At 44.2% G+C, this 57,671-nt stretch carries 44 protein-coding genes and 2 tRNA genes (1 of these 46 running past the window's edge); 19 read left to right on the top strand and 27 right to left on the bottom strand.

Features of this window, described 5'->3' with window-relative positions; genetic code table 11:
* The 5 genes from PSI22_RS12100 to PSI22_RS12080 form a co-directional block, all read right to left on the bottom strand.
* Window positions 1-6,269, bottom strand: partial view of a non-ribosomal peptide synthetase gene (locus PSI22_RS12100; protein WP_273579968.1) — the 5' portion only. The gene continues 3,682 nt to the left of window position 1, outside the view; 6,269 of the gene's 9,951 nt are visible here — the first part of the coding sequence; it begins with the start codon at window positions 6,267-6,269; the stop codon falls past the left edge of the window.
* 37 nt (window positions 6,270-6,306) lie between these two features.
* Complete coding sequence (locus PSI22_RS12095) at window positions 6,307-9,576, bottom strand: non-ribosomal peptide synthetase (protein WP_273579966.1); 3,270 nt, start codon at window positions 9,574-9,576, stop codon at window positions 6,307-6,309.
* A gap of 469 nt (window positions 9,577-10,045) precedes the next feature.
* The gene (locus PSI22_RS12090) at window positions 10,046-11,722 is read right to left on the bottom strand and encodes a cyclic peptide export ABC transporter (RefSeq protein WP_273579964.1); all 1,677 of its coding nucleotides are present in this window, start codon (window positions 11,720-11,722) and stop codon (window positions 10,046-10,048) included.
* Between the two features lie 183 nt (window positions 11,723-11,905).
* Window positions 11,906-12,484, bottom strand: coding sequence for an NAD(P)H-dependent oxidoreductase (locus PSI22_RS12085; RefSeq protein ID WP_273579962.1), 579 nt, complete (start codon window positions 12,482-12,484; stop codon window positions 11,906-11,908).
* Between the two features lie 164 nt (window positions 12,485-12,648).
* Complete coding sequence (locus PSI22_RS12080; protein ID WP_273579960.1) at window positions 12,649-13,572, bottom strand: AraC family transcriptional regulator; 924 nt, start codon at window positions 13,570-13,572, stop codon at window positions 12,649-12,651.
* Window positions 13,573-14,249: 677 nt separating this feature from the next.
* Here PSI22_RS12080 and leuS point away from each other — a divergent pair.
* From leuS to PSI22_RS12060, 4 genes are all read left to right on the top strand, one after another.
* The gene (leuS, locus tag PSI22_RS12075) at window positions 14,250-16,703 is read left to right on the top strand and encodes a leucine--tRNA ligase (protein WP_370689023.1); all 2,454 of its coding nucleotides are present in this window, start codon (window positions 14,250-14,252) and stop codon (window positions 16,701-16,703) included.
* 150 nt (window positions 16,704-16,853) lie between these two features.
* Window positions 16,854-18,005 carry an aminoacyl--tRNA ligase-related protein gene (locus PSI22_RS12070; protein WP_273579957.1) on the top strand — a complete coding sequence of 384 codons (1,152 nt, stop codon included), beginning with the start codon at window positions 16,854-16,856 and terminating at the stop codon, window positions 18,003-18,005.
* 187 nt (window positions 18,006-18,192) lie between these two features.
* Window positions 18,193-19,431 carry an MFS transporter gene (locus tag PSI22_RS12065; protein WP_273579956.1) on the top strand — a complete coding sequence of 413 codons (1,239 nt, stop codon included), beginning with the start codon at window positions 18,193-18,195 and terminating at the stop codon, window positions 19,429-19,431.
* A 239-nt stretch (window positions 19,432-19,670) separates the two neighbouring features.
* Window positions 19,671-20,012, top strand: coding sequence for a hypothetical protein (locus PSI22_RS12060; protein ID WP_273579955.1), 342 nt, complete (start codon window positions 19,671-19,673; stop codon window positions 20,010-20,012).
* Between the two features lie 98 nt (window positions 20,013-20,110).
* Here PSI22_RS12060 and ychF read toward each other — a convergent pair whose 3' ends face one another.
* Together ychF and pth are read right to left on the bottom strand one after the other, a co-directional pair.
* Window positions 20,111-21,202 carry a redox-regulated ATPase YchF gene (ychF, locus tag PSI22_RS12055; RefSeq protein WP_238100282.1) on the bottom strand — a complete coding sequence of 364 codons (1,092 nt, stop codon included), beginning with the start codon at window positions 21,200-21,202 and terminating at the stop codon, window positions 20,111-20,113.
* A gap of 112 nt (window positions 21,203-21,314) precedes the next feature.
* Window positions 21,315-21,905: an aminoacyl-tRNA hydrolase gene (pth, locus tag PSI22_RS12050; protein WP_038254112.1), complete on the bottom strand. Its 591-nt coding sequence runs from the start codon at window positions 21,903-21,905 to the stop codon at window positions 21,315-21,317.
* Window positions 21,906-22,236: 331 nt separating this feature from the next.
* Here pth and ychH point away from each other — a divergent pair, with 331 nt between their 5' ends.
* Window positions 22,237-22,512 carry a stress-induced protein YchH gene (ychH, locus tag PSI22_RS12045; protein WP_038195692.1) on the top strand — a complete coding sequence of 92 codons (276 nt, stop codon included), beginning with the start codon at window positions 22,237-22,239 and terminating at the stop codon, window positions 22,510-22,512.
* Window positions 22,513-22,579: 67 nt separating this feature from the next.
* Here the strand turns inward: ychH and PSI22_RS12040 are convergent, their stop codons facing one another.
* The 4 genes from PSI22_RS12040 to lolB all read right to left on the bottom strand — a co-directional run bounded on the left by PSI22_RS12040 (window position 22,580) and on the right by lolB (window position 27,730).
* Entirely contained in the window at window positions 22,580-24,562 is a 1,983-nt protein-coding gene (locus PSI22_RS12040) for an autotransporter outer membrane beta-barrel domain-containing protein (protein ID WP_273579954.1), read from the bottom strand.
* 651 nt (window positions 24,563-25,213) lie between these two features.
* The gene (gene prs, locus PSI22_RS12035; RefSeq protein WP_012988643.1) at window positions 25,214-26,161 is read right to left on the bottom strand and encodes a ribose-phosphate diphosphokinase; all 948 of its coding nucleotides are present in this window, start codon (window positions 26,159-26,161) and stop codon (window positions 25,214-25,216) included.
* 58 nt (window positions 26,162-26,219) lie between these two features.
* Window positions 26,220-27,113 carry a 4-(cytidine 5'-diphospho)-2-C-methyl-D-erythritol kinase gene (ispE, locus tag PSI22_RS12030; protein ID WP_273579953.1) on the bottom strand — a complete coding sequence of 298 codons (894 nt, stop codon included), beginning with the start codon at window positions 27,111-27,113 and terminating at the stop codon, window positions 26,220-26,222.
* A complete protein-coding gene (lolB, locus tag PSI22_RS12025; protein WP_273579952.1) occupies window positions 27,113-27,730 on the bottom strand; it encodes a lipoprotein insertase outer membrane protein LolB in 618 nt (205 codons plus the stop codon). The genes ispE and lolB overlap by 1 nt, the downstream gene beginning before the upstream one ends.
* A gap of 260 nt (window positions 27,731-27,990) precedes the next feature.
* Between lolB and hemA the strand changes: the two genes are divergently transcribed.
* Genes hemA through kdsA form a run of 5 tightly spaced genes read left to right on the top strand, consistent with a single transcriptional unit; the run spans window position 27,991 to window position 32,932 of the window.
* A complete protein-coding gene (gene hemA / locus PSI22_RS12020) occupies window positions 27,991-29,253 on the top strand; it encodes a glutamyl-tRNA reductase (RefSeq protein WP_273579951.1) in 1,263 nt (420 codons plus the stop codon).
* 30 nt (window positions 29,254-29,283) lie between these two features.
* Complete coding sequence (prfA, locus tag PSI22_RS12015; RefSeq protein ID WP_273579950.1) at window positions 29,284-30,366, top strand: peptide chain release factor 1; 1,083 nt, start codon at window positions 29,284-29,286, stop codon at window positions 30,364-30,366.
* Entirely contained in the window at window positions 30,366-31,226 is an 861-nt protein-coding gene (gene prmC, locus PSI22_RS12010; RefSeq protein ID WP_038195679.1) for a peptide chain release factor N(5)-glutamine methyltransferase, read from the top strand. Before prfA ends, prmC begins: the two co-directional genes overlap by 1 nt.
* Window positions 31,210-32,019 carry an invasion regulator SirB1 gene (sirB1, locus tag PSI22_RS12005; protein WP_012988649.1) on the top strand — a complete coding sequence of 270 codons (810 nt, stop codon included), beginning with the start codon at window positions 31,210-31,212 and terminating at the stop codon, window positions 32,017-32,019. The genes prmC and sirB1 overlap by 17 nt, the downstream gene beginning before the upstream one ends.
* 58 nt (window positions 32,020-32,077) lie before the next feature.
* Window positions 32,078-32,932, top strand: coding sequence for a 3-deoxy-8-phosphooctulonate synthase (kdsA, locus tag PSI22_RS12000; protein WP_038195676.1), 855 nt, complete (start codon window positions 32,078-32,080; stop codon window positions 32,930-32,932).
* 63 nt (window positions 32,933-32,995) lie between these two features.
* Here the strand turns inward: kdsA and dauA are convergent, their stop codons facing one another.
* The 5 genes from dauA to PSI22_RS11975 form a co-directional block, all read right to left on the bottom strand.
* Window positions 32,996-34,735 carry a C4-dicarboxylic acid transporter DauA gene (gene dauA / locus PSI22_RS11995; protein ID WP_273579949.1) on the bottom strand — a complete coding sequence of 580 codons (1,740 nt, stop codon included), beginning with the start codon at window positions 34,733-34,735 and terminating at the stop codon, window positions 32,996-32,998.
* 161 nt (window positions 34,736-34,896) lie between these two features.
* Window positions 34,897-35,334, bottom strand: coding sequence for a hypothetical protein (locus PSI22_RS11990; protein ID WP_273579948.1), 438 nt, complete (start codon window positions 35,332-35,334; stop codon window positions 34,897-34,899).
* A 13-nt stretch (window positions 35,335-35,347) separates the two neighbouring features.
* Window positions 35,348-36,667 (bottom strand): phosphatase PAP2/dual specificity phosphatase family protein, encoded by a 1,320-nt coding sequence (locus PSI22_RS11985; protein WP_442316496.1) that lies wholly within the window; start codon window positions 36,665-36,667, stop codon window positions 35,348-35,350.
* An 18-nt stretch (window positions 36,668-36,685) separates the two neighbouring features.
* Window positions 36,686-38,455 carry a bifunctional alpha/beta hydrolase/class I SAM-dependent methyltransferase gene (locus PSI22_RS11980; protein ID WP_273579946.1) on the bottom strand — a complete coding sequence of 590 codons (1,770 nt, stop codon included), beginning with the start codon at window positions 38,453-38,455 and terminating at the stop codon, window positions 36,686-36,688.
* A 9-nt stretch (window positions 38,456-38,464) separates the two neighbouring features.
* The gene (locus PSI22_RS11975) at window positions 38,465-39,088 is read right to left on the bottom strand and encodes a CDP-alcohol phosphatidyltransferase family protein (RefSeq protein ID WP_273579945.1); all 624 of its coding nucleotides are present in this window, start codon (window positions 39,086-39,088) and stop codon (window positions 38,465-38,467) included.
* 186 nt (window positions 39,089-39,274) lie between these two features.
* Here PSI22_RS11975 and PSI22_RS11970 point away from each other — a divergent pair, with 186 nt between their 5' ends.
* Both PSI22_RS11970 and PSI22_RS11965 read left to right on the top strand, forming a co-directional pair.
* The gene (locus tag PSI22_RS11970; protein WP_273579944.1) at window positions 39,275-39,961 is read left to right on the top strand and encodes a helix-turn-helix transcriptional regulator; all 687 of its coding nucleotides are present in this window, start codon (window positions 39,275-39,277) and stop codon (window positions 39,959-39,961) included.
* A 119-nt stretch (window positions 39,962-40,080) separates the two neighbouring features.
* On the top strand, window positions 40,081-40,872 hold the full coding sequence (locus tag PSI22_RS11965) for a VOC family protein (protein ID WP_273579943.1): 792 nt from the start codon (window positions 40,081-40,083) through the stop codon (window positions 40,870-40,872).
* Between the two features lie 143 nt (window positions 40,873-41,015).
* On the opposite strand, the gene PSI22_RS11960 is transcribed toward PSI22_RS11965, so the two are convergent.
* Both PSI22_RS11960 and PSI22_RS11955 read right to left on the bottom strand, forming a co-directional pair.
* Window positions 41,016-41,105 (bottom strand) — tRNA-Ser (locus PSI22_RS11960).
* Window positions 41,106-41,232: 127 nt separating this feature from the next.
* Window positions 41,233-41,322: transfer RNA gene (locus PSI22_RS11955), tRNA-Ser, on the bottom strand.
* A gap of 311 nt (window positions 41,323-41,633) precedes the next feature.
* Here PSI22_RS11955 and ghrA point away from each other — a divergent pair.
* Entirely contained in the window at window positions 41,634-42,575 is a 942-nt protein-coding gene (gene ghrA, locus PSI22_RS11950; RefSeq protein ID WP_273579942.1) for a glyoxylate/hydroxypyruvate reductase GhrA, read from the top strand.
* A gap of 75 nt (window positions 42,576-42,650) precedes the next feature.
* Window positions 42,651-43,193 (top strand): TorD/DmsD family molecular chaperone, encoded by a 543-nt coding sequence (locus tag PSI22_RS11945; protein ID WP_273579941.1) that lies wholly within the window; start codon window positions 42,651-42,653, stop codon window positions 43,191-43,193.
* 124 nt (window positions 43,194-43,317) lie between these two features.
* Here the strand turns inward: PSI22_RS11945 and PSI22_RS11940 are convergent, their stop codons facing one another.
* The gene (locus tag PSI22_RS11940; protein ID WP_273579940.1) at window positions 43,318-43,881 is read right to left on the bottom strand and encodes a lipoprotein; all 564 of its coding nucleotides are present in this window, start codon (window positions 43,879-43,881) and stop codon (window positions 43,318-43,320) included.
* 52 nt (window positions 43,882-43,933) lie between these two features.
* Window positions 43,934-45,139 (bottom strand): multidrug efflux MFS transporter MdtH, encoded by a 1,206-nt coding sequence (gene mdtH / locus PSI22_RS11935; RefSeq protein WP_273579939.1) that lies wholly within the window; start codon window positions 45,137-45,139, stop codon window positions 43,934-43,936.
* Window positions 45,140-45,315: 176 nt separating this feature from the next.
* On the opposite strand from mdtH, the gene rimJ reads away from it, so the two are divergent.
* Both rimJ and murJ read left to right on the top strand, forming a co-directional pair.
* Window positions 45,316-45,903 (top strand): ribosomal protein S5-alanine N-acetyltransferase, encoded by a 588-nt coding sequence (gene rimJ, locus PSI22_RS11930; RefSeq protein ID WP_273579938.1) that lies wholly within the window; start codon window positions 45,316-45,318, stop codon window positions 45,901-45,903.
* A 182-nt stretch (window positions 45,904-46,085) separates the two neighbouring features.
* Complete coding sequence (gene murJ, locus PSI22_RS11925; protein ID WP_273579937.1) at window positions 46,086-47,624, top strand: murein biosynthesis integral membrane protein MurJ; 1,539 nt, start codon at window positions 46,086-46,088, stop codon at window positions 47,622-47,624.
* Window positions 47,625-48,230: 606 nt separating this feature from the next.
* Here the strand turns inward: murJ and argS are convergent.
* Window positions 48,231-49,961: an arginine--tRNA ligase gene (gene argS / locus PSI22_RS11920; RefSeq protein WP_273579936.1), complete on the bottom strand. Its 1,731-nt coding sequence runs from the start codon at window positions 49,959-49,961 to the stop codon at window positions 48,231-48,233.
* Window positions 49,962-50,253: 292 nt separating this feature from the next.
* Between argS and PSI22_RS11915 the strand changes: the two genes are divergently transcribed.
* Together PSI22_RS11915 and cutC are read left to right on the top strand one after the other, a co-directional pair.
* The gene (locus PSI22_RS11915) at window positions 50,254-50,808 is read left to right on the top strand and encodes a VOC family protein (RefSeq protein WP_273579935.1); all 555 of its coding nucleotides are present in this window, start codon (window positions 50,254-50,256) and stop codon (window positions 50,806-50,808) included.
* Window positions 50,809-50,977: 169 nt separating this feature from the next.
* Complete coding sequence (gene cutC, locus PSI22_RS11910; protein WP_038197460.1) at window positions 50,978-51,724, top strand: copper homeostasis protein CutC; 747 nt, start codon at window positions 50,978-50,980, stop codon at window positions 51,722-51,724.
* A gap of 96 nt (window positions 51,725-51,820) precedes the next feature.
* Here the strand turns inward: cutC and cmoB are convergent, their stop codons facing one another.
* The 3 genes from cmoB to PSI22_RS11895 form a co-directional block, all read right to left on the bottom strand.
* The gene (gene cmoB, locus PSI22_RS11905) at window positions 51,821-52,792 is read right to left on the bottom strand and encodes a tRNA 5-methoxyuridine(34)/uridine 5-oxyacetic acid(34) synthase CmoB (protein ID WP_273579934.1); all 972 of its coding nucleotides are present in this window, start codon (window positions 52,790-52,792) and stop codon (window positions 51,821-51,823) included.
* A complete protein-coding gene (gene cmoA, locus PSI22_RS11900; protein ID WP_038197458.1) occupies window positions 52,789-53,547 on the bottom strand; it encodes a carboxy-S-adenosyl-L-methionine synthase CmoA in 759 nt (252 codons plus the stop codon). The genes cmoB and cmoA overlap by 4 nt, the downstream gene beginning before the upstream one ends.
* A gap of 199 nt (window positions 53,548-53,746) precedes the next feature.
* Window positions 53,747-54,145 (bottom strand): MAPEG family protein, encoded by a 399-nt coding sequence (locus PSI22_RS11895; protein WP_273579933.1) that lies wholly within the window; start codon window positions 54,143-54,145, stop codon window positions 53,747-53,749.
* Window positions 54,146-54,566: 421 nt separating this feature from the next.
* Between PSI22_RS11895 and PSI22_RS11890 the strand changes: the two genes are divergently transcribed.
* A complete protein-coding gene (locus PSI22_RS11890; protein WP_273579932.1) occupies window positions 54,567-55,826 on the top strand; it encodes a tyrosine-type recombinase/integrase in 1,260 nt (419 codons plus the stop codon).
* Between the two features lie 257 nt (window positions 55,827-56,083).
* On the opposite strand, the gene PSI22_RS11885 is transcribed toward PSI22_RS11890, so the two are convergent.
* From PSI22_RS11885 to PSI22_RS11875, 3 genes are all read right to left on the bottom strand, one after another.
* Window positions 56,084-56,626, bottom strand: coding sequence for an ASCH domain-containing protein (locus PSI22_RS11885; protein ID WP_273579931.1), 543 nt, complete (start codon window positions 56,624-56,626; stop codon window positions 56,084-56,086).
* Window positions 56,627-56,965: an ANR family transcriptional regulator gene (locus PSI22_RS11880; RefSeq protein ID WP_273579930.1), complete on the bottom strand. Its 339-nt coding sequence runs from the start codon at window positions 56,963-56,965 to the stop codon at window positions 56,627-56,629.
* Between the two features lie 204 nt (window positions 56,966-57,169).
* Window positions 57,170-57,671, bottom strand: a 502-nt coding sequence (locus tag PSI22_RS11875) for an HD domain-containing protein (protein ID WP_273579929.1), incomplete at its 5' end; no start/stop codon positions are given.

Genomic DNA, 57,671 nt, shown 5'->3' with positions numbered 1-57,671 from the left:
GGTGCCGGCAATGCCTTGCGATCCAGTTTTCCGTTCGGGTTCAGCGGGAACGCATCCAGTATCACGAAGGCACTCGGCAGCATATATTCAGCCAAGTGGGTGCTCAGTTGTTCGCGCAGGCTGGCGGCATCCAACGTGACATCAGGCTGTGGCACGAGGTACGCCACCAGACGTTTATCGCCGCTGCCCTCTTCACGCGCCACCACCACGGCATCACTGACCCCCGCACAGGCAGCCAACTGAGCCTCAATTTCGCCCAGTTCAATGCGGAAGCCGCGTATCTTGACCTGAAAGTCATTGCGGCCGAGATAGACAATCGTGCCATCCGGTTGCCAGCAGCCCAGATCACCTGTCCGGTACATCCGTGCATGGGGTTGTTCACGGAATGGGTCGGACACAAAACGCTCGGCGGTGAGTTCAGGGCGGTTCAGATAACCCCGGGCAACGCCTGCGCCACCAATGTAGATTTCTCCGGTGACACCAAGGGGGACGGGCTGCCCCTGTGTATCAAGAATATAAACGTGGGTATTGATCAGGGGACGGCCAATCGACAAGGATTCTGCTACATAGGAAGTCGGGTCATTCAGTGCCAGCGCCGTGGCAATGACGGTGGTTTCGGTTGGCCCGTAAGTGTCGATCCAGCGGCAGTGCCGGGTTTCCGGCATCGATTGCCAGGTGACGAAATGGCGGTATTCAGCTTTTTCACCGCCGACTGTGACCGAACGTACATGGGAACTGAAATCACTGCGGCCGGCTTTCATCTCCTGTACCCACTGGTGCCAGAAGGCGGTAGGCAGATCGACGATGCTGATCGCCTGTTCCTGCAAGAAATGACTGAAGGTAGCATCCGGGATGCGAATATGCGCCGGACGCAGGATCAAGGTCGCTCCGACTGACAGCGTCGGGAAAATTTCAGACACGGCCGTATCAAACGAAACCGACGCAAATTGCAGAACGCGGTCAGTGGATTTGAGTTCACTGGTCTGGCATTGGGAGTAGGTGAAATTCACGACGTTGTGATGTTCAATCATCACCCCTTTGGGCAGACCGGTAGAGCCGGAGGTATAGATGATATAGGCCAGATGATGGGGATGTAACCCCAATTGGCGTGGGTCCGGGTTATCGGTCGGTTGCTGTGCCACGCTATTTAAATGGCCGGTATCGTCCAGTTGCCAGACCGGGAGTTGTTCTACCGGCAATCGTGCCTGCAAATGCTGTTGGGTGAGCAGTAATTTTGGCGCACTGTCTGACAAGATATAGGCCAGACGCTCGGCAGGGTATTCCGGGTCGAGCGGAACATAACCGGCACCGGCTTTGAGTATGCCCAGCATCCCAATCACCATGTCGAGATTACGCTCGATACAAATCGCGACGCGGTCATCGGGCTGAACGCCAAAGTCAATCAGGGCATGAGCCAGCTGGTTGGCGCGCTGGTTCAGTTCGGCATAGCTGAGTTGAGCGTCTTCCCAGATTAGGGCAATGGCATCAGGTGTGTACTCCACCTGTTGCTCAAATAACTGTGGTAGCAGTTTGTCCTGCGGATAGGTGACGGCGGTATCGTTAAAGTCGGTCAGTAATTGAGTGCGTTCGTGTGGCATTAATAGTGGCAGATCTGCCACTCGCAGATTGTCATCAGCGACCATCGCCGCCAGCAGGTTTTGCAGATACCCCGCCATGCGCTCGATACTGGAACGTTCAAAAAGATCGCTGGCATATTCCAACTCACATGTCAGACTATTTTCGGTGTCACTCAGTGCCAGAGTCAGATCAAAATGGGCGCTGTTTCTGGTCAGCGCCAGCGGATTGAGGCTCAATTCCGCCAATTCGAAACGTTGTTTACTGGATGTATTATCCAAAGCCAGCATCACTTGGAAAATCGGGCTGTGGCTTAAACTGCGTGGCGGTTGTAGCACTTCGACTAATTGTTCAAATGGCAGATCCTGATGGGCGTAGGCTTCCAGCGCATGAGACTTCACTCTTGCCAATAATGCGCTGACGGTCGGGTTATCTTCTAACTTGATCCTCAGGGCCAGTGTATTGGCGAAGAAGCCGATTAAAGTCTCCAATTCGCTGTACTGACGGTTGGCGACAGGCGTACCAATCACGAGATCAGGCTGACCACTTAACCGTGACAGCAAAATTCCCCAGCCAGCCAGTAATGTCATGAACAACGTTGCGCCGTGGCGCTGGCTCAATGCCCTTAACCCTGAATTTAATTCTGGCGATAAAGTGAAAGTGACCTGATCACCATGATAACTCTGTACTGACGGGCGGACTTTATCAGTAGGCAGCTCCAATAAGGTAGGGGCATCTTGTAACTCATTGCGCCAGTAACTCAACTGTTTTTCCAGTCTTTCGCCTTGTAGCCATTGCCGTTGCCAAACCGCATAGTCGGCATATTGAATGGCTAATGCAGGCAATGGATCAGCTTGCCCCTGACCGAAGGCTTGGTATAGCGCAGAAAGTTCGTTCATCAGGACATTAAGCGACCAGCCATCGGAAATAATGTGATGTTGGGTCAATAGCAGAACGTGTTGCTGCTCGCCGAGTTTGAGTAGTTGAGCGCGGATCAGCGGTCCTTGCGCAAAATCGAAAGGATGGCTGGCTTCAAATTGGGCGCATTCCTCAATGGCTGCCTGCTGCGCTGATGAAGATAACTGACTGAGATCCCGGACAGTTAAAGAAAAACCGCAATCTGCATCACCAATGACTTGCCGGGCTTTCCCTTCGGCCTGCACGATGGTGGTGCGCAGAATTTCATGACGGACAACGATGCGATCCAACGCGGCTTTAAGCGCGTTCTGGTTCAGGTGGCCTTGCAGGTGCAGCCCGCCCGACATGTTGTATGCTGTCTGGGCGGCGGGATCTAACTGAGCCAAAAACCAGAGACGTTGCTGTGTCCAGGATAGGGGTAATGTTTGCTCACGGTTGGCGGGCAAGATCATCGGTTGTGTTGACTGGGTTGCTGTCACCAATGACTGGGCTAAATCCGCTAATACCGGTTGCGTAAACAGATCCTGTAACGTTATTTCAATATTCAGAGACTGGCGCAAACGAGATGCGACTTGGACGGTTAATAAAGAATGTCCACCCAGTTCAAAGAAACTGTCATAGCGGCCGACCCGCTCCAATCCCAATAAATTTTGCCAGATAGCGGCCAGTTGTTGCTCGATCTCACCCTGAGGTTCAGCATATTCGCGGCTGACGCTGGCTGAACGATCCGGGGCGGGCAGGGCCGGGCGGTCTATCTTACCGTTCTGATTTAACGGGAAGGCTTCCAGTGTGACAAAGGCACTTGGCAGCATATAACTGGCCAGATTGACACTGAGTTGTTCACGCAGGCTGGCCGCGTTCAGAATTGCACCAGACTGTGGGATTAAGTAAGCAACCAGACGTTTATCGCCGCTGTTATCTTCTCTGACTATGACAACGGCATCTTTGACGCCCGTGCAGGTCGCCAGTTGAGCTTCTATCTCACCCAACTCAATGCGGAAGCCGCGAATTTTAACCTGAAAGTCATTGCGTCCCGAATAGCTGATGGTGCCATCCGGTAGCCAGCGCCCTAAATCGCCGGTTTTGTACATACGGGCGCCGGGAATGTCACTGAAGGGATCTTGAATAAAACGTTCTGCTGTCAGCTCAGACCGGTTCAGATACCCGCGCGCAACCCCGCTGCCACTGATATGAATTTCGCCATTTACACCAATCGGGACGGGTTGACCACGTTGATCCAGAATATAGATCCGGGTATTGGCGATAGGCCGGCCAATCGGGATATCTTCATAGGTGCAGAGATTTTCTTTATCGATAACGATTGAGGTTGCATTGACGGTGGTTTCTGTCGGGCCATAGGTATTGAGCCAGCGGCATTTTTGTGTGCCCGGACTGGATAACCACGTTATCAGATGGCGGTGCTCGGCTTTTTCCCCTCCGGCCGCGACGGAACGTAATTGCTCAGGAGGCCAGCTATAACCGGCGCTGATTTCTTGTGCCCACAGGTGCCAGAAAGCGGTGGGCAAATCGACAACTGTGATGCCCTGATTTTGTAGAAAGGCAATAAATTCCGTATCCGGCACCTTGATATGGTCTGGCCGCAAAACGACCGTTGCCCCGATAGCAAATGTCGGGAAAATTTCTGCGACAGAGTTGTCAAATCCGAAAGAGGCAAATTGCAGTACCCGATCCTGCGGTGTCAATTTTGACATCTGGAACTGGGAATGGATTAAGTGCACCACATTCTGGTGTTCGATCATGACGCCTTTAGGTAAGCCGGTCGAACCGGAGGTGTATAGCACATAAGCCAGATTCTGTGGGATCAGCCCTAGCTGAGAAGCGTCGATATTGTCTTTTGGCTGACTGGCGATATTGGTTTGATGTTCTTCACTATCCAGTGCCCATACTGGTATGTCTGTGACAGGCAGGCGGGCTTTCAGATGTTGCTGAGTGAGCATTAATACTGGCTGACTGTCAGACAGCATATAAGCCAGCCGTTCAGTCGGGTGATTGGGGTCTAGCGGAATGTAACTGGCGCCCGCCTTCAAAATTCCCACGAGGCCGATGACCATATCCAGACTGCGCTCGGCACAAATTGCGACGCGATCATCCGGATGGACTCCTGATGCCATTATGCCGTGCGCCAGTTGATTGGCTCGCTGATTCAGCTCGGAGTAACTCAGTTGAGTTTCTCCCCAGATCAGGGCAATTTTATCAGGAGTGCGCTCCACCTGTTGTTCGAACAACTGATGGATCAGAGCATTTTTTGGATATGGAATGGCGGTATCGTTAAAGTTCGCCAATAACTGAGTGCGTTGTGAAGGGGTCAGCAAGGGAAGATCGTCTACCCGCAGGCAGTCATCGGCCACCATAGCTGACAGGACGGTTTGCAGGTAGCCGACCATCCGCTCAATACTGGCATGTTCAAAAAGATCGCTGGCATATTCCAGATCACCGACTAAACCTTGCTCAGTATCATTCAACGTTAAGGTCAGATCAAAATAGGCACTGTCTCGGGTTCGCGGCAGTTCATGCAGATGCAATCCATCCAGCTCGAAATGTTGCTGTCCCGGCGTATTATCCAGAGCCAGCATCACTTGAAAAATAGGACTATGGCCCAAGCTACGCGGCGGTTTTAACGCCTCAACTAATTGCTCGAATGGCAGATCCTGATGTGCATAAGCCCCCAGAGCATGATTTTTCACCCGTGCCAACAGCTCGCTGACACTGGGGTTGTCACCCAGTTGGATCCGTAACGCTAACGTATTGACAAAAAAGCCTATCAGCGGCTCCAGCTCATGCCGTTGGCGATTCGCGACGGGTGAGCCTATCACCAGATCGTGTTGTCCGCTGATACGGGAAAGTAATACCGCCCATCCGGCCAATAAGGTCATAAATAAGGTAATGCCGTGACGCTGACTGAATGCCTTTAACTTGGTACTCAATGCAGGCGGCAGTGTTATATCGACTCGGCTTCCGGCATAACTCTGTTGGGTCGGACGCGGTTTGTCGGTGGGTAACTCTAAAATCACCGGTGCGCCCTGCAATTCACTGCGCCAGTAGTCCAACTGTTTTTCCAGCACGTCACCCTGTAACCATTGCCGCTGCCAGAGCGCATAGTCAGCATACTGGAGTGTCAAGGCGGGTAATGGATCGGCCTGATCTTGACAGAAAGCCTGATAAAGCGTGGAAAGTTCCTGCATCAATATATTGACCGACCAGCCATCGGAGATGATGTGATGCTGAGTTAACAACAGAACATGGCTATCTTCTGCCAGACGGAGCAGTCGCCCCCGAATCAAAGGCCCCTGAGTAAAATCGAAGGGAAGGAGGGCTTCACGCTGGGCGCATTCTTCTACCGCCGTCTGCCGTTCTGTGGTGGGTAACTGGCTGAGATCTTGTACAGATAACGCAAAATCCCTATCGGCACTGCCAATGATTTGTTGGGGCTGTCCTTCGACGTCCACGATGGTGGTACGCAGAATTTCATGACGTGCCACAATCTGATCCAGCGCGGCTTTAAGCGCGTTCTGATTCAGGTGGCCTTGCAGGTTCAGCCCTGCCGACATGTGGTATGCCGTTTGTGCCGCAGGATCTAATTGCGTTAAAAACCAGAGGCGCTGTTGCGCCCAGGATAATGGCACGTTCCCATCACGGGGTTGTGCATGGATTTCTGTTTTTTGTGTCTGCTGACGAGTTAGCTTTGCGGCTTTAGCTAACTCAAGTAGTCTTTTACGTTCTGCTAATGGTAAAGATATTAATTCATTATCATTCATTTTTTAAGTACCATTCAAAGCCAGTTAAAAACCAGAATTAACCCATTGTTTTGTAGAGATCTTGCAAGGATTCAGCGTCAAATTGCAGTAACTGAGCATCGATAATATGCTCTTCAAGTTGACAAATAGTGGGGTGTGCAAACAATTGTTGAATAGAGAGTTCGACATCAAAATTTTCACTTATTCTTGACTGTAGCTGTAGCATCAGCAGCGAATGACCACCCAGTTCGAAAAAATTGTCATTACGCCCGACGCGATCGATTTTCAGTAATTTTTGCCAGATATCGGCCAGTTGTTCTTCGGTTTCACCTTGTGGCGCCGCATATTCCCGTGTGAGGACGGCCGAGTGATCGGGGGCAGGTAGCGCTTTACGATCCAATTTGCCATTCAGGGTGAGCGGGAAGGCATCCAGCATCACAAATGCACTCGGGATCATGTAATCAGGCAGACTGCTGCCCACTTGTTCCCGTAGAGCAGGAATGCTCAGGGTGACGCCGGGCTTGGGGATGAGATAAGCGACTAGCCGTGTATCTCCGGCATCATATTCACGGGCGATAACAATCACATCTTGAACGCCATCAGACTGAGCCAGACGTGCTTCAATTTCCCCCAGTTCAATGCGATTTCCGCGTATCTTGACCTGAAAGTCATTGCGTCCCAGATAATCGATGCTGCCATCGGCTAGCCAACGCCCGATATCGCCGGTTTTGTACATCCGCATGTCAGGATGCTGACTGAACGGATCACGGACAAAACGTTCTGCGGTTAATTCCGGTTTATTCAGATAACCCCGGGCAACACCCGCACCCGCGATATAAATTTCCCCGATTACGCCAATGGGAACAGGCTGATCATGTTTATCAAGGATATAGATCTGGGTATTGTCGATAGGGTGACCAATGGGAACCAGACCGGCATGCTGATTGGGTACACACCGCCAGGAGGTGACATCGATAGCGGCTTCAGTCGGGCCATACAGGTTGTGAAGTTCGCTGTGAGCAAAATGAGCCAGGCACTGTTGCTGTAAGGAATACGACAAGGCTTCTCCGCTGCACAAGATCTGACGCAAAGAAGGGCAACGGTCTGCGGGTGTCAGATGAATAAAACTTTGCAGCATGGAAGGCACAAAATGAAGGGTAGTAATACCCCGCGTTTCGATTTCTTCCAGCAGATAGAGCGCTTCCTTATGACCACCGGGACGCGCCATGACTAATTGAGCGCCGGCGAGAAGAGGCAGGAAAAACTCCCAGACAGAGACATCAAAACTGAACGGCGTTTTCTGCAATACCCGATCATGCTGAGTTAATTGATATTCATCCTGCGCCCACAACAAGCGGTTGACGACTCCACGGTGTTCATTCATGACCCCTTTCGGTAAGCCCGTTGAGCCAGAGGTATAAAGCACATAGGCTAAATGGCGGGACGTCAGACCCAAATCAGTGGCAACCGGGTTATCCGTCGGCTGACTGGCGATATTTGTTTGATATTCTTCACTCTCCAATACCCATGCAGGCCTATTTGTCATCGGTAAATGATCTTGCAGGCCGTGATGAATCAGCAGAAGTGCGGGGTCACTGTCTGACAGGATATGGCCAAGCCGATCTGTCGGATATTCAGGGTCGAGCGGAACGTAGGCAGCACCGGCTTTTAGTATCCCCAGCAGGCCAATGACCATATCCAGACTGCGCTCCATGCAGATGGCGATACGATTATCTGGACGAATACCGGCTTTAATTAAGGCATGAGCCAATCGATTGGCTTGTTGGTTAAGTTCGGTATAGCTTAACGGGTTATCACCGCAAATCAGGGCGATGGCGTCAGGCGTGCGTTCGACTTGCTGTTCGAATAGTTGATGAATCAGAGCATGTTGAGGAAAAGGCTTATCGGTCTTGTTGAAATCATAGAGAACCTGCCGGCGTTCTTGCTCATCCATCAGCGGTAAGCTGTCGATAGACTGTTGTTGGTTATCCGCCATTACAGTGAGCAAAGTGATGAGATTTTTTATGAGTTGATTGATTAACTCAGCATCGAACACTTGGGGATCGTAATGGAAATGACAACGGATCTGTTGATTGACCTCCATCATATTCACCATCAAGGGGACGGGGGTATCGGCATAAAGAGGATGGGGGAAAGGTCTTAATTCCGCGCCACCCCAATGCACTGTCGTGCTGGAATCGTCATCCATCCATAACGTTGGCAGCTCACTCACATATCTGGGTTTTTGAAAGGTCATCAGAGTCTGGAAAATTGGATGCGTATCCGCACTGCGCTGTAATTTAAATTGTTCCAAAACCTTGGTGAAAGGGTATCTCTGGTTTTCAATCGCCTGACGGATGGTTTTCGCGGTTTGAAGAATATGTTCCCGTACAGTGATATCACCGTTGATTTGACCGCGTAAAGCGACCGGATTGACGAATTCCCCGACTAATTTACCCCATTTGGCTTGACTCCGACCCGGCATCATTGAGCCAATAACGATATCGTCCTGCGCGGTATAGCGATTTAGCAGGATTTGATAGGCAGCCAGAAAAATAGCGAACAGGCTGTTACCGTATTCAGGTGCCATAGCACACAGCTTACTGGCTAAAGCATCAGGGATTCTGCCGAAAGCCGTGATCTTATCCGTGGCTGGGGAGGAGGAGTTATTATCTACTCCGTTTTGTACGGATCCGATTTTCATCGGCCATGATAATGCGCTCAAATCACCAGCCAGATTATCGCACCAGAACTGTTGTTGTTTCTTTGCACTTTTACTGTTTAACCATTGCTGTTGCCATGAAACATAATCTTGATAACTGTGTTCTGATATCGGTTCCAATTCCTGTGAGGTCAGAATCATGCCGAGTTCTTCCAGCAACAGCCAGTAAGACCAACCATCGACAACCAAATGATCGAACGTCAATACCATGACACTTTCTTGCGCATTGCATTGATACCAACTGGCATAAAAGCGCAGCGGATTTTCCAGATCGAGAACATGCCGGCAATCGTCAAGTACAAGTTGCTGAAGCGTGTCTTCGCTGAGGTGCCGGGCATCATGTGTCTGAACTTTGATTTCACTATTCTCTGCTATGCGATATCCCAATTCGCCATCGTATAACCCAAAACAGGCTCGTAGCATCGGGTGACGCTTGATCAGGTGATTGAGTGCATCTTCTAAATCTTGAGCGTTTAACCCCTTAACTCTGGCACAAAACGCACCATTATTTCGCCCACGTTGGCTTGGGTTAATTTGATATTGAAACCAACGGCTGCTTTGTGCTTCGGATAAAGCAAATGGCTTCAACTTTTCAGGGTGGTTCATTTTATAGCTCCCTTTTTTATGGGCATATGAAAATAAAAAAGTATGAGAACTGATAAAACAAAAAATAAAACTAAAATCCAAATCTACAACTAAAAAAACTAGGTTAAAATAAAGTCATAACGATCTATTTTTCAGCAATAAAAATCATGCTGTGAATGTATAAAATAATAAAAAATATGCCATTCTTAGAAAAAGAATGGCATATTTTTAAAAAAACGGATAAGCAAATTTCATTTTGTTCAGAAAATATACTTTGATTTTTTCATGACATTCGAGAGGATGAATTATATATTAAATCAACGTATTTTACATGGTTAGTCGTGTTTTACTTATGTATCTAATTTTATTACAGGCAATGTGTATCTATGTTATTAATAATTTATATTACATAATAATTTTAATAATGTAGATTAATAAAAAAAGAACCTATTAAAATAGGTTCTTGGAATGAATAAAAAATATGTAATGGCTATTTATTCAGGGTTGTTATTTGTTTTAGTTCCGTAATAGTTTCATGGTTATGATTATTTATTTCTTTAATATTACCATCTTCCAGTTTAATAACACGTTCAGCAATATTAAAATAAGCATCGTCATGGCTAATCACAATAACCGTTTTCCCACGAGATCTTAACTCCGGCAGAAGTTCTGTATAGAACAGTCGCTTAAACACCGGATCTTGGTCAGCAGCCCATTCATCAAAAAGATAAAGAGGGCGGTCTTCCAAATAAGCAGCGACCAAAGCTAATCGTTTTCTTTGACCGGCTGAAAGATCTGTCGTAGAGAATTTACCATCAATAATTTTCACTTTGTGACCCATGTTTAATGCCTGAATGTAATGAGTCGCTTTCTCTGTGACGTCTGTACCGGTATTTAATAGCTGATCGAATAGATGATAATTGGAAAATACAGCGGAAAAGAATTGGCGATAGTGGACATTGTTAGACGCATCCATCTTTACACCGTTAAGCCAGATAGAACCGGATTCCTGTTCGAATAAACCGACCAGCATCATGGCTAACGTGGTCTTACCGCTACCATTACCCCCGACAATAAAGACAATTTCGCCCTGAGATATTTTCAGGCTTAAAGGGCCGAGCATAAACTGACGGTCTTCTTTATCAGTCGTATAGTGATGGACGATATCCTTCAACTCAAGTACCAGGGGTTTTTCACTCAAGAATGGGTTTGGCGTGTCACCCTGCACTGATTGATTTTCCTGCCCTTCGTCTAAGTCACTATCAAGTTGACGCATTTTATTCAGTGAGATTTCGGCTTCTCTCAGTTCTGGAATGGCACCGACAACTTCACTGATAGGGCCAGCCAAAAAGAGTACAACTAATGTCACCGTCACCAGACTGGCCGGGTCTTGAGGCAACCAGATTGGCACGACAAAGACCATGATGCCGATAATCATATAAAAAGCGATTGAGCTGGCATTCAGCACCCAAGCATAACCCGTGGTTGCTTTAATACAGATCTCTTTAAATTTTCTGGCACCGGGAGAAATGACTTTATCGATAAAAGCATCGCCTTTCTGCGTATTGAGTTGCAGCTCTTTGCTTCCATCGATCAGGCTCTGGAAATTGAGATACAGCCTGTCCACCTGATCACGCATTTCAGTCATTAAACGTATAGGCCGTTTTTCCAGAAGATAAAAAACATACATCATCACTAGACATAAAAGGATCAGAATGACAAAGAGTTGCCAGGAAATCCACGCTAAATAACCAAAACAGGCGAAAATAAGGGTGATATTTCCAAAAGCAGTTGGGGCTAACATAAAAGATTGTATAAATACATCGACATCTTTAGTTAAAACAGCTAATAGGCCATGTCTCCCGAGTTTATTAAGTTTTTTGTAAGGCGCGCGTAATATTTTAGCACTCAGACTGAGGCGTAAGGAATAAATTGTCGCTTGGGTTAAATGCGAGAGGATAACCTCGGATAGCGTTTTAGTAATGAAAAAAAGAATACATATACCAAAAAAGCTCCAGAGAAAGGAATTAAGCTCAATTGTTTCTGTAATTCCTTTGCTAATTGTACTTACTACAGATGCACCGGCAAATCCACTAATTAATGCGCTTATTGTCGATAAAAGCAGTAATATCCAAGATTGGCGGTATAGATAAGCTATTAGAGTCATAAAAATAAGCCATTATAGGATGTTATGGGTAATATAAAATGTATATATCAATTTATTAGACCCGTTATGGTTGTTTTTTTTTGGTAAAAATTCAAGGAAGATTTATATGAGGTAATATGAATAAATTTAAACCGTGATAAAAATCACATTACCCACCTGCATGGCAGGTGGGAGCACTAATTATCAATAACAATCAGACAAGTGCATTTTTAACCGCTCAATATCCTGTGCAATCTGTGGCTGTTTCACCACGTCATAGCAAGCAAACGTCGGTAAGGGTGACATGCCTAAAAACTGATTTGCTTTGTGAAAAGGGTAATAAATGTTGTCGATGCCTTTTCCTTCAAAAAACTGTTCGGGGTCTTCGAAAGATTCCAGCGGTGCATTCCAGGTAACCGAAAACATGTAAGTTTTGCCCTGAGACAACCCCCCTGAACCATATTTTTTGGTAAGATCACTGCGCGTCCTCCCATCATCTTGAAATAACGTACCGTCACCGGCACTAAAAACTTCATCAACATACTTTTTCAAAATCCACGGTGCTTCCATCCACCAACCCGGCATCTGGTAAATAACGCTGTCTGCCCAAATAAATTTATCGACTTCTGCCTGAATATCATAACCCCTATCAACATGAGTTATTTGGATCTCGTGCCCCATTTCCGTCAGATGATCTTTGATGATCTCTGTTAACGCGTTATTCAGTTCTCCTTTTGATTCACCAAACTCTTTTGCTGAGTTAATAACCAAAATATGGGTCATAATCATCCTCTGTTTTATTTTATTGATAATGCATGAATTATATTAGATCCAATTTTGGCCGGATGGGTGCCCAGTTATTTCCAATCGTTGCCTGATCCTCCAAAGAGATATTGTTTTCGCATTTATCGTTTTATCAAGGTCATTTGATGGCGGTTGGTTAATCATCATCTTACTCGCAGCCGCTTGATATCCCGACAGGGTGGCTCACCAAATAGACGGCTGTATTCACGGTTGAACTGGGAAGGGCTTTCATAACCCACCTGAAATGCGGTGGCTGATACGTTATGGTGTTGTGTCAATAATATTCGTCTCGCTTCATTTAAACGCAGCCATTTCTGATACTGGAGTGGGCTCATTGAAGTCACCGCCTTAAAATGGTGATGAAAGGATGAAGGGCTCATTCTGGCAATCTGTGCGAGTTGTTCGACTTTGACGGGGTCAGCAAAGTGATCTTTCAGCCAATTAATGGTCTTGCTAATTTGATGACTAGGGCTTTCCTGTGAGGCCATTTGTTGCAGTCGTCCACCCAATTCACTTTTTAGCAGGCGATAGACAATTTCTTTTTGAATTAGTGGTGAAAGTACGGGGATATCTTCCGGTGTATTCAATAAATCCAGTAGCCGATTGAAACAAACCAGCAGTTCGGCTGTTACGGGAGTAACAGCTAACCCGCATGTTTCTGGCGAATCCTGCCGGATCGCAACATGATTTTCTATCAGTAATTCTGAGGCTTCCTGAATATTAAACTGTAACATCATGGCAAAAAAGGGTTCTTCTTTCGAAGCGGTGCAAACTTGAGTAATGGTGGGAATATCGGTGGAAGTCACCATAAATTGGCTGGCATCACAACAATAAGAGCACCCGCCGATAGTTATCCGTTTTTTCCCTTGGGCGATGATCATAATGCTGGGTTCGTACAACCAGCCTATTGGCGTCGTTGGCTGCTCTAAATGACACAATGTCATTTCAGGGATCGCAGTTTTGGCTGAATGTGTATTGGGTCGCGTCAAGCTGGCCACTTTCCCGATTAATTGTTGTAACTGAATTTCAATTTCTATTGCACCGGATAGGTGATGTAATGCACTCATTTTCTACTCCCTCATTTATTGCCATAAACACACAAAATTTTTACTCATTATTGTTACTTAGCATATCGTTAGAATTGGAAAATTTATATCAGTGAAAATAATAAATTGGAGGATTAGGCAATAATTGAGGAGGATAAGGTGGTTAAGGGATTTAATCATAAAATACAAAGTGGATTGATTGAACAGATCTTGGGGAGCTAATGCTACAGACGTAATGAGTACGGTGTCATGATACGTCTCTATTTATGAGTGACGGTTTAACAATAGTTTAAGTTAGGCTGATTATAGTAATTACCGAGCAAGTAGGAGAAGATTATGTCATAGTTAGATCCATTGATATTATTATCTTTCTTTATTCTTCCAGAAAACGTATGGAAGGTAAAAAAATGATTTATAAAATTTATAATTATTTTTATCGCTGTTTTTATTTTTATTTTTTTTGATTATTTTTTATATGTGTATATGAATAATAATGTGGATCTATTATTTATTTTTTATAAATATATTGTCATATATTTTTTTGTTTTAATATGATATTTATAAAATATAAAATATAAAATATAAAATATAAAAACATCCATGATTAAATTAAATTAAATTTAATGGAAATATGGAAATAGAAAAAATCCCTAATGAAAAATAATTTACAGGTGGTATTTAAGTGTATGTCCATGAAAATAAATAAAACATATAGTGCGAGAGATGTTGAAAAAGAAGCACAATCATACTGGTCATCAGCAAAAATCTTTCTTGCAGATGAAAATAACCCTGGGGAAAAATTCTATTCTCTTTGTATGTTTCCCTATCCTAGTGGCAATATTCATATGGGGCATGTAAGGAATTACTCCATAGGTGATGCTATTATTCGTTATCAAAAAATGTGTGGAAAAAACGTATTTCAACCTATGGGATGGGATGCTTTCGGATTGCCTGCCGAGAACGCTGCTATTAAAAATAATACTCACCCTGCATCTTGGACGTACAAGAATATAAACAACATGCGAAAGCAATTAAAGCAAATGGGGTACGGGTACGATTGGTCTAGAGAAATCGCCACGTGTTCTCCTGATTATTACCGGTGGGAGCAATGGCTATTCCTCAGATTATATCAGAGAGGACTAGCGTATAAGAAGAAATCTGTAGTGAATTGGGATCCTGTGGACGAGACCGTCCTTGCCAATGAACAAGTTATAAATGGGCGAGGGTGGCGTTCAGATGCTTTAGTAGAAAAAAGAGAAATCTCTCAATGGTTTTTAAAAATCACGGATTATGCAGAAGAATTGCTAAATGGCTTGAACCACTTGGGAGAATGGCCTGTTCAAGTTAAAACGATGCAAAAAAACTGGATTGGTAAATCCACAGGAGTTCAAGTTAGTTTCAAGATTAAAGGCACAGGAAATACAGTAGAAGTATTTACGTCCAGGCCTGACACAATTTTTGGTTGCAGCTTTATAGCGCTAGCACCAGACCACTCCTTTGCACGAGAATTATCTGAACGAGAGCCCGATATAAAGCTTTTTACAGATAAGTGTATGCAGATGTCTACTGCTGAATCTGACTTAGCAACACTTACAAAGAAAGGCATTCAAACAGACTGCATAGCTATCAATCCGTTGAATGGAGAAGAAGTACCAATATGGATAGCTAATTATATTTTGTCGAGCTATGGCACGGGAGCCATAATGGGTGTTCCAGCTCATGATGAACGCGATCACGAGTTTGCCTGCCTCTATAATTTACCCGTTAAGCACGTCATAAAACCTGTTGATGAAGAAAGTGCTAATATTGAGGGCTTATTTACAGGTAAAGGAATTTTAATAAACTCAGGGGAATTCAATGGGTTGGTGAGTGATGACGCTATTAAGGGAGTTACTCAAAAATTAAGGGAAATAAAGGCAGGAACACTCGAAACTAAATACAGACTTCGCGATTGGGGAGTGTCTCGCCAACGTTATTGGGGTGCTCCGATTCCAATTATATACTGCGATGATTGTGGGACTGTACCTGTACCTGAAAATGATCTTCCCGTAGTGTTACCAGAAGAATTTGAATTCACAGATAAATCCAATGTGCTTAAAAACATACCTGAATTTTACAATGTTAAGTGCCCCAGTTGTGGAAAAAATGCAGTTAGAGAAACAGACACTTTTGACACCTTTGTCGAGTCTTCTTGGTATTCCGCTCGATTTACATGTGTTGACCAACCGAACATGATGTTAGACGAAAGAGCTAATTATTGGGCGCCAGTAGATTTATACATAGGAGGCATAGAACACGCAATTTTACACTTACTGTACGCTAGATTTATTCACAAAGTAATGCGTGATGAAGGCTTGTTAACATCGGATGAGCCGTTTGTCCGTCTATTTACTCAGGGAATGGTGCTTAAAGATGGCAGCAAAATGTCAAAATCGAAAGGAAATGTAGTGAACCCTCAAGATTATATTGACAACTATGGTGCAGATACTTTGCGTCTATTTATGATGTTCAGCGCACCTCCTGAGCAGCAGCTTGAATGGTCAGACTCCGGGGTCGATGGTGCACATAGGTTTATTAAGAAACTCTGGAATACGGTTCATGGTCATGCCGAACACTGCATGCCCAAGACAATTCATTCAAGTGGAATTGTTACTATTGAGCAAAAAAATTTAAGAAGGAAGCTCCATGAAACTCTAAAGAAAGTAACTGATGTTATGGAGACAAGATTAAGCTTCAACACTGCAATTGCAGCTGTTATGGAACTTATCAATACATACAATAAGTTTACGGTTAATAGTGAAACAGACAAAGCTGTAGCACAAGAAGTATTAGACAATGTCGTTATTATGTTATCTCCTATTATCCCTCACGTTACGCATGTTTTATGGCATGTTCTAGGACATGATAATGCTCTCATTACAGAAGAGTGGCCTAAAGTAGATGAGTTGGCTATTGTTCAATATACTGTCACTATCGCAGTCCAAGTAAACGGTAAGTTGCGAGCTCAACATCTTATTAGTGTGGATGCATCAGAGGAAATGATAAAAGATAAACTGTTCACTCTAAAAGAAGTCCAGAAACATATTGCAGGGAAAACTGTGAAGCGCACCATTATTGTCCCCAATAAGCTCGTGAATATAGTTACATCTTAATTATCACACGTAACCCGTAAGATGTACTAGCCAAAATTATTCTTTTCAGTAGGAATAACTCTTATTAAATTGGAGTTATTCCTTTTGTAGGTACATTTTACTGATATAGAGATCTGACAAGATAATAAATCAATAATATTGGAGGTTCACGTGAGGCTAACTAAACAATTATTCCTTGAAAAATATCGATTACCTAAAATTCTAAACCAGAATTCAACTATGTCTTTATTGAATTCTGGGCCTTTTTACCAAATGGTAGAAAAGGGAATACCCTTATTCTTACCTATTGGTAATAAGATATTAACTGCTATTGAGCGTTGCTGTATTAAAGAGGCGGAAAAATTTGAATTCAACCATATAGATATGACCCAAATAATCCCGACTGATATCTTATCATTGGGTGAGAAATTCCATGACGGTTTTCTAGATCAATTTGTCTTCCTGAAAGGTAAAATGGAACGCTATCATTTGCTATCAACTCCAGAACCGTTATTATTAAATTTCCTTAAGGAGGGGCTTCAAAGTTACAGACAACTACCAATAAAAATGATGTTTTCCGCCAAATTTTATCGGCAGCTCAGCCAGGTTCAAGGTATTCTCAAAACAAGAGAGTTCAGAATGCTTGCTGGTGCTTGTTTACATGAGAGGGTATCTGAAAAGGAATTGGCTATTGAGTTCTTTCATAAATACACACTACATTTAGCCAATGTATTTTCTATACCTATAGAGTACACTTATAATGAAGAGAGTAAATTTTACGAGTATTTCTATATTCATACTGATGGTGAGGAACTCTTTAATGATGTTTCTGCTGTGAGTTTGGCAATGGCGTATGAATATGGTCAAGAAAAAAAAGTGATAGCCCGCTATTGCAGCAATTCAAATAGGAATATGAACGCCCAATTCGTAACTTATGGGCTGGGGCTTCAACGGTTATTTTTTGTTATCCTCGATTGCTATCGAGATAATAAAGGGTTCAACTTACCAAAGCCAGTACGCCCATTTGATACTGCTATAATTCCCCTACGAGATGAAGATATATCGAGGTGCTTGGAGTTTGCAAATTGCTTACAAATCCCACCAGATCGAATGTTGATAGATGATCGATGCAAGACTCAGGTATTCGAAAAAGAACGTTTCGCTGATTACCTTGGTATTCCTCAAAAACTCTTTATTAGCAATCAGGAAGTATTTGTCAAGCACAGGAATGCTGGCACGTTTTTAAAAGAAGCATTCCAGATATCCGATATTAAAAAGGAAAGCTGTAGTCGCTTTAATATCCAACCATATTCACAAAATTGATTCGATATAAATTATGTTTCTCGCTATAAAAAATAATGAAATGGCGCGAGGCACGCATGATGTAATAATATAATTATACGGAAATCATGTAATTAAATTAACTTATTTTGCAAGTTTAAGAAATAACATCTAATTGGTTTTGATATTTTTTAATGACACATATTTAACTTATAATAAAGGAAGAATAATGATAAATAAAATGATGGGAGCAATCTCAATTTATCGAGGGTTATCATCAAATATCTATTTCATCGCTATAGCGAGATTTATTCTTGGTTTAGGAAATTTTATTCTACCTTTTATGATGTTGTTACTGACTGAGAAACTCGATTACTCTGTAACAATCGCTGGAGCGTTAACAATGGGGGTTACTGGTTCATATTTTATCGGTAGTATGCTAGGAGGTAAATTTTCAGATAGTATGGGTCATAAGCGAGTTTTGGTATTTGGCGAGCTAGTCGGTTCTCTTATATTGATAGTATGTGGCTTTTTTGTATATGACCCTATAGTCATACCTTTGTTCTTATTCGGAACATATTTCTTTTTTGGTCTAGCACTCCCAGCAAGTAACGCATTGGTTGCTGACTTATCAAGCCCCAGGAACCGCGATGCTGTAATGTCCTTAAGTTATCTTGCTTTTAATTTAGGTTCAGCAGTAGGTCCACTTCTTGCTGGATATCTATTTTGGAGTTATACAAGTTGGATATTCTGGGGAAACGGTTTAGCTGCTCTGATAGGAATATTAACAGTTCTTTTTGGAGTTAATTCTAGTGTTAAAGAAAGGGGAACGTGCCAAACTCAGCTATTGAATATCGAATTGGAAAAACCAGTCACTGGTACCGTTTGGACAGTACTATCCGAGAGACCAAGAATTATTTTTTTTACATTTTTTTGCTCTCTAATGTGGGTAGTTATGAATCAAATGACTATGGCTAGTCCGCTGTATTTGAACTATATATTTGATACTCATGGCCCTATTCTATTTGGACAGCTCTGCACTTTTTCCTGCTTAGTCGTTGTTGCAATAACACCTATATTAATGAAATTGACTGCCTCCAAGTCGGACATTATAAGCCTTGCGTATTCAAGTGTTATTTTCGCAGTTGGTTACTTAGTTGTAATGTCAAGCCCAACTATACCAATGCAATTTATCGCATGGTTCTTCTTATCTGCTGGTGAAGTTCTTCTTTATACTAAGGAAGGTATATATTTAGCCAATCAATCACCAAAAAGTCATAGAGGTAGAATTCAAAGTTTTTCAACGTCCATGCGCAATATTTTGCTTATGCCAAGTTTTGTATTAATTGGTTTCACAATCGATAAATTTGGATATCAATACACATGGTTACTTATAGTGTCTATTGCCATGTTGGCTGCATTTGGGTTTATTGCTATGGATAACAAATATAAATCTTTAAGAACTTAGAGAAGTGAATCAATAAGATAATTTTTGATTAGCGGGTATTTCTAAAAAGCAGAAGAGAGCTCATATAGGACTCCACTTGAAAAATGGAAAATATCCTACTGTAAGGGCTTCCCCGGCCCGTCAATGATGAATAAAGGGGTAAGATTGCGTTACTATACAAATACTTTACCGCTGAGTTCCAGCCTCAACATACGCTTAGGCTCATTGAAGTCACCACCTTAAATGGTGATGAGATGATCATGATGCAAGGGATTCAGGTGCTGATTGAACGCTGCTGTTTGTACGCAAAAATGCTGGCTGAGGGGCTAGAATTACTTGGTTTTAAAGTGCTTAATGAAATTGTTCTCAATCAGGTGGTTGCGTGTTTGCCAGATATAACCTTGCAGCGAGCTATGCTGCAAAAAGTTCAGCAGTCAGGTGAATGCTGGTTTGGGCAAACAATATGGCAGGGGCAAGAGGCCATTCGTTTGAGTGTCAGCTCTTGGGCTACCACCGAAGATGATATTCAACGTAGCTTGAAAGCGATTGCCGATGCGATTGATGAGGTTAAATATGCTGATGGGATGGTAAGACAAAGTTAGTCGCAGTAAAAACTAAAATCCGCTCAACCACGCGGATTTTAGGTATTTTAATCAATCCCCTAAGCCATCATGCGATGCTGAGAGGAATGAGCAATAAATCAGACGTTAAACAAGAAGTTCATCACATCGCCATCTTTAACGATGTAGTCTTTACCTTCAGCACGCATTTTGCCGGCTTCTTTCGCGCCTTGTTCACCTTTGTAATTGATGAAATCTTCAAACGCGATGGTCTGGGCACGGATAAAGCCTTTTTCGAAGTCGGTGTGGATTTTACCCGCTGCCTGTGGCGCTGTGGCACCAACCGGGATCGTCCATGCGCGAACTTCTTTTACGCCAGCGGTGAAGTAAGTTTGCAGGTTCAGTAATTGATAGCCAGCGCGAATGACACGGTTCAGGCCCGGTTCTTCCAGACCCAGTTCAGCCATGAATTCTTCACGGTCGCCATCTTCCAGTTCAGCGATATCTGATTCAATAGCAGCGCAAACCGGAACAACCACAGAACCTTCTGTTTCTGCAATGGCGCGAACGGTATCCAGATGTGGGTTATTCTCAAAACCATCTTCATTGACGTTGGCAATGTACATGGTTGGTTTCAAAGTCAGGAAGCTGAGGTAGCGAATCGCTGCTTTTTCTTCCGCACTCAGGTCTAAGGCGCGCAGCATACCTGCCTGCTCAAGGTGAGGAAGACATTTTTCCAGTGCTTCCAGTTCCGCTTTAGCGTCTTTATCGCCACCTTTAGCTTTTTTCTGAACGCGGTGGATGGCACGTTCACAAGTATCCAGATCCGCCAGTGCCAGTTCGGTATTGATAATTTCGATGTCTGAGGCCGGATCAACCTGACCGGAAACGTGAATGATATTGTCGTTTTCGAAGCAGCGCACAACGTGACCGATAGCTTCTGTTTCACGAATGTTGGTCAGGAATTGGTTGCCCAGACCTTCGCCTTTTGAGGCACCTTTCACCAGACCTGCAATATCCACGAATTCCATCGTGGTTGGTAGTATGCGCTGGGGTTTGACGATTTCAGCCAATTGGTCAAGACGTGAGTCTGGCATCGGCACAACACCGGTGTTTGGCTCGATAGTGCAGAAAGGGAAGTTTGCTGCTTCGATACCTGCTTTGGTCAGCGCATTGAATAATGTAGATTTCCCAACGTTAGGCAGGCCAACGATACCGCATTTGAATCCCATAAATTTATTACCTCAGATCACTTATAAACCAGCGGGCAAGATGCCTGTTGGTGAGTTATACAAAATTGGCGCTATTATACACGCAATAACCAGCCACGCCACGCACAGCCTGTTAAGCGCTGGCTTTAAAAGCATGCAGACGGTTAATGGCCTTGTTCATGCCATCTTTCATCAGAATGTCCGTGCAACTCAGTGCTTCATCAATGGCATCATCGATCAGCTTCTGCTCACTGGCAGGAGGCTTGCCAAGTACAAAACCCACCACTTTATTTTTGTCACCCGGATGGCCGATGCCAATGCGCAGACGGTGGAAGTTAGGGTTATTACTGAACTTGTTCTGAATGTCTTTCAAACCGTTATGGCCACCGTTACTGCCCCCCAGTTTCATTTTTGCTACGCCGGGTGGCAGATCAAGTTCATCGTGCGCGACCAGAATTTCATCCGGCTGGATGCGGTAGAATCCGGCGAGGGCAAGGACTGATTTGCCGCTGAGGTTCATGAAAGTTGCTGGCACCAGCAGGCGAACATCCTGCCCATTCAGGTTGATGCGGGCGGTATAGCCGAAAAATTTACTCTCTTCTTTCAGGGGTTGTCTGTGGCGTTGCGCTAACAAATCGACAAACCATGCTCCGGCATTATGTCTGGTCTGTGCGTATTCAGCCCCAGGGTTTGCCAGACCAACGATTAATTTTATGTTACTCACAGTCTTCGTTCACTTATTGGCAATAAAATAAAAAAGGGGTTTAGTTTACCTGCCTCAAGGCTTGAGTACAAAACTCATTATGATATTGAAAGGGAGGGTTCGTTATTCCTTAATAGTTGTTCAATGTGTTAAACATGGGGGTCAAATTATTGTTGCTGAATCCCCTTTCGGTGAAGTGTAAAAATGCGTTGAGATTTGTACAACTTGTGATCGCCGCCGCAATAACCTTTTAGATAATAAGGCTATAATATAACCAAGAATGTATCTACTTTCGTGCTTTTGAGTTCGTTTCGTTTGTAAATTGAGTTCAGAAAAGTATTGGAGGTTGGTGATGAAACGTAAAAATGCTTTCATTCTCGGTAACATTTTTATGGGGTTAGGGATGGCGGCAATGCTGATTAGTTTGTCTTATGTATTGCTCAGTCATGTGTTTAGTTTAGACCAGTCTGGATTGGCCACAGGTATCTCATTGATGGGTTTATTTGTTGGTGCATTGGTTTGGTTGGCGGGTGCCAGTATCGGTGGGCGTGAGCAGGTTACTGATAAGTATTGGTGGTTGAAGAATTATGACGAGCGTTATCGCCGTAAAAAACACAGAACCTCATGATCTCTTATATTATTATTGACATCTAGGCAAGGCGGTTATTGATGACCACCTTGCCTTTTTGCTTGTATCAGAAGCTGGCGTTGATGCCCAGACTGAAATTGTAGTTATGCTCCTGAGAGTTACCCTCGTTACGGGTTACAGAAGCGAAGCCGCGCCAGTTATTGAACAGGTTAGCGTTCACACCGACAGTATATTGACGCCAGTCAGTGTTCTGTTTGCCACTTTCTCGCACAAAGGAAGTCTTGGTGGAATTGATGGCGCTGCGAAGTTTATAGCGTGTATCACCGAATTCGTGATTAAACTGGACAGAGGCATAAGGATTGATGCGGCCTAACTGAGTATCCACACGCCAGCCCAGTGTGCCGACTTTGGAAGTGTAGTCTTGATCAGCAAAATGCATGGAGGTGCTGTTGTCGCCGGATTCACGGTAGCCTTTGATATCACCTTTATCCCACGCATACTGGATAATCGGGCTGGTGGTGATTTGATTGGTGACAGCGATATCCCAGCCTGCCGTGAGGCGTCCACCCCATTGTTTACCGGTGGTAGAACCGGTTTCCCGGCGTGTCGCCTGACCTAACTGAATGCTACGTGTCAGACTATCGTATTTGTTGTTTGAATAATGGAGATCGCCACTTAACCAACCTTTGTCATAGAAGTTCCACAACGCGTAAGTTGTCACTACGTGAGCACGTCCTTCATGCGTGAAATTGGAGGCAGAGGTGCGTTCATCCTTATAGTTAGAATATACAGCACCCAGCAGCAGGTTATCAGTGAGCTGATAATCACCACCCAGTGTGAAGGTGTTGTTGTGGCTGCCTGTGTAGCCGCCAAAGATGCCAATTTTACCCTGAGCATTGCCACCATTGCGAAGTTGTTGCAGGTGACCATCAAGGGAAGCGCGAACACCTTTGACGGGGATACGGTTGACTTGATTCAGGGTCATGACCTGTGATGGCGCATTGTAGATGGATTCAATATATTGACCCAGTATGAGATGGCCAAGCGGGGTTGGGTGGAAGTTGTCAGTGAATAAAAACGGCTTGCTCTTGTCATATTGTGGGTCTGTTTGTGGGTCTGTGGCAGAGCATTCTTTGGCTTCCTTTCCTTGTGCGCAAGCATAGCCCAGAGTATTCTCAATACCGTAAATCAGAGGATTTGCGATCACTTCCTTCAGCAGACCGTTGGCATCGACACGCATAATATTGCCATTGCTCTGGCTGATTTTGTCATCTACCAGATTATTGTAGTTATTGGTTAGTTTTGTGGCACCCTCATTGGCTACTTTATATTCCGCGTTAAGCTGTTTTTCAACTTCATCAGCATTTAGGTCAGGTTTTAATTCTGCTGCTTTTTGCGCTAATTTGTGGAAAACTTGTTGGATAGCCAGATTACGGATCTCGTTATTGGGGATAGGATTTTCATTAATTTCCTGGTGGATTTTTTCCAATGTCTGTTTGATCGTCGAATCAGAAGCGCCTACTTTTTTTAATCCGCCTTCAATCACCGTTTCCAGTAGCCTAGGTGTGATACCAACATCAGGTACAGTCGGTGCAATGATTAAGCCAGCGCCGGCGCCAACCAACTGATTAATCTGTTCTCCGGCGGCAGTGGCACTCATGTTGACAATATTATAAGCATCAAGTGGATTCTTTTGGCCAGCCATCAAAGCGGCTGCGAGATCATTACCACCTATCCAGTGAATATATACGCCATTGGCATCCGCACGGTTATTATGTGCAGCCAGATAGTTTTTGACTTGTTCGGCGGTATTATATTTAGGGTTTAATGATTCAATAGCAGTAGCACCGCCTTGGGCGTAGTTGGTGCCACCATCTTTGGAAGCGGTGGGTTTACTACCAGTAATATGTTGAGCAACATACTCACCATAAAGCTGACTGGTTTTCCCATCTGTGGTATATCGCCCATTATTCCCGCTATCACTCAGGCTATCGCCAAAGACATAGGTGTTGTTATAAGCATGGGCATTGGAAATGGCACTGATTGAAAGCGCTAATAGAGCAGGTGTGAATAAAAATGCTTTTTTCATTGGCTCTTCTCCATAAAAAGTAATTTTTTATTTATCAGCGTTATTGCCATGCAATGGCAAAATTCAGGCGATACTTCTCTTTGCGAAGTTAGAGGCGCTGATGTGCTAAAGACTTTAAATAAATTTATGTTATATAGATGATTTATTGACAACTACTGTCTTTGATTAAAGATGATTCCCTGTTAACTATATTCCATATCACTTTGGGCTTTTTATATAAAATATGATGCAAAAGCATACTTTTTAGACTGTCAGATATGACGATAAAAAGTCACAATAGCCGCTACCGATTGTCCGGCAGATTAGCAGTAACGGTAATAACACACCAGAATTGTTCGGGAGTTAGGGTACTGGACGTACCAGATGATTTATTGTTCGTATATGATGATGTCTTTTTCTTGAACGCATGCTCAGAGTGCAAACTCTGTTGGGGATGATAAGTGTTGGTTAGATTAACGTATTGATAAAAATGATTATTTAATCATTGTGATTATTTATATTTGTGATTAATTAACAAAGAAATATTGACTATGTGTATTAAAATGACGGAAAAAACCCGTTGCTGCGGATGCGTCAACGGGTTTTTTCAGGCAATGATTTATTTAATCACTTGAATAAGTTAGCGCTTAAAATAAGTGCTAAAACTTAAAATTAGTGCTCAAACATTGCAGAGATTGACTCTTCATTGCTGATACGACGGATAGCTTCAGCAAGCATGCCAGACAGTGTCAGAGTGCGAACTTTATTCAACGCTTTGATCTCAGCAGACAGAGGAATGGTGTCACAAACGATAAATTCATCTATCACTGAGTTCTTGATGTTTTCTACTGCATTACCAGAAAAGATAGGGTGGGTTGCATAAGCAAACACCCGTTTCGCTCCACGCTCTTTCAATGCCTCAGCAGCTTTACACAGTGTGCCACCTGTGTCGATCATGTCATCAACCAGAACGCAGTCACGGCCAGCGACGTCACCAATGATATGCATGACTTGAGAAACGTTTGCACGTGGGCGACGTTTATCAATGATGGCCATATCCGTATCATTTAACAGTTTGGCGATTGCACGGGCGCGAACAACACCACCAATGTCTGGAGAGACAACAATTGGGTTTTCCAGGCCTTTCTGAAGCATATCTTCCAGAAGGATTGGGCTACCAAATACATTATCAACCGGAACATCAAAGAAACCTTGGATCTGCTCGGCGTGTAGGTCAACCGTAAGAACGCGGTCTACCCCAACGCTGGACAAAAAGTCCGCAACGACTTTAGCAGTGATAGGCACACGTGCTGAACGGACACGGCGATCCTGACGGGCGTAACCGAAGTAAGGAATAACGGCAGTAATACGTCCGGCAGAAGCGCGACGAAGCGCATCGACCATAACGACCAATTCCATCAGGTTGTCATTGGTTGGTGCACAGGTGGACTGGATGATGAATACATCACCACCGCGTACATTTTCATTGATTTGAACACTGACTTCACCGTCGCTAAAACGACCGACGGCAGCGTCTCCAAGGCTAGTGTACAGGCGGTTGGCAACACGTTGTGCTAGTTCAGGGGTGGCATTACCAGCAAAAAGCTTCATATCGGGCACGAGAAAAACCTCAGGCTTGCGTCCAGAGAGATATTGTTGACCAATCGAACATTATTGTTCATTGGTTCAATAACATGTATATCCCAGAGCGGAATGTATGCAATGGTGAAATGTTGACTCCACGCGCAACAAAGCCCTGCATCCACTCTGGGGATTGATTTAACACCTTACGGGCCGATGCTTCTGATTCGAACTCGCCGAAAACACACGCACCGGTTCCGGTCAGGCGCGACGGTGCGTATTCTAGCAGCCATGAAAGAAGCTGTTCAACCTCACGAAAACGTTTTCTTGCGATTGATTCACAATCATTTGTGAATGGTGCCTGTAATAATGCGGGTAGAGAACGAATCGGCGAATTTCTTTTTAATTCAGGATCTGTGAAGATCGTCGGAGTTGAAATCTCAATTCCGGGATGAGCAACCAGAAACCATTTTTCTTCCGGTGATGCCGGCCGGAGTTTTTCCCCGATGCCTTCGGCAAAAGCGGCATGGCCTTTAACAAATACGGGAACGTCTGCGCCAAGGCTGATGCCAAGCTGTGCCAGTTCATTATCGGACAAATTGGCTTGCCAGTGGTAGTTCAAGGCAATCAGTACTGTCGCGGCATTAGAAGAACCACCACCCAGACCTCCCCCCATTGGCAGGCATTTATCGATGTGGATATCGGCGCCCAGATGTTCGGTTCCCTGACTATTATTCTGCAATAACTGATTTTGTAATAAATGATTCTGCAATAATCGGGCAGCCCGGACGATCAGATTATCGTCATGGGCGACGCCTTCAACGGACGTCAGCAGGTGGATTTGATTATCCTGGCGGGGGGTAATCGTGATCTCGTCGCCATAGTCCAGAAACTGGAACAGCGTTTGCAGTTCGTGGTAGCCATCAGGTCGTTGGCCAGTAATATACAAGAATAAATTCAATTTTGCCGGAGAAGGCCAAGTCAACGTCATTATTGGGTTGTCCAGTTATCCATTTTCAATTTTATGCGGTTCTTGCCCTGAGTGAGTTCCAATCGATTAGGCAACGCTGGCATGGTAGAAGCATCATAACCCTGATAATTGACTTTCCAGATCTCACCATTTTTCTTGCTACTCACCGATTTGAGCAGGTAATTCTCATCTAACTGAAAATCTTTGGCATCGCCGGGTAAGCCGATAATCCAGTTTTTCAGATTATTCAGAGGAATATTCATATCGGTAAGCTGATAAATTAATGCCTCAGGAGCATCACTGAGGTATTTTTTACCCTTATTGTCAGTAAGCTGAATCATATTCGGCTGGACGAATAATTCCAATTCTGTTGTACCTAGTGGATTAAGCAGCAACAATTTATAGTTATCAGGCGAATACTGTTGCCAGAAAAAGCGGGCATAGACTTTCTTTTCATTTGCCAGATAAGCAAAAGAGCCTCGGGTCTGGTAATTTTTCAGTTTTTGCAGTTGTTGTTCACGGGTATGCCATTGCGGAGAATTGGCGGAACCTGTACCTGTAGGAGGCTGTGTGACGGTACAGGCTGTCAGCAGAACCGCAGAGAGGGGAAGTAAGCGAAAAAATGATGATGTTTTCATTCAGTAACCCTTAGCAATAAAATAGTCTGATGGGTAACTAATGCGCCATCCAAGTCTATAATCAAGGTGATAATTTAGCGAAATTTTGTCAACATTTCTCGAATAAATTACGGCATAGCCGTCCGATTGACTTTTATTGAATTGATGCATCAAGTAGAATGCTCATCCAATGAGAGTCCTTATGAAGGGTGTGAGTTTCATGAGAATGGTTATTAATATTATCATGAGATTGATTCCCGTGATAACTCAACGCAGTTAAAATGACTTTATTAGCACTCGGTATCAATCATAAAACCGCGCCTGTTTCCTTACGTGAGCGGGTGGCATTTTCTCCTGACACAATCGGGCTTGCGCTTGATAACTTGCTCCAGCAGCCGCTGGTGCGAGGTGGCGTTGTGCTGTCAACCTGCAACCGCACTGAACTCTATCTCAGCGTCGAGCAGCAGGATAATTTAAAAGAGCAATTAATCAGTTGGTTGTGTGAGTATCACCAGCTCAATCCTGACGATCTGAAAGCCAGCCTTTATTGGCATTTGGATAATGACGCCGTCAGCCACTTGATGCGAGTGGCGAGTGGTCTCGATTCGCTGGTACTTGGGGAACCACAGATTCTGGGGCAGGTAAAGAAAGCCTTTGCCGAGTCGCAGAATTATCAATCCCTGTCAGGGGAGTTGGAGCGTCTGTTCCAGAAATCTTTTTCAGTTGCTAAGCGGGTCAGAACAGAAACGGAAATTGGCGCAAATGCGGTTTCCGTGGCTTTTGCTGCCTGTACGCTCGCCCGGCAGATTTTCGAATCCCTGTCTAAATTGAATATTCTGCTGGTGGGGGCAGGGGAAACGATTGAATTGGTGGCTCGCCATCTCAAGGAACACCGTGTGCGTCACATGATGATTGCCAACCGCACAAAAGAGCGGGCGCAGGCACTCGCCAGTCAAGTGAATGCGGAGGTTATTTCCTTGTCCGAAATCGATACCCGGCTGGCAGAAGCCGATATTGTGATCAGTTCTACCGCCAGCCCACTGCCGATTATCGGTAAAGGCATGGTCGAGCGGGCGTTGAAAGTCCGCCGCAATCAGCCGATGTTACTGATTGATATTGCTGTTCCTCGCGATATTGAACCGGACGTCGAAAAATTGAGCGATGTTTATTTATACAGTGTTGACGATTTACAGGCTATTATTCAGCAAAATCTGGCTCAACGTAAAGCTGCCGCTGTTGTCGCGGAAGGCATTGTGCAGCAGGAAAGCCGCTATTTCATGGATTGGTTGCGCTCTCAAGGGGCGGTCAATACAATCCGGGAATATCGGGAACAGGCAGAAAAAGTCAGGGCTGAGATGACAGCAAAAGCATTGATGTCCATCAGGCAGGGTGCTGATGCTGAACAGATCATCAACCAGTTGACTCACCAATTGACGAATCGTCTGCTCCATACACCCACTAAATCACTTCAACAGGCGGCCAGTGATGGCGATTTGGAACGCCTGAATCTCTTACGGGACAGCCTTGGGCTGGATCATAACTAACCCTATTCGAATTAAGGTCTGATATTACGAATGAAGCCTTCTATTGTCGCTAAACTGGAAGCATTGCAAGAACGCCATGAAGAAGTTTTGGTTCACCTCGGTGATGCCAGTGTTATTGCTGATCAAGATCGTTTCCGTGCATTGTCAAAGGAATATGCTCAACTTACCGATGTGACCCATTGTTTCAAATCCTGGAAAACGGTTCAGGAGGATTTACAGACAGCGGAGATGATGCTTGACGATCTCGAAATGCGGGAAATGGCGCAGGAAGAGCTCAGGGAGGCAAAAATTCGTAATGAAGAGCTGGAACAGCAGCTACAGCTACTGCTGTTGCCGAAAGATCCGGATGATGAGCGCAACTGTTTCCTTGAAGTTCGAGCAGGAACCGGTGGCGATGAAGCCGCGATATTTGCAGGAGATTTGTTCCGCATGTATAGCCGCTATGCGGAAGCCCGCCGCTGGAGAGTAGAGATTATAAGCGCCAACGAAGGCGAGCATGGTGGCTACAAAGAAGTGATTGCCAAAGTTTCGGGTGATCAGGTTTATGGTCACTTGAAATTTGAATCAGGCGGTCATCGTGTCCAGCGTGTACCGGAAACGGAATCTCAGGGGCGCATTCACACTTCTGCCTGTACTGTGGCTGTCATGCCAGAAATTCCAGAAGCTGAATTACCGGACATCAGCCCAGGTGATTTGAAAATAGATACGTTTCGCTCTTCCGGTGCGGGTGGGCAGCACGTCAATACCACTGATTCTGCGATTCGAATTACCCATCTGCCAACGGGGATCGTAGTGGAATGTCAGGATGAGCGTTCCCAGCACAAAAACAAAGCAAAAGCGATGTCTGTACTGGCGGCTCGTATCCGTGCTGCTGAGATGCATAAGCGTCAAGAAGCGGAAGCCTCTGAACGCCGTAATTTACTGGGTTCCGGCGACCGTTCAGATCGTAATCGCACCTATAACTTTCCACAGGGGCGTGTGACTGATCACCGAATCAATCTGACGTTATACCGCCTTGATGAAGTGATAGAAGGCAAACTGGATATGCTTATTCAGCCGATCATTATCGAATATCAGGCAGATCAACTGTCTGCGCTGTCAGAGCAGGATTAATGAATTACCAATGCTGGCTACAACATGCGGCTACGCAGTTGTCTGAAAGTGACAGCCCTAAGCGTGATGCGGAAATCTTGTTGGGATACGTGACAGGGCGTTCCCGTACTTATCTGATTGCTTTTGATGAAACGCTAATCTCATCGGAAGAATTGCATCAACTTGATAGCCTGCTGGTGCGCCGCATTCAGGGAGAGCCGGTAGCTTATATTATTGGTGAACGGGAATTCTGGTCACTGCCGTTTGCCGTATCGCCAGCGACGTTGATCCCGCGCCCTGATACTGAATGTCTGGTGGAGAAGGCATTGGAATTATTGCCTGATTCTCCAGCCCGGATTCTGGATCTGGGGACGGGGACGGGGGCGATTGCACTGGCATTGGCAAGTGAGCGGAATGATTGTTATGTGACGGGGGTTGATATCAATTCTGATGCTGTGATGCTGGCGCAACATAATGCTGAAAAAAACGCCGGAAAACTGGCCATTCACAATGTGAATTTTTTGCAAAGTGAGTGGTTTGCAGCAGTGGGTAACCAACAATTTGATATGATTGTCAGCAATCCTCCGTATATAGATGAGCGTGATCCTCATCTACAAGAAGGGGATATCAGGTTTGAACCAGCCACTGCATTGATCGCTGCACAAAATGGCATGGCGGATTTGCAGGCAATTGTGGGACAGGCGCGCCATTTCCTGTCACCAAATGGATGGCTATTGCTGGAACATGGCTGGAAACAGGGAACCGTTGTCAGAAACCTATTTTTAGAGAAGGGTTATCAACAGATAGCGACTTTTCAGGATTATGGCGGTAATGAACGCATCACGATAGGTCGATGGAATAAAAATGAAACCCATAGTTAATTATGAATTCAATAATACTCCCCTGATTGACGGTATTATTCTGGTATCAAAAATTATCCGCCCTGATTTTCCTCAGACTCTGGTAAGTGAGCAGCTAACTGCATTGGTTGAAGAAGCCCGGCAGAGGCTTTCCTCCATTACCGATTCCAAAGTGAAATTGGATTCGCTGCTGACACTTTTTTATCGGGAATGGAAGTTTGGTGGAGCTAATGGGGTGTATTGTCTGTCGGATACCCTGTGGCTGGATCGTTTACTCCATTCACGTCAAGGCTCACCTGTATCATTGGGTACGGTGTTTACGCATATTGCTCAGGCGCTGGGGCTGTCGGTACAGCCTGTCATATTTCCAATCCAACTGATATTGCGGATTGATTTGCTTGATCAGCCCACTTGGTTCATTAATCCCTTGAATGGGGATACGCTGAATGAACATACGCTGGATGTCTGGTTAAAAGGTAATATTGGCCCAACTGTTCGTCTGAAAAAACAGGATTTGCAGGAAGCCGATAATGTCAGCCTTGTGCGTAAAATCACTGACACCATCAAAGTTTCTCTGATGGAAGAGAAAAAGATGGAACTGGCGCTCAAGGCCAGCGAAGTGGTGCTGACGTTTGATCCCGATGACCCCTATGAAATCCGCGATCGGGGGCTTATCTATGCCCAGCTCGACTGCAATCATATTGCTGTTTCGGATTTGAGTTATTTTGTCGAACATTGCCCTGAGGACCCTATCTCAGAAATGATAAAGATGCAAATTAACACCATAGAACAGCGGTTGATTGTCCTGCATTAGGTTTATTTTTTTATTGATACAGCAAATTTATTTGCCCTTAACAAGAGAAGGTATAAGCATGCAACAGAAAGTGGTTAATATTGGTGATATCAAGGTCGCAAATGATCTGCCATTTGTATTGTTTGGTGGAATGAACGTCCTTGAATCACGGGATTTGGCCATGCGGATTTGTGAGCACTATGTCACCGTGACACAAAAACTGGGCATTCCTTATGTTTTTAAAGCGTCTTTTGATAAGGCTAACCGTTCTTCTATCCGCTCTTATCGTGGGCCAGGGCTGGAAGAGGGGATGAAAATCTTTCAGGAACTGAAACAAACCTTCGGCGTGAAAATTATCACTGACGTGCATGAGCCTGCACAGGCTCAACCAGTCGCGGATGTGGTGGATGTAATTCAGCTTCCAGCCTTCCTCGCCCGCCAGACCGATCTGGTTGAAGCGATGGCGAAAACCGGTGCTGTGATTAATGTTAAAAAACCACAGTTTGTTAGCCCTGGGCAAATGGGCAATATTGTTGAAAAATTCAAAGAAGGCGGCAATGACCAGGTGATCCTGTGTGACCGTGGCAGCAACTTTGGTTATGACAATCTGGTGGTTGACATGCTGGGCTTCGGTGTCATGCAACAAGCTACCCAAGGTGCGCCGGTCATTTTCGACGTCACTCATGCATTACAGTGCCGCGACCCATTAGGTGCAGCTTCCGGTGGCCGTCGCGCGCAGGTTGCTGAACTGGCTCGTGCGGGTATGGCTGTGGGGATCGCAGGTCTGTTCCTTGAAGCGCACCCAGATCCAGAAAATGCCAAATGTGATGGCCCGTCTGCTTTGCCATTGGCAAAACTGGAGTCATTCCTGATGCAAATTAAAGCGATTGATGACGTGGTGAAAAGTTTCCCGGAACTGGATACGAGCAAATAAATTCCTACGCTAGTCTTCATTAGTCACCCTCTGCCAGTTATGCTGGCAGAGGGTGACTTGTTGTTACTGACCTTGAATCTTTTCTGAAGAAGCACACATCTCAGGTGTGTAATTAACTTCCATCTCCCTTAGTGCCTTGGGTAAGGTAGCATAAAAACTCAGCTCTCCTTCAATCGGCATAACTTTAGCTCTTGCCAGCGTTTTCAATGGCTGGAAGGGAATATCACATACGACGATATGTTTTTCTTTGCCAAGTTCGCGCACAAAACCCTGAAAAGCGTGTAATCCGCCAGCGTCCAAAACGGGTACGGCATCCCACTGCATGATGATGGTTTGATAATCAGCACTTTTTTCTCTCAGTTCGGCAAAAATACGTTCGGCGGCAGCGAAGAATAAAGGGCCGTTAATTCGTACGACCAATAACCCTTTCTCCGCGCTTGTTAAAGATGACGTGCTGATACGAGTCATATTGGCAATTTTGCGCATAAACAGGAGTGATGCCAGCACAATGCCGATAGTGATCGCGACGACCATATCGAATAGGACAGTCAATGACAGACACAAAAGCATGACAATAATGTCATCTTTAGGCGCATGGCGTATTAAATCCACTACCTTATGTGCCTCGCTCATATTCCACGCCACAATCAGCAAAATGGCTGACATAGCCGCCAGTGGTAAATAAGAGAGCATTGGAGCCAAAACCAGCAATGTTAATAATACCAGCAGGGAATGCACCACAGCGGCTATTGGGGAAGTCGCACCTGCCCGCACATTGGCGGCTGAACGGGCGATAGCCGCAGTGGCGGTAATGCCACCAAAGAAAGGGGCGGCAATATTGCCCAACCCCTGGCCAAGCAGCTCACCGTTAGAATGGTGCTTTTTCCCCGTCATGCCATCCAGAATCACTGCACACAGTAACGATTCAATCGCACCCAGCATGGCCATCGAAAACGCAGCGGGCAGTAATGCCGATACGGTATTCCAGCTAATATCGAGAGAATGTGTATCGGGCAAATTCCACGGCAGGACAAATTGGGGAAGAATGGGGGGAATGCCTTGGCCTTGCGTGCCATCCGCCAGTGTGTAACTAAAAGATGAACCAATGGTGGTGACATCATAGCTTAACAGGTGCATCGCGCCCATAACAGCTGTACCCGCGATCAAAGCGGGTAAGTGACCCGGTAACTTTACTCCCAGTTTCGGCCAGAAAATCAGTACCAGAAGCGTAGCCAGCCCGATAAGCGTATCACTCAATTGTAATGAAGGCAGTGCCTGAGAAAGTGCAATTACCTTATCAATATAATTTTCCGGTATATGCGCCAGTTTCAGGCCAAAGAAATTTTGCACCTGCATAGTGGCGATAGTGATGGCAATACCGGAAGTAAATCCAAGGGTAACAGACATAGGAATATATTCGATAAGTCGGCCAAAACGTGCCAATCCCATTACAATCAAAATCACACCTGACATCAGCGTCGCAATAAGCAGGCCGCTCAGACCAAACTGCTGTGAAACAGGGTAGAGGATCACCACAAAAGCCGCCGTTGGGCCGGAAACGCTATAACGTGAACCTCCGGTCATGGCGATGACAATGCCGGCGATAGCGGCAGTGTACAGGCCATACTGTGGTGCAACTCCACTTCCTATCGCCAGAGCCATTGCCAGTGGGATCGCGATGACACCCACGGTAATCCCAGCGATGATATCTCTGATAAAACGGGGGAAAGAGTAAGATTCCTTCAGGCATGAGTCAATAAACGCACTAAATGGGCGTATCCCATTAATTTTACGAGTATTCATTTAATCTAAAACCAAAAAATAAGGCGTCCGCATGACGGGCTGAAAAAGAATATGTAAGAGTATCTCTTTTATCACCCAATAAAGGTGTTACAGGTCTAAAAGTTAGTTAATAGTAGTACAGTCGAGAAAATGTAGCATTGTTACGTTCTGACTTTATCGGATTAAAGCTGAATTAAGGCTGAATATTTCAAGGTAAGCAGAAACAGGAAAAACAGTATCCATTGCAGGATCAGACCAATCGTAGCCTTTTTTAACAGTTTGATTGCTCCGTTAAAGCGATCATTCTGTGTCCGTGATTGGGGTAACTTGTTAAATATCAGCAATAACGTTTGATCGAACTCGGCGCTTTTTTCAGGGGATGAATTGAGGATCTGAAAATAGTGGCAGTCAAGCCAAATGCGCCAACAATAGTATTGGCAGTACAGCGTTGTGAATAATAGTACGGCATAGAGTGCAATGTTGTTTAAGGCGGTAGTGTTGAAGACAGCAATCAGCATTGCTGTCGCGATCAGGATAGAAAAAGCAGATAGTGCCGATATAAAGCGCCAGCTTTTTAACGTTGCGATAATCACTTTGCTGATCAGATCTTCCGGCTGCATGTTATGTTCCCCGTTATAGGTAGCCTTTTGCCCATTGAGACAGAGCATCGAGATGTGCTTGTCTGAACGTGACATGCGGTCTGGCTTTACGCAGGATCTCGACGACAGTGTTGATATCATATTCAGGATGCTGTTTCAGTAGCCATGCTGCTACCACCATCGCACTGCGTGACAGGCCAAGCGTACAATGAATGAAAACATCTCCCTGCTGGCGTAGTTTATCCAGCGTACAAACTGCCGATTGCAGCGCTTCAGGTGCTAGCGGTAGTAAATCGATTTGCGGCTGGCAAACATAGTTTGCTGTGTGGGAATCAGATCGCCTGTGCCACTCTGCTGTCATATCAAGAACACTGACTGCTGTGATGGGTTGGGAAGGCAGGCTGCCGAGAATAATCCCTTCAGTTATGTGGTTGAAAGGTGCGCTTTTACGTCGGAACCAGAGATAAGAGAGCCATGCTCCCAGTTGGTATGGCGCCAGTAGCCAGCGTGCAGACAATGACATACGGCCATCTGGCTGTTTTTGAAACACGGAGCTGCCTAACCCTGCGTAGCCCAGTGCGACCATTAGTAATGATACGGCAGGCCACAGCAGTAGCCAGAAACTACCACCCAGCAGATATGCCATAAGCGCGAACAACGCACTGCCTGTCAAATAATAGCTGAACAACTTCCGCGCATAGCGATCTTGATTGGATTGCCAGCGCCAGCGGTATGAAATTGGCAGTAGGTAACTGATGATGACACCAACGGCAAAACCCGTGAGCATATCGACAAAATGGTGCTGCCAGGTCGTCAGAACCGATAGTGCAACCAGCACTGACCAAATATGCAGCAATCCGCGCCAGTAACCACACACGTAGGCTGAATAGCGTAGCCAGAGCAACCACAGCAGAATAATGTGCAGGGAAGGCGCTTGATTATAGGGTAGATCAAATAACGTCAGTTGATTAAATAACCAGCCAAATAGGCCTTCCGTGCTGGGACGAGAGAACGAAAATTTCAGGGGGAACAGTAGGAATCCAACACAGGCAATCAGTGATGCGGTCATTAATCGCCAGCCGTGAAGCCACTGTTCACGGCGATGAGTACAGATAAATAACGATATTCCGTAGAACAGATCGATACTCCAGTAAGGGATAATCGTCCATGACCAAAAAGGGATGTTATGTTCCCAACCGAACATCACAGTGCCGACATCGCCTCTTTGTGCCGTGAACTGATTGACCTGGCCATAAGTAAGAAAGAAAAACGGAGCCAGGAACAATAGCCAGATAACACCTGTCAGCCATAGGAGCCGACGACTATCGAGAGAAGAGTGCATGTGGTGTTCCATCTTATATTTATTTATTCATCAGCGATGAACGCACTTGGCAATCGAAACAGTGAAAATGCCCCAGTTATCTGTCAGTTGGTACATTTTTTCAAACCCGGCAGCTTCCACCAATGCGTCCATTTCCCCTTGAGTACGGCGTCGCATGATCCACGGTTGATTTTCACGATGGCTGGAAAGAACACGGGCAATGACCTCAATCTGTGGATGCCACGGTTGGCCGGTGTATACCAGATAACCATTTTCTGTCATAACATCAGCCAAGCCGCGTAGCGAATTTCTGAGTAAATTATTATCAGGGAACAATTCATAGAGACCGGATACAATACCCAGTGTCGGCGCTGGCGTAATGGATGCGATGCTTTCAGCATTAAAGGCATCACCGATAACAAAACGAATTTTATCCGTCAGATCACGTTCCTCAATATAAGCCTGCCCTTGATTGACATTGATTTCGCTATAGTCCCTTAACAAAATAGAATCGACTTTGCTGAAATCGTTGATTGCGTCAAGAATATAGCGGCCGTGTCCGGCGGCGATATCAACCATATGCACAGGCATATTCTGTTCACGTAGACTGCGAATAGCATGGCGGATCAGCATTTCAATATGGATCTTGCGCTGGCGTATACCGCGCCAGCCAATGCTGTTCAAATAATGCTTATCGAGCATTCGCCCCAGAATTCCCTTGCCCTGCGGTTGGTTACGGTAGACATAATCTAATGTGGAGCCGGAATCAAACCCCGTTTTGAGACCGATGCAGACACCTTCGGAAGTTCTGCCCCAGCGAGTATTCATTACTTTACGCATCAACTGATAGCTAAGTTTCTTCGGACACAGACACGGTAATGATGTGCTTAATGTTCGAAATTCATCGGCAGAATGACTCCAGGTATCTTCTCGGCTGTAATCGTGCTGATAATGCGGAAGTGCAAAAATACGCTCAATAAAGACCCGGATTTTGTCAAAAACCAGATGGCGATCTTTTTCACCCAATGTATCGTGGTAGAAGCCATCCATCACATGTTTTTCTTTGATAGGGGTATTTAGCTGCTGATAAAACTGATGCTGTGGTTTTTTGTTTACTACATAATCGCTGCCTGAAATAAACAACAGGGTAGGTAGTGTAATGGCGGCTGCATCTTTAACTACTCGCTCGGCGGTTTGGTAAAGATCCAAGAGAATATTGACGGCGATTTCCCGGGTAATCAACGGATCGCTATTATAAGAGGCAATTCGAGTTTCATCGTGAGTCAGATACCTGGCTTTCACATAGGAATTCACGAAGAAAATACCTCGTGCTTTTTGCATCAATTGCAGTCCCTGCGTAGCAAAAGGGATATACAATTTGATATCAAATGCGGGTGCTGCGAGGATCATGGCGCGGATTTTCGGCGCATAGTCGTGTACCCAAGCAGAGACTAATACCGCTCCGACACTCTGGCCGATAACCACGATATTTCCCATGGCAATGCCGTACTGAGTGGCAATAAATCTGACAAATTCATCAACATCACGAATCGATGTTCCCATGGATGGGCTGTAACCGCGCGGCCCTTCTGTCTTACCGTGTCCACGGGCATCCCACGCGAACATAGGAACATCAGGCAGAGCGAGTCCGTCAACGACATGCTGGATGCGTCCTGAGTGCTCATGACCACGGTGAAAAATAATGATCGCTCTGTCTGGATTGGCCTGTTGCTGTGGCCAGTAACGGTAAAACAGAGAAGCATTATCTGATGTAGTAAAATAATGTTCTTCAGCAATACGTTGATCGAGTTGTGGTGTCATGTTAGCGCCTCATTTGGAGTGTGACTGTTCAGCCAGCCGGATTTCACGTAAGGCTTTAGCAATGCGCTGATAACAAGTCACCAAGAGTAAAATGATCATGAAAGCAAACAAAGAACTACTCCAGCCCAAGGCCGAAGGGAAAATCGCAATAATCAATCCATAAGCTCCGAAGATAAAAGCACGGTCACTTTTTCCTATCGGGCCGTCATAGCGCCGTGATGTACCAATCGTTTGTGCCAGTACGCCGATGAATTCGGTCAAGATAGTGAGGAATAAAATAATTAACAGACTGAGGCTGTTCACATCAGGTAAAAGGCAGAAGGGGAGATAGAGGGCAACATCAGAAATGACATCTCCCAATTCATTATAAATAGCGCCCAGATGAGACTTCTGGTTATGTTCCCGTGCCAGCATACCATCAATGGCATTCAGTGCCATGCGAATGAAAAGAAAAATAGGCAGCAACCAATAGAGGTGGGGCGAGGGAAATAGGCTCAATAGTGAACCGACAAAGATTGACAGGAACAACGCGGCCAAAGTGACCTGATTTGCGGTGATCCTTTGTTTATACAGATAAATTACGATAGGACGTAGTAAGTTTTGGAAACGGGGTTTTAAATCGTATATGGTCATTTTTCTCTAAGTCCTTTAGAGGTCAATTTATCAGCATTATTAATAAAATAAAAAATCTAAAAGGGCAATCAGATAACAATGATCTTGTACAAAGGATCAAAAAACTATCTTTTTAATCAATTAAATTATGATAGTTGCGTATTATTAGAGATTGATTAGTCGGTTAACTTGAATGGATGGGACGAATTGTCTAGAGCACAGCGTTTGTTATCTCTCATGGAAATATTGCGCCGTTATCACTTTCCGGTTCAGGGAAAAGTGTTGGCGCAGAAATTGAATATCAGCTTAAGAACACTGTATCGGGATATTGCATCGTTGCAGGCTCAAGGCGCGATTATCGAAGGTGAGCCGGGAATAGGGTACGTTTTGAGGCCTGGATTTGTGTTACCACCGCTCATGTTTACACAAAATGAAATAGAGGCGTTGGCATTGGGCGCGAATTGGGTGGCTAAACGTGCAGACCCCCAACTAAAAGAATCTGCAAATAATGCAATAAGCAAAATTGCGGCTGTGATCCCAGCAGAATTGAAACAAATGTTGGAGGCAAGCTCCTTACTGATCGGGCCTGCTGCGACAACGGTTCAGCCAGTTGTCGAGATTCAGCAGATACGTCAGGCGATCAATACCCGGCATAAAATCACCTTCGCTTATTTGGATATAAAAGACATCCCGTCAGAAAGAACAATATGGCCATTTGCCTTAGGCTATTTTGAAAATATCAGCATTGTGATTGGATGGTGTGAATTACGTGAGGAATTTCGTCATTTCAGATCAGATAGAATCATGCGTTTGAAAATTGAAAAACAATGTTACCCCCGTTCAAGGCAAGTATTGCTCAAAGAATGGAGAGCAATGGAAAAAATTTCTCGTTAGCCAAATAAAGACTACTGACAGAAATTGTCACTCACCATTGATACTCTGCGGGCTGTTCTACTGTATTAAAAAGCTCGCTTAATCTTCAATGTGATACATTTAACTGTGGGAGTTTTATCATGTTAACACTCAATTTTTCTACATCGGTAAACGCTAAACCATCCCATATCTGGGCGCATTATGTCGATTTTGATTTGCGGAAAAAATGGGAAGTCGATCTTGAATATTTTCAATTTGAAGGGGAGGTCAAAACGGGTCAATACGGCAGAATGATATTAAGTGGAATGCCGGAAATTCGCTTTTATCTTTCAAATATCGAAGTGAATAAAGAATTCACCGATCAGGTTAACCTCCCGCAAATGGGAATATTAACATTCCGACATCAAATTATTACAGATGAAAACAATATGGCGTGTCGTATTCAGGTGACCGTTTCATTTGAACCTGATGCAAATATTCCCGCTGTTCAGGCCGAAAGTTTCTTTAAGCAAGGTACGCAAGATCTGGTTGAAACCGTATTAAGGCTGAAATCTGTCGTTGAGACAGTATCTCCCAAGCCCAATCTTCAGCTTGTTTACGTCTCTGATATCGAGCGTTCAACCGCTTTTTATAAAACAATTTTCAATGCTGAACCGATATTTGCCAGCTCCCGTTATGTTGCATTTCCTGCTGGTGGTGAAGTACTGTTTGCTATTTGGAGTGGAGGAGCAAAGCCTGATCGTGCTATTCCGCGATTTTCTGAAATTGGTATTATGCTGCCATCCGGTAAAGATGTTGATCGGTGCTTTGAAGAATGGCGAAAGAACCCTGAGATCAAAATAGTACAGGAACCCCATACCGAAGTTTTTGGCCGTACTTTCCTTGCTGAAGATCCCGATGGCCATATTATTCGGGTATGCCCTTTGGATTAGCCTAGAACAAGGTGTAATTAAGCCATAAATCTTTAAGACATTCCCATTAGATGAGGTGAACCCTTGCGAGGTTTTTCACCTATACTTCGGGGAATATAAATGCGAAAAAGCCTGAACATAAGTTCAGGCTTTCTCTTGAAAGATGGCGGTGAGAGAGGGGTTCGAACCCTCGATACGTTTTCACGTATACACACTTTCCAGGCGTGCTCCTTCAGCCTCTCGGACACCTCACCGTGTTTTGTTTCTGCGGTCGTCCTGTCAGGGATTTTCCGCAAGGGTTACTAAATTATAGATTCAATGATCTATCAAGAGTAACCACAAAAAAGCCTGAGTATTGTGTTCAGGCTCTTTCTTAGAATATGGCGGTGAGAGAGGGGTTCGAACCCTCGATACGTTTTCACGTATACACACTTTCCAGGCGTGCTCCTTCAGCCTCTCGGACACCTCACCGTATTTTGTTGTTGTAGCGATATCACTTGGTTTCGTCGCTGCAACGGGGCGCTACTATAGGGAAAAGCAGGGCAGGCGTCAACAGGCTTATAACGATTTTTTCAGGCTTTTTGACTGATTACACAAATAAAAAACAATTTGAATGTTCGATAGTCATTTACTAAAGCCGATACGCTTTTTGTAATATGCAGTGTTAAATATGTTAACTGGGTAACATTATTAATATTTTCATTCCTCGCTTTCCAGCAGAGGCTTGCAACCATTTTAGCAATCGGTTAACCCTATCAAAAAATAACAAGGAATAAGATTGTATGAACATCATTTTTTTTCACCCTTCCTTTAATACCGATGAGTGGATTCAAGGAATTCAGGCACGTCTGCCTGATGCCAAAGTGAGGCAATGGGTCAGTGGTGATCAAGAGCCCGCAGACTATGCATTAGTTTGGCAGCCACCTTATGAAATGTTAGCCAATCGTCAGGGGCTAAAAGGCATATTCGCACTGGGTGCCGGTGTCGATGCGATTTTCAAACAAGAATCGAAAAATCCCGGTACGTTACCGGCCGATGTTCCACTGATCCGCCTCGAAGATACAGGAATGGGAAGGCAGATGCAGGAATATGCCATTACCTCAGTGCTGCATTATTTCCGCCGTATGGATGAATATAAACGATACCAAGAGCAGCGCCTTTGGGCCCCTATGGCTCCACATAACCGGAAAGAATTTGTTATCGGGGTTTTAGGGGCCGGAATATTAGGGCGAAGTGTGATTGGGAAATTAATGGAATTTGATTTTAATGTGCGTTGTTGGAGCAGGACGTCAAAACAACTCGATAGTGTCGAAAGTTTTTACGGTAAAGAGCAATTGAGTGATTTTCTTTCTGGTTGCAAGGTGCTGATTAACCTTCTCCCTGATACTCCCGACACTCGTGGTATCCTTAATCTGTCATTATTCAGCCAACTAAAATCGGGTTCCTATGTGATTAATCTGGCGCGAGGAGCACAGCTTGTCGAACAGGATCTGCTCGTTGCTATTGATAAAGGTTATATCGCAGGAGCAACCCTTGATGTGTTTGCCGAAGAACCATTGTCAAATATGCATCCATTCTGGACCCACCCTCGTATTAATGTGACTCCCCATATTGCTGCTAACACTATTCCTGAGGCTGCGATGGATGTCATCTGTGAAAATATCCGGCGTATGGCCCGGGGCGAAACGCCAACTGGCCTCGTTGATAGGATACGTGGCTATTAACAAGTTACTTTACAGCATGGCAGGCGATTAGGGACAATAACGCTATCTGATAATTTATTGGGATTGAATCAAGTTATGAACGAATTTTCTATTGTCTGCCGCATATTGGGTACATTGTTTAACCGCGCACCGCAAGATCCCGTTCTGCAACCTTTAATCACCATGATTGCTGAGGGGAAACTAAAACAAGCATGGCCTTTGGAACAGGATGAATGGCTGGATCGCTTACAGCAAAACAGTGAATTGTCAGTGATGGCAGCCGATTATCACGCTCTGTTTACCGGAGAATCGGCGAGTGTTGCTGTTTGTCGATCTGATTATACTGACGGAGAAGAAAGTGAAGTACGTCAGTTTTTGACAGAACGGGGAATGCCACTGTCTGATATTCCTGCTGATCAGTTCGGCTCTCTATTGCTGGCTGTGTCATGGCTGGAAGATCAGGCAGCTGAAGATGAAATCCAAGCACAAATTACGTTGTTTGATGAGTATCTTTTGCCTTGGTGTGGGCAGTTCCTCGGTAAAGTTGAAGCCCATGCAACCAGTGGTTTTTATCGAACGCTGGCGATTGTCACTCGTGAAGCGTTGCAGGCATTGCGTGATGAATTAGAATCTGAGTGACAGTGTCACGATATTAATTCAGCCGAAGGTCATGAATAGGCGAGTATATCGGTCACTAATTGATAAAATAAAAGGCAAATTATCCATTAATAATTTGCCCTTATTATTTCAATGACGATAAAAATTATTTATCGGTCAACCCAATAACTAATTTCCCGGGTTTAATTTCCAACCTTTTGGCGAATTGTGAGGCTGCTGCCTCGGCCTTGCTTTTTTCTGGATTCAGAACATAAACCGGATGAGTATCGAAAAACTCATTCAAAGAGGTATTCAGATAAGGAATTAATGTCTTAACCGGAGCCGCTGCTTTTTCCGGTGTTGTCTGGTAGTCTACGATTTCCAGCCCTTTCACGAAAATAGCGCCTTTTTCTGCATCAAATACGGGTTTAGCTTTGATAGTGAGTTTCATATCAGCCTGAATCGTACCCAGTAGTGTTGCAAGTTGAACTTTTGCTTGCGTGGATAGTTCAATTTTTTCAGGATCCTGGCGGCCTATTTGGCTGGATAAATCCCCCAGCGTGATATTGGCATTCGCGATACCTGGAATGCTGATTTTTTTCTGATAATGCACTTTTTTGAGCAAATAATCATTCATCAGACCTTCGTTGATGCTGAAGTCTTTAAATTGATCACAGCCGCTGACTAATCCTACCAGCACTAATGCTGCCCCTAAGAAAAATCTTTTCATATTGGCTCCTTTTTATTTCCAACGGGCAGATTTTACACTATTTCTAATAGGATTAATGTCTACCAAGCATCACAGGATCAATTTTCTTCTGATTGAATTGGCGATGAAGAGCATAAATGGTAATCAAACCAGACAATCCTAGCAAAATCCAGGGTAATTGCGGCATATTCAAGTCACGGCCAGTATCATAGAGCCACCCTCCACCGGTGTAACCTATCGCACCACCTAGAGCTAAACCCAGACGGCTAAATCCCATATAACTGCCACGCGCCCGTGGATCAGACAGTGAAGCACTCAGCGTTTCACGAGCAGGATCGGCTGTTACCAAACCTAAATAAAACAGGCAAAGCAGGCCAAACAGTGTATGTAATTGATTGACCCAGCCAATCGGAAACATGCAGATGCTCATCAAAAATAAGCCCGCCATCAAGCGCTGCTCCAGTCGGAAATGTTTTTCACTCCAGCGTGCGATGGGATAGAGCAATGTCAGGGAGATAACGGTTTCAATGGCATACATCCATTTGACGGCAGTAGGAGTGCCGGTAATTTCATGGATAATAATCGGAAACATCAGCATCACTTGTACTGACAGGACAAAATAACCCGTCAATGTCAGCACATAGTAAAGGAACCGACGATCTCTAATAACCCGCATCATGCCTTCTTTGATAGGAGTACGGATTGTTGAAATACGGTATGCAGGCAGTAGCCAGGCGTTAAATAATGCGGCCAGCACAAAAATGGATGCACCAATCCAGCAGACGATATTGAAATCATATTGCAGCAACCAGCTTCCGATGAGCGCGCCAACCACGGCACCTGCGCTGTCCTGCATCATCAGGATTGAATAAAAACGCCCTCGCTCATGGGGACGGGTTAACTTAATGACCAAAGCTGCTCTGGGGGGATCAAACAATGTTCCTCCCAATCCTGATAGAACGCAGGAAAGCAGCAATATCCATGGCTCATGTGCCATTGCCATCAGAGCAAAACCCAGTGCACGCAATAACATGCCAGTAACAATCATCGGTTTGGCACCAAATCGGTCTGCGATGGCACCCCCGAAGATCCCCAAGCCTTGCTGAACAAGCTGACGAAGCCCCAGAGCGAAACCAACAATCAATGCCGCCCAGCCAAGTTGTTCGACGAAACGAATTGAAATTAGGGGAAAAACGACAAAAAAACCTAAAACAACTAATAAATTATCAAATAGCAGGAAGTATTTACCCAAGCTACGTGCTTGTGAAACCAACGACATTGCGCACCACTGAAATATGAGAGAATTAAATATGAAGTTCTTATTATTCTGACCTTAATCTCATCTTTAAGGTAGAGGGTTATAGATGATATTTTTTTATCGTAGGGTAATAGGCAATAATTTTAATAAGAGATAAATTATCCAGAATTTTTTCAAGACAAATATCAGGAGAAGGCATGTTTGGTTATCGTTCTGCATCGCCCAAAATTCGATTTATTACGGATAGGATGGTTGTTCGTCTGGTATATGAACGTGATGCTTATCGATTGGCTGAGTATTATTCAGAAAATAAAGATTTCCTGAAGCCATGGGAGCCAACAAGGGATGGCAGTTTTTATCAACCCTCTGGATGGACAAATCGGTTGAACTATATCGCTGAGTTACAACGGCAAAATACGACATTTAATTTTGTATTATTGGACTCTGATGAGCGTGAAATTATGGGTGTGGCGAATTTTACTAATGTTGTACGCGGCGCGTTCCATTCTTGTTATCTTGGTTATTCTTTAGCTGAGAAATTGCAAGGGCAAGGATTGATGTATGAAGCGCTGCAACCTGCGATCCGCTATATGCAGCGCTATCAGAGAATGCACCGGATTATGGCTAATTACATGCCACATAACCATCGTAGTGGGAACCTGCTCAAAAAGTTGGGGTTTGAGCAGGAAGGTTATGCCAAGAATTATTTAATGATAGATGGTGTTTGGCAAGATCATGTGCTGACGGCATTGACTGACGATGCATGGGGCAAAGTGGGTTTATGAATCTCGGGGTAAGGCTAATGGGGCGTAATATAGAAAATGTAGACAGGGTTTTTGTCTGTTAGACTTTAAACATCGGCTGCTATCCCGCCAGATTGCTTTATATGCCATTTTTATGATGCCTGATGGGATAGCTTTACATTTTTATGCTTAATTCCATAAGAATACAACTTTAGAACAATACCATGAACTTATTGAAATCACTGGCAGCGGTCAGTTCAATGACGATGTTTTCTCGCGTGCTGGGCTTTATTCGTGATGCCATTATTGCTCGTATATTTGGTGCAGGAATGGCGACGGATGCCTTTTTTGTTGCCTTTAAATTACCTAACCTGTTACGCCGTATCTTTGCAGAGGGCGCTTTTTCGCAAGCTTTTGTTCCTATTCTTGCCGAATACAAAAATCAACAAGGGGATGAAGCAACACGTACCTTTATTGCGTATATCTCAGGTATGTTGACATTGATTCTGGCTATCGTCTCAGTGATAGGTGTAATTGCTGCACCTTGGATCATCTATGTGACTGCGCCGGGATTTACGGATACACCGGATAAGTTTGTCTTAACCCGTGATTTACTTAGAATTACGTTTCCTTATATCTTTTTAATTTCGCTGGCTTCTTTGGCTGGCGCAATTCTTAATACATGGAACCGCTTTTCGGTGCCTGCTTTTGCTCCGACACTGCTCAATGTCAGTATGATCATTTTTGCATTGTTTGTGGCTCCTTATTGCAATCCGCCAGTGCTGGCGCTGGGTTGGGCCGTTGTTGCCGGAGGGGTTTTGCAATTGGCCTATCAGCTTCCTCATCTGAAAAAGATCGGCATGCTGGTATTGCCGCGGATTTCTTTCCGTGACAGTGCCGTATGGCGGGTTATCCGTCAAATGGGGCCTGCAATTCTGGGTGTATCGGTCGGGCAGATTTCCTTGATCATTAATACAATTTTTGCCTCATTTCTGGTTTCAGGCTCTGTTTCATGGATGTATTACGCTGATCGTTTAATGGAATTGCCTTCTGGTGTACTGGGTGTGGCGTTAGGGACGATTTTGCTGCCTTCACTGGCGAAAAGTTTTTCTAGTGGCAATCACGAAGAATATCGAAAATTGATGGATTGGGGGTTACGTCTCTGTTTCTTGCTGGCGTTGCCTTGTGCAGTTGCTCTCGGTATTCTCGCGGAGCCTCTGACGGTATCATTATTTCAATATGGTCACTTTTCTGCTTTTGATGCTGAGATGACTCAGCGGGCGTTAATTGCCTACTGTTTTGGCTTGATGGGGTTGATTGTGGTTAAAGTTCTCGCTCCGGGCTTTTATTCACGCCAAGATATCAAAACACCAGTAAAAATTGCGATTGCGACCTTGATTCTGACCCAATTGATGAACCTTGTTTTCATTGGCCCATTGAAACATGCAGGTCTGGCGCTTTCTATTGGCCTGGCTGCCTGCTTCAATGCCAGTATGCTTTATTGGCAACTGCGTAAGCGTGATATTTTCACGCCATTGGCGGGATGGGGCGTATTCTTGTTTAAATTGGCGGTGGCAATTGCCGTGATGGTCGGGGTACTGCTGGTGGTATTGTGGGTTATGCCAGCATGGGAACAGGGCAATATGGCAATGCGCCTACTGCGCTTAATGGGCGTAGTGATTGCGGGCGCAGGCAGTTATTTTGCAGCTCTGGTCTTGATGGGATTTAGGCTGAAAGATTTTGCTCATCGGGGATTACAGTGATTCTCTGATTAATAAATAGTTTCATTTAATACAACCGCCCAAGTTTTTATTGGGCGTTTTTTTATTTTTCACTTATTGAATAACAGTATTCGTATTTTTTTGCCTTTTTGGTTAGATTCAAAGAATAATAGTTGATATTTTTCTGACATAAAATTAATTATTATTCTATTTTTATTCTTCTTATTTTTTTATAAATTGTTGTTTGGTATGTGTTTTTTTGAAATTATTGGCTGGAGAGTTTGATGTTATGAATTTTAATATAAATAATGATTTTATATGATCATAAATTAATTAAGAAAGTTTTTGCGAAGCTGGTGTTATTATTTATAATAATTTTCAACCGTTAAATGAATTATTTTTAATAAAATAAATTATATTTTACTTTAAATTTAATACAATCATAACCAGAAAAAATAATATAATTGCCAGATATTTTTACATAATAACTGGCTCTGTGTTTATATATTTTAATAATTAAATATAAACAGTAAGTCCAGCTAAATATTATTTATACGGTAGATGAGGAAGAGCTAGCAGAGGTGGAGAAAGGAAAAAACTGGCGTGATAAAATCACATCACGCCAGTTTTCAGCTTTGCAGAGGATTATTACATACGTTCTACAGTCTGAATACCCAGAGTATCAAGACCTTGCTTCAAAGTTTTCGCTGTCAGCAGAGCCAACTTCAGGCGGCTCTGGCGCAGTTCTTCGCTATCGGCATTCAAGATAGGGCAGTGCTCATAGAAACCAGAGAACAGACCGGCCAGATCGTACAGGTATGCACACATAACATGCGGCGTACCTTCACGGGCGACGGTAGTGATCGTTTCTTCAAACTGCAACAGGCGGGTTGCCAATGCCTGCTCGCGTTCTTCATTCAGCATCACCGGCAGTGTCAGGCTGTTTTCATCGATATCTGCACGTTTAAAGATAGATGACACGCGCGTGTAGGCGTATTGCATATAAGGTGCTGTGTTGCCTTCAAAGGCCAGCATATTATCCCAGTCGAAAACATAGTCTGTAGTACGGCTCTTGGAAAGATCTGCATATTTCACCGCGCCAATCCCTACCGCTTCCACGACTTTTTTCAGTTCGTCTTCTGGCATATCTGGGTTTTTCTCACGAATGAGGGTATCCGCACGCTCAATGGCTTCATCCAGCAAATCAGACAGTCTTACTGTACCGCCGGCACGGGTTTTGAATGGTTTACCATCTTTGCCCAGCATCATGCCGAACATATGGTGTTCGAGTGACATGGATTCTGGAATATAACCCGTTTTCCGTACAATTGCCCAAGCTTGCATCAAGTGCTGGTGCTGGCGTGAGTCGATGTAGTAAAGCACACGGCTGGCATTCAGGGTTTCATGACGGTATTTGGCGCAGGCGATATCCGTCGTGGTGTAAAGATAGCCACCATCTTTTTTCTGGATAATAACGCCCATGGGTTCACCTTCTTTATTCTTAAATTCATCAAGGTAAACCACTGTCGCGCCATCACTCTTAACGGCAATTCCACGTTGTTTTAAATCTGCAACGATACCCGGTAGCATATCGTTATACAGGCTTTCACCCATAACGTCTTTTTCTGTCAATGTGACATTCAGGCGGTTATAAGTTTCCTGATTCTGGGACATGGTGATATCTACCAGCTTACGCCACATCTTACGGCAATATTCATCACCGCCTTGCAGTTTGACGACGTAGTTACGAGCGCGAATAGCAAACTCTTCATCTTCATCGTAGTGTTTCTTTGCTTCGCGATAGAAAGCTTCTAAATCCGCTAATGCCATGTCATTGGCATTTTCGTTCTGGATCTTTTCCAGATAGGCGATCAGCATCCCGAACTGGGTTCCCCAATCACCAACGTGGTTGGCCCGAATGACTTTATGCCCAAGAAACTCAAGGGTACGCGCCGCAGCATCGCCAATGATGGTTGAGCGCAGGTGTCCAACATGCATCTGTTTGGCGACATTCGGTGCGGAATAATCGATAACGATGGTTTGCGGTTCCACTGGGGTGATACCGAGTTTTTCATCCTTCAGGACAGTTTCTATATTTGCTGCAACCCACGCTTTATCAAGAAAAATATTGATAAAACCCGGGCCTGCAATTTCAACTTTGCTGGCAATTCCTTGCAGATCCAGTTGGCTGACGACTTTTTCTGCCAATTGTCGAGGAGGCATTCCCACCTTTTTAGCGGCTGCCATCACACCATTCGCTTGATAGTCACCAAATTGTGCTTTTGCAGATTGACGGACGTGAGCTTCACTGTCGGTTGGAGCGCCAGCTTCAATCAGCGCATTGCTGATTTTTTCTGAAAGAATAACCTGTATATTCACCGTGTTACCTTAAGTTACGCACGAAAGCTTATGCATTTTGGAAATGCAATACTTTTAAGCGTGTGGGTTATGAGAAAATAACGGGGTTTATACCATATTCGGGGTCCTGCATGCTACCATCAGCCCCTCTGGTGGTGTTACTTTTTGTTTTTAGCCTGTCTTTCAGGTGATTCGTCGTTATGCCAACTTCAATTAGTCGCTTGCTGAGTGATATTTCGGCAAAAATAGAAAATTTGTGATTTATATCACATTAATGGAACGCAATTTTTACGGTTTATTTAATGGGGAAGAAATGTCTCATTTTTCAAAAATTTCTGAGTTACAGGATTTAGTGGCTGATTTAGCCGGATTTGAACAAAAACTTAAGCAATTTGAAGGGCATCTTGGCTTACACTTCGAACAATATTCAGCAGACCATATTTCCCTGCGTTGTAATGAAAGTAAAATAGCCGATCGTTGGCGTAAGGGCTTTCTGCAATGTGGTCAGTTAATATCTGAAAGTATCATTAATGGCCGTCCGATCTGCTTATTTGATCTGAACCAGCCAATAATACTACTTGACTGGAAAATTGATTGCGTGGAATTGCCTTATCCCAGCCAAAAACACTATGCCCATCAAGGTTGGGAACATGTCGAGCTGGTGCTGTCTGTACCACCAGAACAACTTATTTGTGAAGCTAAAAAGTTATTGCCTCATCCTTTACCAGATAATTTTCGGATAAAGGAGAGTCATCCAAAAGGAAAAAATGAACGGTTGCCAAACCCGACTTTGGCTGTCACTGATGGTGAAATCACGATCAAATATCATCCTTTTTGTATCAGAGAAATTGTCAAAAGTGAGGTATAGCCAGCAAAAATGACGTTTTTATCATGCTGTTCCAGTAAAAAATTCTGACCTTGTGATTTCCAACATGTCATTAAGATAAGTTAGTTGTCATAGTTAATAAGTTCACTAATAAAGTAGTTTTAGGTTAAATGATGACTTGTTGACGAATTCGTATTCGGAGGGCTTTTTAATGATAAAGCTGGAAATTTGCTGTTATAGCATAAGCTGTGCGCTGGTTGCACAAAATGCGGGCGCTGACCGAATCGAATTAAGCGCAAGCCCGTTGGAAGGCGGATTGACACCCAGTTTTGGGGCATTACAACAGTCGTTACAGCGGTTATCTATTCCTGTGCATCCCATTGTACGGCCAAGAGGGGGAGACTTCTGTTATAACAACATGGATTTTGAAGCCATGAAAAATGACGTTGCTCGTATCCGTGATATGGGGTTCCCCGGCATTGTTTTTGGCATTTTGAGCGAAAACGGCCATATTGACAGACTCCGTATGCGGCAGTTGATGTCACTGTCGGGAAATATGGCTGTTACTTTTCATCGCGCTTTTGATATGTGTTTTAATCCACATGTTGCGTTGGAACAACTGACAGAGCTTGGGGTGCAGCGTATTTTAACATCAGGCCAACAGCAGAATGCTGAACTGGGGCTGACGCTGTTAAAAGAGCTGATGCAAGCCAGCCGTGGGCCGATAATTATGCCCGGTGCGGGTGTCAGGGTGAGTAATATCAGTAAGTTTCTGGAAGCTGGAATGACAGAAGTTCATAGCTCGGCGGGTAAAATCGTACCTTCTACCATGAAGTACCGAAAGGCAGGGGTGGCGATGAGTTCGGACGATCGTGATGTGGATGAATATTCTCACTACAGTGTTGATGGTGAGTTAGTTGAGTCGATGAAGGGAGTGATGAGCCTGATTGAGCGGTAGATGTGATATCGCTTGCGTCATAAGGAAAGTGAAATATTAGGACTTAAGGTGTGAACTGCCATATTGGACAGTTCACTCATTAATATCTGTTCAATATTATGGCTTGCGGGCAACGAGGACAGCACGTAATGGGGCAGGGTAGCCTTCAATTGTTTTACTGTGATCTGATGGGTCAAGGAAATCTACCAGTGATTCGGTCTTCATCCATTCTGTCCTGCGCTGTTCATCAGGTGTTGTAATCGCATGATCGACAATTCTGACATCGACAAAACCACATTTTTCCAGCCAGACTTTCAGCATTTTGGCCGAGGGAACAAAGTAGACATTCCGCATTTGTGCATAGCGTTCACCCGGAATAAGGCACTGATTTTCATCACCCTCAATCACTAAACTTTCCAGCACTAACTCACCATCAGACACCAGTTGATTTTTCAGTTGCCACAGATGATCAAGAGGTGAGCGGCGGTGGTAGAGCACTCCCATTGAAAATACTGTATCAAAAGCTTGCAGTTCGGGTAATTGTTCGATGCCCAATGGCAGAAGGTGGGCTCGTTGATCGTTCCCCAGCAACTTTCTGACCGCTTCAAATTGACAGAGAAAAAGTTGGGTTGGATCGATACCCACAACCAATTGAGCGCCTTCGCCAACCATGCGCCACATGTGATAACCACTACCACAGCCGACATCAAGTACGGTTTTTCCTTCTAAAGGAGAAATATGGGGCAGTACTCGTTCCCATTTCCAGTCAGAGCGCCATTCGGTATCAATTTCAACGTTATACAATGAAAACGGGCCTTTTCGCCATGGCATCAATATTTTCAGGATATTGTGGAGGCGAGCTTTTTCACCTTTTGATAGATCCGGCTCATGAGTCGCAATGACACCATTTTTCAGGTCAAGGCGGCTTGGCTTGATCTCAGGCAAATTTTCCAGAATTTTTACCCATGAGCTGAACTGACCATGCTGTGATGTTTTTTGCCAGTGGCTCAATTGTGCTGGCAGGCTATCCAGCCAATGGCTTAGTGGGTGCTTGGCGATCAATTGATAAAAATTACCGAAATCGATCATTGTTCAGTTCCTTTTATTGCCAATAATGAACCGAAATTGAAACACTGGAACCAGACTTCTACATGCTGGAAACCGACTTCTTTAAGGCGTGACTTATGGGTGTCAACAGAATCTGTCCGCATGACATTTTCCAGCATACTGCGCTTTTGGCTGACTTCCAGCTCACTATAACCATTGGCTCGCTTGAAATCATGGTGCATATTGAATAGTAACTCGCCAATTTTCTGGTCTTCAAAATTGAATTTTTCAGACAGAACCAGAACCCCACCGGGTTTTAATCCTGCGTAAATTTTCTTCAATATTTTCTGGCGATCATCAGGGTGCAGGAATTGTAATGTGAAATTCAAAACTACCATCGAGGCATTTTGAATGTCGGTATCAAGAATATTCTGTTCGATCACCTCAACGGGTGTACTGGCCTTGAAAGAATCAATATGGCGGCGGCAGCGTTCGATCATGGCTGGTGAATTATCGATAGCGATAATCCGGCAATTATCAGCATTGATACTGCGGCGGATGGACAGAGTTGCCGCCCCAAGGGAGCAACCGAGATCATAAATTTGGCTACCTGGCGTCACGAAGCGACTGGCCAGCATACCTATCATGGAGATGATATTGGAATAACCGGGTATGGAACGTTTCACCATATCAGGAAAGACTTCGGCAACACGTTCGTCGAAACTCCAGTCGCCTAAATTGGCGATTGGGGCAGAGAACAGACTGTCCCGTTTATTATGAGGATCTTGATTTGACATAACAACATTAGTTTTGGAAACAATTAAGAAGCGGGTATTCTAACAGAATGCGGGAAAAGGCAGAAAGAGATAATCAACAGAAACCCTCAGGCGGCAGGAATACCGCCCTTGGTAATGATGGGCTTCTCTTATGCATGGGTGTCATGATGTACATCAAGGTTTACATTTATGCATGTAATTTATACATATCGAGTGTAAATTACGCATAGAAAGAAAATATTTGTTCCCAAGGTAAGTAGTAAACATTGGTGATAATCATTATTATCATTGATATATACGTTGCACCCATGCCCATACGGCGCCAGCGGATCTCGCGATGACGCAGGCCAAAGTAGTGCAATACCCTACCCGAAAGCAACAACAGGCCACAAATATGTAACATCCATACAGCGGCTCCATTCATTTCCATCATCAACAGCAATAGCATTGAAATAGGAATATATTCAACAGCATTGCCATGCACGCGAATGGCTGTCTGCAATTCGTAAAAACCGCCATCGCCATAGGCGACTCGATATTGTGTTCTTAATTTGACGACATCCAGAGACAGCTTAATCAATAATAGTGCGCCCAAAACGATATAAAGCGAGCTAACCATTTTTAACTCCATTGCCTGACCAAAAACGGCCGAATGATGATAAACCTCAAAAAGAAAACTGTCGCTATAAATCATAGTATTTAATAATAAATAGTATGAATATTATCAGTTAGCAAAAAATTGTCTTGCTAAGAACCGTGTTATGCCCTTATCTCTGGTCAGAATTTTCAGTATAATGACTGCCTTTTTTTGACAATTCTTCCTAAAAAGAATACTTTCCATTAGTCATACTTAATCATTGACAGTCACGCATAGTCATGTTTTTTTATGTAATGCATTGATTTTTAACTTAATTACGTTTGATTTTTGTTTTGTGTAATCAGCAATAGTCACAGGTATTCACTTAGTGTCATGAGAAAAATGTACATTGTCGTGTACATGAACTACATTAAAAGCTGTGTTATTTTTCGAGGAAAGTGATATGGCAATTACTGATTCATGGCTGCGATCCATTAACGGCAAACCCCAAGAAAAAATCACCACCAAGTCGGATAGAGATGGCCTGTCTGCTCGTATTACCCCGAAAGGAAAGATTATATTCCAATTTAGATATCGCTGGAACAGTAAAGGGGATCGAATCGACATAGGAACCTATCCAGCAACTGGTTTAAAGGACGCCCGTGACTCGGTGATTTTTTATCGTGGGGAACTAGAACAGCATCGCAACCCTAAAATAGTCAAACGAGTTCGCAAGGAGTCCGTATTAAGCGCGGTGACTGTAGAGGGGCTTATACGGGATTGGTGGAAAACAACGATGCAAGGTTTAAAAGTTAGGGCGGATGACATTTTGCGCTCTTTTGAGATTTACGTTTTCCCCAAGATAGGGAAATTACCTCATGATGAGGTAACGCTCCATGTTTGGCTTTCCTTAATTGAAGACGTTGCCAAAGAGGTACCATCAATTGGTAACCGTATATTGACATACTCCAAAAAAGCGCATAAGTGGGCCGTTCGGCGAGGAATGACTAATCTCACTCCACTATCCGATGTGGAAAAAAGTGATTTAAGCGGAAAAGATACATATGACGATACCGATTTAGATTCTGAGATAGGTGAAAGGACATTAAGCGAAGAGGAGTTAGTGGTGCTTTTCCAGCTTATCAATGCCTCTAGGTATAATCCACGTAATGCATTAATAATAAAATTATGTTTGTTATTTGGATGCCGCATTGGTGAGTTACTGAAAGCTAAAGTAAGTGATTTTGATTATGAGAAGGATATTTGGATCGTTCCTCCAAAAAACCATAAGACAGGTAGAAGATCTAAAAAGCCCATTATCAGGCCAATTACTCCAGCAGCTAAGGAATTAATTGAACAGGCAAAGACATTGAACCATGGAAACGAATATTTGTTTATTGTATCAAGCGGAGGGCCTTTTGCAAAAAGCTCATACAATGCAATAGTTAAATATCTTAATAAAAAAATGGTTTCTTACTTGCCTGATTATGAAAGCTGGTCAATCCACGACCTACGCCGAACGATGCGCACTGGGGTATCTGAATTAACATCGCCTCACGTAGCTGAAATTATGATAGGGCATAAGTTACCGGGGATCTGGCAGGTGTACGATAAGCACACCTACCTGAATGAGCAGAGAGAGGCATATGAACGCTGGTGGGATAAGTTGACTAAAATTGTTTCCCGCCCTCCCAGTCAAAAATATCCTGCCGTAGAAAATTAAGTTGGTCGGATTTAAATTTGGGTTTTGGGAAGCCTTTTCTTTTTTGCTTCCCATTTCCACACCACAACCTGATAGTATGTGGTTTTACACTATACCGATCTGCTAGTTCCTGAGTCTTGATATAGGGTGACTCCGCCATCATGCACCTCCTTTCTGATAACCGTTCTCCGAAATCACTTTTGCCACTACTGCCATCCGATCATTTTCATAATGAATATGTTTACACTTGCGTTTAGCACATTCTATTTTGTCATTTCTCACCTAAACCTCCGAAACTCAATTACCCAAACCCACGGATTGTTATTCCAGTTTTCTTCTCCGTAGATTGATGCCCATAATTTTTTATAGGCCATTACTGGGTTTTTCTCCCACTCACTCCATTGCCAGCCAATATCGCAACCACCGGGTAAACCATCCATATCAGGAATGCCAAACTTAAATAGCTTTCCGTCTTTTGATATCTCAGCTAAACCTTCCGCTTTTGCATCCTCTGCTGAAATATCCTGTAGCTGTTCAACTTTGGTGTTGCGGAGGTTAATTTCACCTACAGGTATGCCACCCTGATCATAAAATAGAATTAAATCACCATTGCCACCATACGGGCAGTTAACATCTATGAACCCGGCTTGCCATGCAGCGCTCACTTGCTGCGATAGCGTATAGCCTTCACTCCAAGCGCCATAGCTGCGTAATTCCTGCTCTGTTACTTTCGGCTGTGGTTTAATTAATCTCCGTGTCTGCGTTTTCCTGTCCGCTAAAATAGACTCAATCATCTCAGTATTAAATTTCAGTAATTTCATTTAAACTCCCTGCATTGCTCTGAGATTCGGGTTACACGGTGACTTGCCGACTTTTTTTCGTTTTTTCTGCGGGAAGCTATTTTTTACTTTCTCAACATGAGCATTTAAAATCATGGCGGTTTTTCTATTAGCTATTCGCTTGCATTCTTCTTCATAGCGAATATGTAATGTCCCCCTGATTTCATTATGCTCTTTGCGACATTTAGCCCAAATGCGATTTTGATAATGCAGTGCGCAATCGGCGGCTTTTCCCCAAAACATGGCAGCTTGACCATATTCTTCGCCTTTTTCATATAGAACGGCTTTATTGGCGAAATTAAAATATTGTAAATTTTTCATGTGTTTTTACACCGATCGGGATTTCCGATAATGAGTACACGATGATTAAAATCAGAATTTTTATGTTTTCTGAATCGATCCAGATGGCATATAACGCACATTTTGTTTTTGGCGTATCGCAGCGTGTGACCACCTCGTTTGCATGGCGTGCCGTGATATTTGCCAGACGGTATGTGCAATGCCTCTTCTCGGCTTGCCCTGATATCATTCTGTTCCATATAAGCGCATGTGGCTAAAATTGGTCAATTCGTGGAAACGTGCCAAAAATCTGTATCTGGCCTGAATAGGGGTGAAGGGAATGATGACCAACCATTCCACGGGATTAACTCCATTCAAGCAGGGCCAGTATTCATCACCTGCGATGTCCAGTTGCTGACGTTCTGTAGCCAATAGCGCCAAATCGGCTTGTTTTACTGCTGCAGAGGTTTCATGAGGAATGCCGAATTTATCGGCTATGACAACATAGAGTTGTCGCTCTAATTTTTGGTATTCAGGCAGCATCGCTTTTAATGGTGACGGTAAATCTTTTAAATATGCTTCCGTTGCATTGTGCAATAATGCCTCTAATGCAAATTCGGGTTCTACTAATTTACTCACCAGAACGCTATGCTTTGCGACAGAATAAAATTGTTGTATTTGCCCCGCGTATCGGCATTCATTAGAAAGCCCTTGTGCAATATCTTCAAGGCAAATAGACGATTCGGAA

Origin of the sequence: Xenorhabdus aichiensis (assembly GCF_028598775.1) — a bacterium.
In the GTDB taxonomy this organism is placed as follows: Bacteria; Pseudomonadota; Gammaproteobacteria; order Enterobacterales; family Enterobacteriaceae; genus Xenorhabdus; species Xenorhabdus bovienii.
Note: the sequence above shows the minus strand (reverse complement) of the source record. Positions and strands in the feature narration are given on the sequence as shown.

Excerpts from the sequence above, each read along its gene's own strand:
- PSI22_RS12095 (WP_273579966.1), bottom strand. The coding sequence starts at position 9,576 with ATGAACCACCCTGAAAAGTTGAAGCCATTTGCTTTATCCGAAGCACAA.
- PSI22_RS12090 (WP_273579964.1), bottom strand. The coding sequence starts at position 11,722 with ATGACTCTAATAGCTTATCTATACCGCCAATCTTGGATATTACTGCTT.
- PSI22_RS12085 (WP_273579962.1), bottom strand. The coding sequence starts at position 12,484 with ATGACCCATATTTTGGTTATTAACTCAGCAAAAGAGTTTGGTGAATCA.
- PSI22_RS12080 (WP_273579960.1), bottom strand. The coding sequence starts at position 13,572 with ATGAGTGCATTACATCACCTATCCGGTGCAATAGAAATTGAAATTCAG.
- PSI22_RS12065 (WP_273579956.1), top strand. The coding sequence starts at position 18,193 with ATGATAAATAAAATGATGGGAGCAATCTCAATTTATCGAGGGTTATCA.
- PSI22_RS12060 (WP_273579955.1), top strand. The coding sequence starts at position 19,671 with ATGATGCAAGGGATTCAGGTGCTGATTGAACGCTGCTGTTTGTACGCA.
- ychF (WP_238100282.1), bottom strand. The coding sequence starts at position 21,202 with ATGGGATTCAAATGCGGTATCGTTGGCCTGCCTAACGTTGGGAAATCT.
- ychH (WP_038195692.1), top strand. The coding sequence starts at position 22,237 with ATGAAACGTAAAAATGCTTTCATTCTCGGTAACATTTTTATGGGGTTA.
- PSI22_RS12040 (WP_273579954.1), bottom strand. The coding sequence starts at position 24,562 with ATGAAAAAAGCATTTTTATTCACACCTGCTCTATTAGCGCTTTCAATC.
- ispE (WP_273579953.1), bottom strand. The coding sequence starts at position 27,113 with ATGACGTTGACTTGGCCTTCTCCGGCAAAATTGAATTTATTCTTGTAT.
- lolB (WP_273579952.1), bottom strand. The coding sequence starts at position 27,730 with ATGAAAACATCATCATTTTTTCGCTTACTTCCCCTCTCTGCGGTTCTG.
- hemA (WP_273579951.1), top strand. The coding sequence starts at position 27,991 with ATGACTTTATTAGCACTCGGTATCAATCATAAAACCGCGCCTGTTTCC.
- prfA (WP_273579950.1), top strand. The coding sequence starts at position 29,284 with ATGAAGCCTTCTATTGTCGCTAAACTGGAAGCATTGCAAGAACGCCAT.
- prmC (WP_038195679.1), top strand. The coding sequence starts at position 30,366 with ATGAATTACCAATGCTGGCTACAACATGCGGCTACGCAGTTGTCTGAA.
- sirB1 (WP_012988649.1), top strand. The coding sequence starts at position 31,210 with ATGAAACCCATAGTTAATTATGAATTCAATAATACTCCCCTGATTGAC.
- kdsA (WP_038195676.1), top strand. The coding sequence starts at position 32,078 with ATGCAACAGAAAGTGGTTAATATTGGTGATATCAAGGTCGCAAATGAT.
- dauA (WP_273579949.1), bottom strand. The coding sequence starts at position 34,735 with ATGAATACTCGTAAAATTAATGGGATACGCCCATTTAGTGCGTTTATT.
- PSI22_RS11990 (WP_273579948.1), bottom strand. The coding sequence starts at position 35,334 with ATGCAGCCGGAAGATCTGATCAGCAAAGTGATTATCGCAACGTTAAAA.
- PSI22_RS11985 (WP_442316496.1), bottom strand. The coding sequence starts at position 36,667 with ATGGAACACCACATGCACTCTTCTCTCGATAGTCGTCGGCTCCTATGG.
- PSI22_RS11980 (WP_273579946.1), bottom strand. The coding sequence starts at position 38,455 with ATGACACCACAACTCGATCAACGTATTGCTGAAGAACATTATTTTACT.
- PSI22_RS11975 (WP_273579945.1), bottom strand. The coding sequence starts at position 39,088 with ATGACCATATACGATTTAAAACCCCGTTTCCAAAACTTACTACGTCCT.
- PSI22_RS11965 (WP_273579943.1), top strand. The coding sequence starts at position 40,081 with ATGTTAACACTCAATTTTTCTACATCGGTAAACGCTAAACCATCCCAT.
- ghrA (WP_273579942.1), top strand. The coding sequence starts at position 41,634 with ATGAACATCATTTTTTTTCACCCTTCCTTTAATACCGATGAGTGGATT.
- PSI22_RS11945 (WP_273579941.1), top strand. The coding sequence starts at position 42,651 with ATGAACGAATTTTCTATTGTCTGCCGCATATTGGGTACATTGTTTAAC.
- PSI22_RS11940 (WP_273579940.1), bottom strand. The coding sequence starts at position 43,881 with ATGAAAAGATTTTTCTTAGGGGCAGCATTAGTGCTGGTAGGATTAGTC.
- mdtH (WP_273579939.1), bottom strand. The coding sequence starts at position 45,139 with ATGTCGTTGGTTTCACAAGCACGTAGCTTGGGTAAATACTTCCTGCTA.
- rimJ (WP_273579938.1), top strand. The coding sequence starts at position 45,316 with ATGTTTGGTTATCGTTCTGCATCGCCCAAAATTCGATTTATTACGGAT.
- murJ (WP_273579937.1), top strand. The coding sequence starts at position 46,086 with ATGAACTTATTGAAATCACTGGCAGCGGTCAGTTCAATGACGATGTTT.
- PSI22_RS11915 (WP_273579935.1), top strand. The coding sequence starts at position 50,254 with ATGTCTCATTTTTCAAAAATTTCTGAGTTACAGGATTTAGTGGCTGAT.
- cutC (WP_038197460.1), top strand. The coding sequence starts at position 50,978 with ATGATAAAGCTGGAAATTTGCTGTTATAGCATAAGCTGTGCGCTGGTT.
- cmoB (WP_273579934.1), bottom strand. The coding sequence starts at position 52,792 with ATGATCGATTTCGGTAATTTTTATCAATTGATCGCCAAGCACCCACTA.
- cmoA (WP_038197458.1), bottom strand. The coding sequence starts at position 53,547 with ATGTCAAATCAAGATCCTCATAATAAACGGGACAGTCTGTTCTCTGCC.
- PSI22_RS11895 (WP_273579933.1), bottom strand. The coding sequence starts at position 54,145 with ATGGTTAGCTCGCTTTATATCGTTTTGGGCGCACTATTATTGATTAAG.
- PSI22_RS11890 (WP_273579932.1), top strand. The coding sequence starts at position 54,567 with ATGGCAATTACTGATTCATGGCTGCGATCCATTAACGGCAAACCCCAA.
- PSI22_RS11885 (WP_273579931.1), bottom strand. The coding sequence starts at position 56,626 with ATGAAATTACTGAAATTTAATACTGAGATGATTGAGTCTATTTTAGCG.
- PSI22_RS11880 (WP_273579930.1), bottom strand. The coding sequence starts at position 56,965 with ATGAAAAATTTACAATATTTTAATTTCGCCAATAAAGCCGTTCTATAT.